The 43,698-nt window shown below is 69.2% G+C and carries 33 protein-coding genes and 1 pseudogene; 22 read left to right on the top strand and 12 right to left on the bottom strand.

Annotation, left to right across the window (positions count from 1 at the left end; translation table 11 throughout):
• Nucleotides 1-63 precede the first annotated feature (63 nt).
• On the bottom strand, nucleotides 64-945 hold the full coding sequence (locus FE633_RS30565; protein WP_212747299.1) for a glycerophosphodiester phosphodiesterase: 882 nt from the start codon (nucleotides 943-945) through the stop codon (nucleotides 64-66).
• Nucleotides 946-1,169: 224 nt separating this feature from the next.
• Here FE633_RS30565 and FE633_RS30560 point away from each other — a divergent pair, with 224 nt between their 5' ends.
• The 5 genes from FE633_RS30560 (at nucleotide 1,170) to FE633_RS30540 (ending at nucleotide 8,285) form a co-directional block, all read left to right on the top strand.
• Complete coding sequence (locus FE633_RS30560) at nucleotides 1,170-2,030, top strand: MHYT domain-containing protein (protein ID WP_138048416.1); 861 nt, start codon at nucleotides 1,170-1,172, stop codon at nucleotides 2,028-2,030.
• A 42-nt stretch (nucleotides 2,031-2,072) separates the two neighbouring features.
• Nucleotides 2,073-4,199: an excinuclease ABC subunit UvrB gene (gene uvrB, locus FE633_RS30555; protein ID WP_138048415.1), complete on the top strand. Its 2,127-nt coding sequence runs from the start codon at nucleotides 2,073-2,075 to the stop codon at nucleotides 4,197-4,199.
• Nucleotides 4,200-4,339: 140 nt separating this feature from the next.
• The gene (locus FE633_RS30550) at nucleotides 4,340-4,918 is read left to right on the top strand and encodes a TerD family protein (RefSeq protein WP_138048414.1); all 579 of its coding nucleotides are present in this window, start codon (nucleotides 4,340-4,342) and stop codon (nucleotides 4,916-4,918) included.
• A gap of 37 nt (nucleotides 4,919-4,955) precedes the next feature.
• The gene (locus FE633_RS30545; protein ID WP_138048413.1) at nucleotides 4,956-6,947 is read left to right on the top strand and encodes a TerD family protein; all 1,992 of its coding nucleotides are present in this window, start codon (nucleotides 4,956-4,958) and stop codon (nucleotides 6,945-6,947) included.
• Nucleotides 6,948-7,283: 336 nt separating this feature from the next.
• Nucleotides 7,284-8,285: a TerC family protein gene (locus FE633_RS30540; RefSeq protein ID WP_138048412.1), complete on the top strand. Its 1,002-nt coding sequence runs from the start codon at nucleotides 7,284-7,286 to the stop codon at nucleotides 8,283-8,285.
• A gap of 132 nt (nucleotides 8,286-8,417) precedes the next feature.
• On the opposite strand, the gene FE633_RS30535 is transcribed toward FE633_RS30540, so the two are convergent.
• Nucleotides 8,418-9,740, bottom strand: coding sequence for an MFS transporter (locus tag FE633_RS30535; RefSeq protein WP_138048411.1), 1,323 nt, complete (start codon nucleotides 9,738-9,740; stop codon nucleotides 8,418-8,420).
• Between the two features lie 175 nt (nucleotides 9,741-9,915).
• On the opposite strand from FE633_RS30535, the gene aroQ reads away from it, so the two are divergent.
• Complete coding sequence (gene aroQ / locus FE633_RS30530) at nucleotides 9,916-10,389, top strand: type II 3-dehydroquinate dehydratase (protein ID WP_138048410.1); 474 nt, start codon at nucleotides 9,916-9,918, stop codon at nucleotides 10,387-10,389.
• Between the two features lie 305 nt (nucleotides 10,390-10,694).
• On the opposite strand, the gene FE633_RS30525 is transcribed toward aroQ, so the two are convergent.
• Entirely contained in the window at nucleotides 10,695-11,351 is a 657-nt protein-coding gene (locus tag FE633_RS30525; RefSeq protein WP_138048409.1) for an MBL fold metallo-hydrolase, read from the bottom strand.
• Between the two features lie 10 nt (nucleotides 11,352-11,361).
• Nucleotides 11,362-12,087, bottom strand: coding sequence for a maleylpyruvate isomerase family mycothiol-dependent enzyme (locus FE633_RS30520; RefSeq protein WP_138048408.1), 726 nt, complete (start codon nucleotides 12,085-12,087; stop codon nucleotides 11,362-11,364).
• A 222-nt stretch (nucleotides 12,088-12,309) separates the two neighbouring features.
• Between FE633_RS30520 and uvrA the strand changes: the two genes are divergently transcribed.
• Complete coding sequence (gene uvrA / locus FE633_RS30515; RefSeq protein WP_138048407.1) at nucleotides 12,310-15,348, top strand: excinuclease ABC subunit UvrA; 3,039 nt, start codon at nucleotides 12,310-12,312, stop codon at nucleotides 15,346-15,348.
• Nucleotides 15,349-15,423: 75 nt separating this feature from the next.
• On the opposite strand, the gene FE633_RS30510 is transcribed toward uvrA, so the two are convergent.
• From FE633_RS30510 to FE633_RS30500, 3 genes are all read right to left on the bottom strand, one after another.
• On the bottom strand, nucleotides 15,424-16,344 hold the full coding sequence (locus FE633_RS30510) for a carbohydrate kinase family protein (RefSeq protein WP_138048406.1): 921 nt from the start codon (nucleotides 16,342-16,344) through the stop codon (nucleotides 15,424-15,426).
• On the bottom strand, nucleotides 16,341-17,372 hold the full coding sequence (locus FE633_RS30505; protein WP_138048405.1) for a LacI family DNA-binding transcriptional regulator: 1,032 nt from the start codon (nucleotides 17,370-17,372) through the stop codon (nucleotides 16,341-16,343). Before FE633_RS30505 ends, FE633_RS30510 begins: the two co-directional genes overlap by 4 nt.
• Before the next feature lie 166 nt (nucleotides 17,373-17,538).
• A complete protein-coding gene (locus tag FE633_RS30500) occupies nucleotides 17,539-18,486 on the bottom strand; it encodes a hypothetical protein (protein ID WP_138048404.1) in 948 nt (315 codons plus the stop codon).
• Nucleotides 18,487-18,756: 270 nt separating this feature from the next.
• On the opposite strand from FE633_RS30500, the gene uvrC reads away from it, so the two are divergent.
• From uvrC to FE633_RS30440, 12 genes are all read left to right on the top strand, one after another.
• Nucleotides 18,757-20,802 (top strand): excinuclease ABC subunit UvrC, encoded by a 2,046-nt coding sequence (gene uvrC, locus FE633_RS30495; protein WP_138048403.1) that lies wholly within the window; start codon nucleotides 18,757-18,759, stop codon nucleotides 20,800-20,802.
• Nucleotides 20,799-21,788: an RNase adapter RapZ gene (rapZ, locus tag FE633_RS30490; protein WP_138048402.1), complete on the top strand. Its 990-nt coding sequence runs from the start codon at nucleotides 20,799-20,801 to the stop codon at nucleotides 21,786-21,788. Before uvrC ends, rapZ begins: the two co-directional genes overlap by 4 nt.
• On the top strand, nucleotides 21,785-22,855 hold the full coding sequence (locus FE633_RS30485) for a gluconeogenesis factor YvcK family protein (protein WP_138048401.1): 1,071 nt from the start codon (nucleotides 21,785-21,787) through the stop codon (nucleotides 22,853-22,855). The genes rapZ and FE633_RS30485 overlap by 4 nt, the downstream gene beginning before the upstream one ends.
• Nucleotides 22,846-23,835: a DNA-binding protein WhiA gene (gene whiA / locus FE633_RS30480; RefSeq protein WP_138048400.1), complete on the top strand. Its 990-nt coding sequence runs from the start codon at nucleotides 22,846-22,848 to the stop codon at nucleotides 23,833-23,835. The genes FE633_RS30485 and whiA overlap by 10 nt, the downstream gene beginning before the upstream one ends.
• 162 nt (nucleotides 23,836-23,997) lie before the next feature.
• Nucleotides 23,998-26,949 carry a M14 family metallopeptidase gene (locus FE633_RS30475; protein WP_138048399.1) on the top strand — a complete coding sequence of 984 codons (2,952 nt, stop codon included), beginning with the start codon at nucleotides 23,998-24,000 and terminating at the stop codon, nucleotides 26,947-26,949.
• 203 nt (nucleotides 26,950-27,152) lie between these two features.
• Complete coding sequence (gap, locus tag FE633_RS30470; protein WP_119105040.1) at nucleotides 27,153-28,163, top strand: type I glyceraldehyde-3-phosphate dehydrogenase; 1,011 nt, start codon at nucleotides 27,153-27,155, stop codon at nucleotides 28,161-28,163.
• Nucleotides 28,164-28,301: 138 nt separating this feature from the next.
• On the top strand, nucleotides 28,302-29,513 hold the full coding sequence (locus FE633_RS30465) for a phosphoglycerate kinase (RefSeq protein ID WP_138048398.1): 1,212 nt from the start codon (nucleotides 28,302-28,304) through the stop codon (nucleotides 29,511-29,513).
• Nucleotides 29,514-29,518: 5 nt separating this feature from the next.
• Nucleotides 29,519-30,310, top strand: a complete 792-nt coding sequence (tpiA, locus tag FE633_RS30460; RefSeq protein WP_138048397.1) for a triose-phosphate isomerase — start codon at nucleotides 29,519-29,521, stop codon at nucleotides 30,308-30,310.
• Nucleotides 30,311-30,456: 146 nt separating this feature from the next.
• The gene (secG, locus tag FE633_RS30455; protein WP_138048396.1) at nucleotides 30,457-30,687 is read left to right on the top strand and encodes a preprotein translocase subunit SecG; all 231 of its coding nucleotides are present in this window, start codon (nucleotides 30,457-30,459) and stop codon (nucleotides 30,685-30,687) included.
• A gap of 237 nt (nucleotides 30,688-30,924) precedes the next feature.
• Entirely contained in the window at nucleotides 30,925-31,260 is a 336-nt protein-coding gene (locus FE633_RS30450; protein WP_119105043.1) for an RNA polymerase-binding protein RbpA, read from the top strand.
• Between the two features lie 232 nt (nucleotides 31,261-31,492).
• Nucleotides 31,493-33,145 (top strand): glucose-6-phosphate isomerase, encoded by a 1,653-nt coding sequence (gene pgi, locus FE633_RS30445; RefSeq protein WP_138048395.1) that lies wholly within the window; start codon nucleotides 31,493-31,495, stop codon nucleotides 33,143-33,145.
• 93 nt (nucleotides 33,146-33,238) lie between these two features.
• Nucleotides 33,239-34,225, top strand: coding sequence for a hypothetical protein (locus FE633_RS30440; RefSeq protein ID WP_138048394.1), 987 nt, complete (start codon nucleotides 33,239-33,241; stop codon nucleotides 34,223-34,225).
• A gap of 21 nt (nucleotides 34,226-34,246) precedes the next feature.
• Here FE633_RS30440 and pgl read toward each other — a convergent pair whose 3' ends face one another.
• The 5 genes from pgl to tkt are packed head-to-tail and all read right to left on the bottom strand — an operon-like array spanning nucleotide 34,247 to nucleotide 41,061.
• The gene (gene pgl, locus FE633_RS30435) at nucleotides 34,247-35,029 is read right to left on the bottom strand and encodes a 6-phosphogluconolactonase (RefSeq protein WP_138048393.1); all 783 of its coding nucleotides are present in this window, start codon (nucleotides 35,027-35,029) and stop codon (nucleotides 34,247-34,249) included.
• Entirely contained in the window at nucleotides 35,026-36,297 is a 1,272-nt protein-coding gene (gene opcA, locus FE633_RS30430; protein WP_138048392.1) for a glucose-6-phosphate dehydrogenase assembly protein OpcA, read from the bottom strand. The genes pgl and opcA overlap by 4 nt, the downstream gene beginning before the upstream one ends.
• Nucleotides 36,294-37,820 (bottom strand): glucose-6-phosphate dehydrogenase, encoded by a 1,527-nt coding sequence (zwf, locus tag FE633_RS30425; protein ID WP_425473248.1) that lies wholly within the window; start codon nucleotides 37,818-37,820, stop codon nucleotides 36,294-36,296. Before zwf ends, opcA begins: the two co-directional genes overlap by 4 nt.
• A 1-nt stretch (nucleotide 37,821) precedes the next feature.
• Nucleotides 37,822-38,940: a transaldolase gene (gene tal / locus FE633_RS30420; RefSeq protein ID WP_138048390.1), complete on the bottom strand. Its 1,119-nt coding sequence runs from the start codon at nucleotides 38,938-38,940 to the stop codon at nucleotides 37,822-37,824.
• Between the two features lie 33 nt (nucleotides 38,941-38,973).
• Complete coding sequence (tkt, locus tag FE633_RS30415) at nucleotides 38,974-41,061, bottom strand: transketolase (protein ID WP_138048389.1); 2,088 nt, start codon at nucleotides 41,059-41,061, stop codon at nucleotides 38,974-38,976.
• A gap of 422 nt (nucleotides 41,062-41,483) precedes the next feature.
• Here tkt and FE633_RS30410 point away from each other — a divergent pair, with 422 nt between their 5' ends.
• From FE633_RS30410 to FE633_RS30395, 3 genes and pseudogenes are all read left to right on the top strand, one after another.
• A complete protein-coding gene (locus tag FE633_RS30410) occupies nucleotides 41,484-42,437 on the top strand; it encodes a heme o synthase (protein WP_138048388.1) in 954 nt (317 codons plus the stop codon).
• Nucleotides 42,438-42,527: 90 nt separating this feature from the next.
• Nucleotides 42,528-42,884, top strand: a complete 357-nt coding sequence (locus FE633_RS30405) for a hypothetical protein (RefSeq protein ID WP_138048387.1) — start codon at nucleotides 42,528-42,530, stop codon at nucleotides 42,882-42,884.
• Between the two features lie 269 nt (nucleotides 42,885-43,153).
• Nucleotides 43,154-43,698, top strand: a pseudogene (locus tag FE633_RS30395) (amidohydrolase); the annotation flags it as partial.

The raw sequence follows: 43,698 nt of genomic DNA, 5'->3' as shown, positions 1-43,698 counted from the left end.
CCGGTGGCGCGGACGCATGCGGGCGTCCGCGCCACCGGCAGGGCCCGGGAGTGGGCCTCAGAACTAGTCCAGCGCGGCCCGGACCACGTCGGGCTTGTTCGTGATGATGCCGTTCACACCGAAGTCCGCGACGCGTCGTGCGCCGTCCGCGGTGTCGACGGTCCATGTGAAGATTTCCAGCGGCTTGCCGTGCGGTCCGTCGAGCTTGTGGATCGACGCGACGTAATCGGCGGAGATGGACGTGTGCGTCGAGTTGATCTGGTCGGCGAACTTCGCGTACGCAGGCAGCTCCGAGACCGCCGGCGTGCCCAGAAAGCCCGTCTTGACGTCGGGCCGCAGCTCGTGCACGGTCCGTACGCTGTCCGCGCTGAAGCTCTGGATGACCAGCTTGCTCCGTACGTTGAACGGCCACAGCCAGCCCTCGTTGCTGAGGACCTTGAGGGTCTCCTTCTCGATTCCCGGGTAGAGCGCCGGGTTCTTGATCTCCAGCACGAGCTTCTGATGGTTGCGGGAGACACGGTTCATGTACTGCTTCAGCGTCGGCACGCGCGCGCCCGCGTACTTGGCGCTGAACCAGCTGCCCGCGTCCAGGCGTGCGATTTCAGCGGCGGTGAAGTCCTTGACCTTCCACGGCGCCCGGTCGGGGAAGACCTCCTCGACGTTGGTCGTGCGCTTGAGGTTGTCGTCGTGGATCACCACGAGTTCGCCGTCCTTCGTGCGCTGGACGTCGTTCTCGACCCAGCGGAATCCCAGCTTCGCCGCCTTGTCGACGGCGGCCAGGGTGTTCTCGGGGGCGTAGGCGGAGGCGCCGCGGTGGGAGTGGAGAGAGCGAGTGCGGCGGCTCCCATGAGCGCGGTGGTCGTGGCGGCTGCAACGCGCGCGGGCATGCGTACTCCTTGTGTCTGGCTCATCACTGACTGCTCCAGAGTGACAGCAGGGAGCCAACAGAAGGGGGGTGCAGGATGGCCATAGATTGAATGGAGTTGCCCATGAGCGGTCACGGTTGCCGCACAACTGAGGTAGGGGCGTGTTTCTTTGCCGGATAATCGTTCGAGCGCTCCGGCGGGGTCATACTCTCTGCGTCACCCCTGGCCGCCGCCGCGGCGGTCCTGGGACGGGGGCATTGACACGGAATTCCGGGACGCAACAGGGCGGAAGGGCAACCGCGCATGCAAGGCACGGTCGACGGCTTCAGCTACGGACTCGTCACGCCGTTGGTGGCGTACCTCATGGCCTGCCTCGGTGGCGCGCTGGGCCTGCGCTGCACCACGAGATCGATGCTGGTCACCCACACCTGGAGGCCCGGCTGGCTGGCGCTCGGCTCGGCGGCCATCGGTTCCGGCATCTGGACGATGCATTTCATCGCCATGATGGGTTTCTCCGTCGAGGAGACCCCCATCCACTACGACAAACCGATCACCTTCGCGAGCCTCGGCGTCGCGATCCTCATGGTCGGGATCGGGATCTTCATCGTCGGCTACAAGGGCGCGTCCGGAACGGCCCTGTTCACCGGAGGCACCATCACCGGTCTGGGCATCGCCTCGATGCACTACCTGGGGATGGCCGGAATGCGACTCAACGGAAAGCTCGAGTACAACACCCTCACCGTCGCCGCCTCGGTCGTCATCGCCGTCGTGGCCGCGATCACGGCGCTCTGGGCGGCGGGACAGGTGCGCGGTTTCCTGTGGAGCGTGGGCGCGAGCCTCGTCATGGGCCTCGCCGTCAGCGGCATGCACTACATGGGCATGGCCGCGCTCAGCGTCCATCTGCACGGCACCGCCGGCGGCGGCCCCGCCGACTCGCCCGCCTCCCTCCTGGCGCCCCTGATGATCGGCCCCCTCGCCTTCCTGGTGCTGGCCGGTGTCGTCGTGATGTTCGACCCGCTGATGGTCATGGGCAAGCCCGACCGGATCCCCACCGAGCGCAAGCCCGGCATCCCGGCCCACATGGTCCGCCACACCGGCCGCCGGCCCCTGCCCCGCCCGCGTCAGCGCTCCGGCCGCCCCGGTTCCCGCACCCCGCAGAGGTAGTGACCGGCCCCGTTGTCAGTGCGGAGTCGTACGGTGGATTCCATGCGGCCCGTTTCCAAGATCGAACGCACGGTGGCGCCTTTCGAGGTCGTCAGCCCGTACCAGCCCAGCGGCGACCAGCCCGCTGCCATCGCCGACCTTGACCGGCGTATCCGCGCAGGTGAGAAGGATGTCGTCCTCCTGGGCGCGACCGGCACCGGTAAGTCCGCGACCACGGCGTGGATGATCGAGAAGCTTCAGCGCCCCACCCTCGTGATGGCGCCGAACAAGACGCTGGCCGCCCAGCTGGCCAACGAGTTCCGCGAGCTGCTGCCGAACAACGCGGTCGAGTACTTCGTCTCGTACTACGACTACTACCAGCCAGAGGCGTACGTCCCGCAGTCGGACACCTACATCGAGAAGGACTCCTCGATCAACGAGGAGGTCGAGCGCCTGCGCCACTCCGCGACCAACTCGCTGCTCACCCGCCGCGACGTCGTCGTGGTCGCCTCGGTCTCCTGCATCTACGGCCTCGGTACGCCGCAGGAGTACGTGGACCGGATGGTCCCGCTCAAGGTCGGCGACGAGATCGACCGGGACGACCTGCTGCGCCGCTTTGTGGAGATCCAGTACACGCGCAACGACGTGGCCTTCGCCCGGGGCACCTTCCGCGTCCGCGGCGACACGATCGAAATCTTCCCGGTCTACGAGGAACTGGCCGTCCGCATCGAGATGTTCGGCGACGAGATCGAGGCACTCTCCACGCTGCATCCGCTCACCGGCGAGGTCATCAGCGACGACGAGCAGCTCTACGTGTTCCCGGCGTCCCACTATGTAGCGGGCCCCGAGCGCCTGGAGCGCGCCGCCAACGACATCGAGAAGGAGCTGGGAGAGCGCCTCGCGGAACTGGAGAAGCAGGGCAAGCTCCTGGAGGCCCAGCGGCTGCGGATGCGCACGACGTACGACCTCGAGATGCTCCGCCAGATCGGCTCCTGCTCCGGTGTGGAGAACTACTCGATGCACTTCGACGGCCGCGTGCCCGGATCCCCGCCGAACACGCTGCTGGACTACTTCCCGGACGACTTCCTGCTCGTCATCGACGAGTCGCATGTCACGGTGCCGCAGATCGGGGCCATGTACGAGGGCGACGCCTCCCGTAAGCGCACGCTCGTCGACCACGGCTTCCGGCTGCCTTCCGCCCTGGACAACCGCCCCCTGAAGTGGGAGGAGTTCCAGGAGCGCATCGGACAGGCCGTCTACCTGTCCGCGACCCCGGGCAAGTACGAACTCTCGCGCGCGGACGGCCATGTCGAGCAGATCATCCGCCCCACCGGCCTCGTCGACCCCGAGGTCGTGGTCAAGCCGACCGAGGGACAGATCGACGACCTGGTGCACGAGATCCGCAAGCGTTCCGAGAAGGACGAGCGCGTCCTGGTCACCACGCTCACCAAGAAGATGGCCGAGGACCTCACCGACTACTTCCTCGAACTCGGCATCCAGGTGCGCTATCTGCACAGCGACGTCGACACGCTGCGCCGCGTAGAGCTGCTGCGCGAGCTGCGCGCCGGTGAATTCGACGTCCTCGTCGGCATCAACCTCCTGAGGGAGGGCCTCGACCTGCCCGAGGTCTCCCTGGTGTCGATCCTCGACGCCGACAAGGAGGGCTTCCTGCGGTCCGGTACTTCGCTCATCCAGACCATCGGCCGCGCGGCGCGCAACGTCTCCGGCCAGGTCCACATGTACGCCGACAAGATCACCCCGGCGATGGAGAAGGCCATCGAGGAGACCAACCGCCGCCGGGAGAAGCAAGTCGCGTACAACACGGAGCGGGGCATCGACCCGCAGCCCCTCCGTAAGAAGATCAACGACATCGTGGCGCAGATCGCCCGCGAGGACGTCGACACGGAGCAGCTGCTCGGCTCGGGCTACCGCCAGTCGAAGGACGGCAAGGGAGCCAAAGCCCCGGTGCCCAAGGCCGCCAAGGGAGCCAAGGCTGCGAAGGGCAAGGGCAAGGAGACCGTGCCCACCGACCGGCCCGCGGCCGAACTCGCCGAGCAGATCGAGGAGATGACGGAGCGGATGCGCGCGGCGGCCGCCGACCTGCAGTTCGAGATCGCCGCCCGGCTGCGCGACGAGGTCTCGGAGATGAAGAAAGAACTGCGCCAGATGAGGGAGGCGGGCATCGCCTGACAAGCCCGTATCGCGCGCTGTGTTGCAAGACCGACACAAAGTGCGGAGCAGGGTTCGGCACTGTCGGTGCCCCTGCGTAGGGTGCTGGTCAACCGCAGGGTTCTGCGGCAACAGGGGACAGTCCGAGAGGGGAACAGCGCGTGACGGTCAACATGACCAAGGGTCAGGCCATCAGTCTGCAGAAGAACGACGGAGGCACCCTGACCGCGGTGCGCATGGGGCTCGGCTGGCAGGCGGCCCCGCGCCGTGGCCTGTTCGGCTCGCGCACCCGGGAGATCGACCTCGACGCGTCGGCCGTGCTGTTCGCGGACAAGCAGCCGGTCGACGTGGTGTTCTTCCGTCACCTCGTCAGCGACGACGGCTCGGTACGGCACACCGGAGACAACCTCGTCGGCGGTGTCGGGCAGGGCGGCGACGACGAGGCGATCCTCGTCGACCTGCAGCGCGTGCCGGTCCACATCGATCAGATCGTCTTCACCGTGAACTCATTCACGGGCCAGACCTTCCAGGAAGTGCAGGACGCGTTCTGCCGGCTGGTCGACGAGACCAACGGTCAGGAACTCGCCCGCTACACGCTGGCGGGCGGCGGCCAGTACACGGCGCAGATCATGGCGAAGGTGCACCGCGCGGGCGCGGGCTGGCAGATGACGGCCCTCGGTACGCCGGCCAACGGCCGCACGTTCCAGGACCTGATGCCCGCGATCCTGCCGCACCTGTAGGCAGCCCGGCGCACACGAAACAAGGGGGAAGCAGGCGATGACGGCCGAGCTGGTCCGGGGACAGAACCATCCGCTGCCCCAGGTCCGCCTTGAGGTCCGGGTGTCGGCCGGAAAGCCGGTCGTGGCGGGAGCCACGCTCAGCGACGAGAACGGCAAGGTGCCCGGTGTCGAGTGGGTGGCCCACCCCGGCTCTCCCACCCTGCCCGGCCTCGAGGTCTCCAAGCAGGCGGCGGCCGACCACCGCCTCGCCTTCGACCTGGGCGCCCTGCCGGAGGCCGTACACCGGGTCAGTGTGCTGCTCGCTCTGCCCATCGGCGTCGGCGGCCCGATCCGGTTCGGTGCCGTCGCCGCTCCCTTCGTGGCGGTCACCGGGCTCGACGGGGCCGAGGTGGCCAGCTACACGATCACCAGCCTCGACTCCGAGTCGGCCGTGGTCGCTCTCGAGCTGTACCGCAGGCAGGGAGCCTGGAAGGTGCGCGCCGTCGGCCAGGGGTACGCGGGCGGCCTTGCCGAACTCCTCGCCGACCAGGGCCTGCCCCAGGCCCACCAACTCGCGGGCAGCATCAACGAGGCGGTGGCCCAGGGGCTGGCGCGTTCCGTGGCCGCGCCTCCGCCGCGCACGGCCGACGGCGAGCGCTCCCGGCACGCCGCGGCACCGGCGCTGGGCCCGGACCAGGGCGGAGCCACGCCCCAGGGCACCCCCGGTCAGACGGGACACACGGGACACACGGCCGCGCCGCAGGGCGGCTCCGCAGGAGGACCCGCGCAGCCGGATCCGTCCGCCGTCACCCAGCCCGCGATGCCCGGAGCCGGTGGCTCCGTCAACTACAGTCACCCCGGCCGACAGGCTGCCGCGCCTCCGCCGCCCCCGCCCACCGCGCCCCCGGCCCAGCCCGGCCAGGTCGCGCAGCCCGTCGCGGGCGACGCGACCGGCTGGTCCATGGACGAGCGGCTCTACAACCAGGTGTGGGGCATGTTCGAGGACCTGGCGCGCACCACGGCCGCGTACCGCAGCGCCGTCGACTTCGCCGAGTCCCGCATGGAACAGGAGCTCGACAAGGTCCTGTCAGACCCGCGCAGCCGCATCGGCGGACAGGGGGACGCCGCGCGCGAGGCGGCCCGCGCCAAGCACGGCCTGCTCGTCGACCAGGCCAGGGCCGCACTCGACCGCGACCTCGCCCAGCTCACCGCCGAGTCCGAGGTCGTCGAGCCTGCGCTGCCGCCCGCGTTCGCGCGCTGGGACAACCCGGTCTGGCACGGCTACCGGGTTCCGATGGAGATCCCCATGGCGCTGCGCCTGGGCGACCTCCGGCTGCCCGAGAGCTCCCTCCTCAGCATTCCGATGCTGGTGCGGCTGCCGCTGGAGCGTGGCCTGTGGATCGACAGCGGCCGTGTCGGATCCCTCGACGGCTCGCTCGCCGACTCCGGGGAACTGCGCCGCCTCGCCATGGACACGGCGGTGGCACACGCGGCCCGGCTGCTCGCGGTCTATCCGGCGGGCGAATACACGGTGCACGTCATCGACCCGGCCGGCTCGGGTGCCTCGGCACTGGCACCGCTCGTACAGACCGGCGTGCTGCACGCCCCGCCCGCCGCCGGCGCCGCGGGAGTGAACGACGTCCTGGCCAGGCTCACCCAGCGCGTCGACCTGGTACAGATGGCGATCCGCGGCGGTGCGGCCGACGCACTCCCGCCGGGCCTCGACACGGCCGAACAGTTGCTGATCGTCAACGACTTCCCGCACGGCTTCGACGACCGAGCGGTGACCCAGCTGCGTTACCTCGCGGACGAGGGTCCGGCCGTCGGCGTCCATCTCATGCTGGTCGCCGACCGGGAGGACGCCGCCGCCTACGGCCCGCTGCTCGACCCGCTCTGGCGCTCGCTCATGCGTCTCACCCCGGTGCCCGACGACCACCTGGCCGACCCATGGGTCGGGCACGCGTGGACGTACGAGCCCTCGCTCATACCGCCCGGCAGTCAGGTGCTCCACCACGTGCTCAGCCAGGTCGCGGCGGCCCGCCGCTCCTGAAACCGCTGACACGCTGACACTCCGAAGGGCCGCTCTCGCACGCGATCGAGGGCGGCCCTTTGTGCTGCACCAAGGCTTGGTCAAGGCTTCTGACCAGGGTATTTGGTCTTTCTTTTGCCAACTCCTTTACCTTTCCTTGGTGATTGGGGTACTGTCGTTCATGCGGAGGGGAGTACTCCCTACCTACTGCGGCGTACCCGTCAATACGGATCTGGCCAGATCCCGGGGCGTCGGCCCGAAGGCACCAGGCGTGACAGACGCCCCCGGTGTCCGGGTGGAAGAGACCTCCGGCAGCGACGACGCTGACATTTGCCGTTACGTACTGCCGGAGGCGCAGTGGATGTCTCGACGACCCTTTGGGTCCTGACCATCGTGGGCCTTGCCGCCCTGATCGCGGTCGATTTCTTCATCGGCCGCAAGCCCCACGACGTATCGATCAAGGAAGCAGGAATCTGGACGGTCGTCTGGATTGTCCTGGCCGGACTGTTCGGACTCGGCCTGCTGGTCTTCGGTGGCGGCCAGCCCGCCGGGGAGTTCTTCGCGGGCTTCATCACCGAGAAGTCGCTGAGCGTCGACAACCTCTTCGTCTTCGTGCTGATCATGGCGAAGTTCTCGGTGCCCTCGCAGTACCAGCAGCGAGTACTGCTCGTCGGCGTACTGATAGCGCTCGTGCTCCGCGCGATATTCATCGCCGCGGGTGCGGCGATCATCGCGAGCTTCTCGTGGGTCTTCTACATCTTCGGTGCGTTCCTCATCTACACCGCCTGGAAGCTGATCCAGGAGGCCAGGGCCGACGAGTCGGAGGAGGACTGGGAGGAGAACAAGCTCCTCAAGGCCGCCGAGAAGCGCTTCGGCGTCGCCGACCGCTACCACGGCACCAAGCTGTGGATCCAGCAGAACGGCAAGCGGGTCATGACGCCGATGCTGGTCGTCATGCTCGCGATCGGCACCACGGACGTGCTCTTCGCGCTCGACTCGATCCCCGCGATCTTCGGCCTGACGCAGGATCCGTACATCGTGTTCACGGCCAACGCGTTCGCGCTGATGGGTCTGCGACAGCTGTACTTCCTCATTGGCGGGCTCCTCAGGAAGCTGGTCCACCTCAGCTACGGACTGTCGGTCATCCTCGGCTTTATCGGCGTCAAGCTGGTGCTGCACGCGCTGCACGAGTCAGGCGTCCACGTCCCGGAGATCTCCATCCCGGTCTCGCTCGGCGTGATCTGCGCCGTCCTGATCGTCACGACGATCACCAGCCTCATGGCGTCCAAGAAGCAGGCGGCAGCCGAGGCGGCGCGACAGGAGACCGAAGGCACTCCGAAGGACAGCATCGAGGCCTGATGGCCGCGGGCTGACGGCTGACGGCCGAGGGGCGACGGTCGAGGCCTGACGGGTCCCCCTCTCGCAACAAGCAGCACCGGGAGCAAAGTTCGGCACATCGCCGGCCACCGCTCCCGGTGCTTGCTCGTGCCGTCAAGGAACCCTGCCGTCGCCCACGATGACGGGCTCCGTCGTCTCGACCCGGACGGGCCGGGTCTCCGGAAGCAGCGCGAAGCAGGCCAGGCTGAGCAGTGCGATGCCCGTCAGATACGCGGCCACGCCCCAGGGGACCCGCCCGCCCTGCTCACTCACCGCCGTCGCCACGATCGGCGTGAGCGCGCCCCCGAGCACCCCGCCCAGGTTGTAGCCCACCGCGGCACCCGTGCAGCGCACCCTCGGCTCGTACAACTCCGGCAGATACGCGCCGATCACGGCGAACATCGTGATGAACGCGACCATCGCCACCAGGAAGCCCAGGAACATGAGCAGCGGTTCGCCGGTCGACAGCAGCGCGATCATCGGGAACATCCACAGCGCGGCGGCCGCGCAGCCCGCCAGGCACAGCGGTCGCCGCCCATAGCGGTCGCCGAGATGGGCCGCCAGCGGTGTCAGAGCGCCCTTCACCACGACGGCGGCCATGATGCAGGCCAGCATGACCGTTCGGCTCACACCGAGGCGCTCGGTCCCGTACGAGAGGGACCAGGTCGTCACCGCGTAGAACACCGCGTACCCGACCGCCAGTGCCCCGGCCGTCAGCAGGACGAGCCGCCAGTGTCCGCGCACCACCTCGGCGAGCGGCACGCGCGCGTGCTCCCGCAGTTCGAGGAACCGCGGGCTCTCCGTGAGCGACGAACGCAGCCACAGCCCCGCCGCCGCGAGTACGCCCGCAGCCCAGAACGGCACCCGCCAGCCCCAGGACGAGAACTGTGCGTCGGAGAGCGTCGCCGACAGCACCAGCGTCACACCGTTGGCGAGCACGAACCCCACCGCGGGGCCGATCTGCGGGAAGCTCGACCACAGCCCGCGCCGCTCGGCGGGGGCGTGCTCCGCGGTCAAAAGCACCGCCCCGCCCCACTCCCCGCCGAGCCCGAGCCCCTGCAGAAAACGCAGCACCAGGAGGAGCACGGGGGCGGCCGTTCCGATCGCGTCGTACGTCGGTACGCAGCCGACCGCGACGGTAGCGGTGCCCGTCAGCAACAAGGAGACGACGAGAACGGGCCGCCGCCCGTGCCGGTCCCCGATGTGCCCGAAGAGGATCGAGCCCAGCGGCCGCGCCACGAAACCGACACCGAAGGTCCCGAAGGCGGCCAGCGTCCCGGCCACCGGCGAGAACGTCGGGAAGAACAGGGGCCCCAGGATGAGCGCGGCCGCCGTCCCGTAGATGAAGAAGTCATAGAACTCGATGGCCGTCCCGGCGAGCGAAGCGGCCGCGAGCCGCAGCATGGAGGGTGCCCTTACGGGGCGTACGTCGTGCATGCTGCGTCAACTACCCACCGTGACGGGTGGTTACGGGGCCGTGCGGGGGCTCGGGCCTCCGTCAGCAGGTGACCGTGATGCGCCGGGGCCGGACCGTCCACGCGCGCACCGTGATAGACCGGGTCCGAGCAGCGGTCCTGAACGGGCCGGCAGACCTGAACGGACCGGAGGAACCGTGCCCCGCACCCTCGCCAACGCCCCGATCATGATTCTCAACGGCCCCAACCTGAACCTCCTGGGTCAGCGTCAGCCGGAGATCTACGGCTCCGACACGCTCGCCGACGTCGAGGCGATGTGCGCCAAGGCGGCGGCCGCGCACGGCGGCACGGTGGACTTCCGGCAGTCCAACCACGAGGGCGAGCTGGTCGACTGGATCCACGAGGCGCGCCTGCACCACGTCGGCATCGTGATCAACCCCGGCGCCTACTCGCACACCTCGGTCGCGATTCTGGACGCGCTCAACACCTGCGACGGCATGCCGGTGTTGGAGGTCCACATCTCCAACATCCACCAGCGTGAGGAGTTCCGGCACCACTCGTACGTATCGCTCCGCGCCGATGGCGTGATCGCGGGCTGTGGCGTGCAGGGGTACGTGTTCGGGGTGGAGCGGGTCGCGGCGCTGGCGGGAGCGGGACGGGCGGACGCCTGACCCGGACCATCCGGGCACCCCGGTGGCGGTGGTCGGTCGCCGGACGTCGACCGACCGCCGCCGTGGCGGGGCCGCCGGTCGAGGGCGGGGATCGGATGACCGACGGCCCGTCCGCTCAGGAGCCGTCTTCCTGTGCGGGCCACCTTCCAGTGGACCGCTCGGCCACGTGCGCCGGGAGCGCGCGCGTGACACCGGCGCGTGCGCTCGGTTCACACGGGGCGCGCAATTGAGCGAATGCCCCGTGGAAGTCCTGTATGCCGCGAGAGAACTGACGGTGCGTCAATCACGTCCGGCCGCAGGAAGGGTCACCAGCCCCGCGCGTGCCACTCCGGCAGATGCGGCCGCTCCGCGCCCAGCGACGTGTCGTTGCCGTGGCCCGGGTAGACCCAGGTCTCGTCCGGGAGTGCGTCGAAGATCTTCGTCTCGACATCGTGGATCAGACTGGCGAACGCCTTCGGATCCTTACGGGTGTTGCCCACACCGCCCGGGAAGAGGCAGTCACCCGTGAACACATGAGGATGCCCGTGCGGATCGTCGTAGACGAGCGCGATGGAGCCCGGCGTGTGCCCCACCAGGTGGCGCGCGGTCAACTCCACGCGCCCCACCCGGATCGTGTCACCGTCGTCGACCAGGACGTCGGTCGGTACGGGGATGCCCTCGGCGTCGTCCCGGCCCGCGTAGGTACGCGCGCCCGTAGCCGCCACGACCTCCGCGAGCGCCTGCCAGTGGTCGCCGTGCTGATGAGTGGTGACCACGGAGGCGATCCCGTCTCCGCCGATCAGCGTGAGCAGCGTCCCGGCGTCGTTGGCCGCGTCGATCAGCAGCTGCTCGTCCGTGGCCCGGCAGCGCAGCAGATAGGCGTTGTTGTCCATCGGGCCGACCGCGACCTTGGAGATCATCAGGTCCTGCAACTCGTGCACATCCGCAGGGCCGCCGACCTTCACTGCTCCGCTGTACGTCATGTCGTCCAGCCTATAGCGGGGGGAGTGCGGGCAGCGGTCCGCCTTCGGTGCTCAGCGCGGACCCGTCGCGACGCCCGGCGAGCCACCCGAGGATGTCGGCCCGGCGGCCGCTGACCGTGAGCTCGAACCGGGGCTCGTGGCCCCGCTCGACCTCTTCCAGGGTGACCCCCTCGACCGCCCCGGTGGCCAGCCCGCGGCCATCGTCCTGCCGGATGAGCAGGGCGGGTACCCCGGGATGACCGCGGAAGCGGTTGGCGAGGAAATTGATCTCCCGTTGGGTGAACTCCTCCGACAGGTCCTCGAGCTCGTATCCGATCCCGAGATCCACGTGATGCAGCTCGACCTCGATCCACCGCCGGAACGGCACCGCGGACGCCGTGTCGGTGACCTGGTTGCGCAGCTCCACGGTGCGCGACCAGTCCGCGGGCACGGCCCCCGCCGCCTGGAAACGGGCCGCGCTCTCACGCAGGTCGGTGAGCTGGATGTCCAACGGCCGCGGTGCGTCCCGCTCGATGTCGGCGTCCCGGGCCTGTGCGGAGGCATACATGGGGCGCCCCTCGAGGACGTTCACGAGAGCGTCCGCGTTGCGGGCGAGATGGGCCAGGACATGGCCTCGGCTCCAGCCGGGGAGGCGTGACGGCTCGGCCACGGCGGCGTTGTCCAATGAGGCGGCTGCGGTGAGCAGCCGCTCGGTCGCTTCACGTACAGACTCCAGGTCGCGCACATGATCAATCATGGGCCGACGATAGCCCCGCCACACGTTTCGGTGAAGGTGGTGGACCACCCCCCAAAATCGAATGCGCGTGCTATAGGCTCGGGCGCGGCGTCGGGCATGCTGGATGGCCCGGGATTGTTACCAACAAGGGAAACCGAACCGGCGCTGTCAGTGGCTCCCCCTAGTCTGAGAAAGACGGGGGCCCCGCCCCTGTCACTTCTCTCAAGAAAGGTGCGGACCGGCGTGGCCGACCGTCTCATCGTCCGTGGCGCGCGCGAGCACAACCTGAAGAATGTCTCGCTCGACCTCCCGCGCGACTCGCTCATCGTCTTCACGGGCCTGTCCGGGTCGGGCAAGTCCTCGCTCGCCTTCGACACGATCTTCGCCGAGGGGCAGCGCAGGTATGTGGAGTCGCTCTCCTCGTATGCCCGGCAGTTCCTCGGGCAGATGGACAAGCCGGACGTCGACTTCATCGAGGGCCTGTCGCCGGCTGTCTCCATCGACCAGAAGTCGACCTCGCGCAACCCGCGCTCGACGGTCGGCACCATCACCGAGGTCTACGACTACCTGCGTCTGCTCTTCGCGCGCATCGGCAAGCCGCACTGCCCCGAGTGCGGCCGCCCCATCTCGCGCCAGTCGCCGCAGGCGATCGTCGACAAGGTGCTGGCGCTGCCCGAGGGGAGCCGTTTCCAGGTCCTGTCGCCGCTGGTGCGTGAGCGCAAGGGCGAGTTCGTCGACCTCTTCGCCGATCTCCAGACCAAGGGATACAGCCGGGCCAGGGTCGACGGGGAGACGATCCAGCTCAGCGACCCCCCGAAGCTGAAGAAGCAGGAGAAGCACACCATCGAGGTGGTCGTCGACCGCCTCACGGTGAAGGAGGGCGCCAAGCGCCGCCTCACGGACTCCGTGGAGACCGCGCTCGGCCTGTCCGGCGGCATGGTCGTGCTCGACTTCGTCGATCTCCCCGACGACGACCCCGAGCGCGAGCGCATGTACTCGGAGCACCTCTACTGCCCGTACGACGACCTGTCCTTCGAGGAGCTGGAGCCCCGCTCCTTCTCCTTCAACTCGCCCTTCGGCGCCTGCCCGGACTGCACGGGCATCGGCAGCCGCATGGAGGTCGACCCCGAGCTGATCGTCCCGGACGAGGAGAAGTCGCTCGACGAGGGCGCCATCCACCCCTGGTCGCACGGGCACACCAAGGACTACTTCGGTCGCCTGATCGGAGCCCTCGCGGACGCGTTGGGATTCCGGACCGACATCCCCTTCGCGGGCCTTCCGCAGCGCGCCAGGAAGGCCCTCCTGCACGGGCACAAGACGCAGATCGAGGTGCGGTACCGCAACCGCTACGGGCGCGAGCGGGTCTACACCACGCCCTTCGAAGGCGCCGTCCCCTTCGTGAAGCGGCGGCACAGCGAAGCCGAGAGCGACGCGAGCCGCGAGCGCTTCGAGGGCTACATGCGAGAGGTGCCCTGCCCCACCTGTGAGGGCACGCGTCTGAAGCCCCTCATCCTCGCGGTCACCGTCCTGGGGAAGTCGATCGCCGAGGTCTCGGCGATGTCGATCAGCGACTGCGCGGACTTCCTGGGTGAGATGACGCTCAACGCACGCGACAAGAAGATCGCCGAGCGCGTCCTGAAGGAAGTCAACGAAAGGCTGCGGTTCCTCGTCGACGTCGGCCTCGACTACCTGTCGCTGAACCGCGCGGCGGGCACCCTCTCCGGCGGCGAGGCCCAGCGCATTCGCCTGGCCACCCAGATCGGGTCCGGACTCGTCGGCGTCCTCTACGTCCTCGACGAGCCCTCCATCGGCCTGCACCAGCGCGACAACCACCGCCTCATCGAGACCCTGGTCCGGCTGCGCGACATGGGCAACACGCTCATCGTCGTCGAGCACGACGAGGACACCATCAAGACCGCCGACTGGATCGTCGACATCGGCCCCGGCGCGGGCGAGCACGGCGGCAAGGTCGTGCACAGCGGTCCCCTGAAGGAGCTGCTGGCGAACCCCGAGTCGGTGACCGGGCAGTACCTCGCCCGCAAGAAGGAGATCCCGCTCCCGGACATCCGCCGCCCGGCCGACCCGGGCCGCAGGCTCACCGTGCACGGCGCCCGCGAGAACAACCTCCAGGACATCGACGTGTCGTTCCCCCTGGGCGTCCTCACGGCCGTCACGGGCGTCTCGGGCTCCGGCAAGTCGACGCTGGTCAACGACATCCTCTACACACACCTGGCCCGCGAGCTGAACGGCGCCCGGAACGTTCCCGGGCGGCACACGCGCGTGGACGGCGACGACCTCGTCGACAAGGTCGTGCACGTCGACCAGTCGCCGATCGGCCGGACTCCCCGGTCGAATCCGGCGACGTACACCGGAGTCTTCGACAACGTCCGCAAGCTGTTTGCGGAGACGACCGAGGCGAAGGTCCGCGGCTACCTGCCCGGCCGCTTCTCCTTCAACGTCAAGGGCGGCCGCTGCGAGAACTGCTCCGGCGACGGCACCATCAAGATCGAGATGAACTTCCTTCCGGACGTGTACGTCCCCTGCGAGGTCTGCCACGGGGCGCGCTACAACCGGGAGACCCTGGAAGTCCACTACAAGGGCAAGTCCATCTCCGAGGTCCTGGACATGCCGATCGAGGAGGCCCTCGGCTTCTTCGAGGCCGTGCCGGCGATCGCCCGCCACCTGAGGACCCTCAACGACGTCGGTCTCGGCTATGTACGGCTCGGCCAGCCCGCGCCGACCCTCTCCGGCGGTGAGGCCCAGCGCGTGAAGCTGGCCTCCGAACTCCAGAAGCGGTCGACGGGACGTACGGTCTACGTCCTCGACGAGCCGACCACCGGTCTGCACTTCGAGGACATCAGCAAGCTGATCTCGGTCCTGTCCGACCTGGTCGACAAGGGCAACACGGTCATCGTCATCGAGCACAACCTCGACGTCATCAAGACCGCGGACTGGGTCGTCGACATGGGTCCCGAGGGCGGCAGCGGCGGAGGCCTCGTCATCGCCGAGGGCACGCCCGAGGAGGTCGCCGGGGTGCCGGCCAGCCACACCGGCAAGTTCCTGCGCGAGGTTCTCGGTGCCGAGCGCGTCAGCGACGCCGAACCGGTGAAGGCCCCGCGCAAGGCGGCGGCCAAGAAGGCGGTGGCCGTCAAGGCCACGGCGAGGAAGACGGCGACGGCCAGAACCGCCAACAGCACGGCCACTACGAAGGCCGCCGCGGTCACGAAGAAGGCGAGCCCGGCGAAGAAGGCGACACGGGCCCGGAAGGTTCAGGGCGGCTGACCGAGCAATGCGCCGCGCCCCACGGAGAGTTCCCGTGGGGCGCGGCGCGTCGGTGTGGGCCGGACAGCCCGGTCGTCACAGGGCCTGGAGGTCGCCCACCTCGTAGGCGTACGGCGGCTCCGCGCCCGCCCGTGAGCAGGTGATCGCCGCCGCGCGCGCCGCGAACCGCAGCAGCGCGGTCCAGCCGTCGGCACCCAGGCCCGCCAGTCCCGCCGGGGACAGGGCGTCACGTGCGGCGAGGCCGTGCAGCAGCGCCGCGTTCACCGTGTCGCCCGCGCCGATCGTGTCCACCACGTCGACTCGCTCGCCCGGCACCGTGTACTCCGCGCCGTCGTGTGTGAAGACCGTCAGGCCGTCCCCGCCCCGTGTGACCACGACCGCCGACGGCCCCGACGCCAGCCACTCGCGCGGGGTGCCGCCGAGCCAGTCCGCGTCCTCCTGGGACAGCTTGAGCAGCGACACCGAGGGCAGCCAGCTCTTGAACCGTGCCCGGTAGGCGTCCGCGTCGGATATCAGCACGGTGCGGATGTTCGGGTCGAGCGCGGTGAACACGCCCTGGGCGGAGGCGGCCCGCATCAGCTCCTCGTAGGCGCTCGCGCCCGGTTCGAGCACGAGCGAACAGGTGCCGAACGACACCGCACTCGTTCCGTGCGGAAGGTGGTCCGGTGCCGAGAACAGCCGGTCCGCCGTGCCCTCGACGTAGAACGAGTAACGGGCCGAGCCGTCCGCGTCGATCGTGGCGACCGCGAGGGTCGTCGGCTCCGATCCCCGCTGCACGGACGACACGTCGACACCCGCCTCGCGCAGCCCGCCGACCAGGGCCTCACCGAAGGCGTCGTCCGACACCCGGGAGCAGAAGGCGGCCGGGGAGCCGAGGCGGCCGAGCGCGACCGCCGTGTTGTACGGGCCGCCGCCGCGGCGCGGATCGAGTCCCGCGAGCGCGCCCGCCTCTCTCGGCACCAGGTCGATCAGGGCCTCACCGGCGACGACGATCACGAGTCGGGTCCTTTCTCGGGGCAGCCGCACGAGGTGCGGTGAACGAAGGCGGAGGGCAGCCGGAGCGTCCGGGCCGGACGGCCGGGGGAGGCCAGCCGGTCCAGGAGCAGCCGCACGGCACTGGCCCCGATGTCCTTGCTGGGCTGGGAGATCGCGGTGAGCCGGGGCGAGAAGAGGTCCGCCCAGGAGAAGTCGTCGAAGCAGCACAAGGCCATGTCACCGGGCACGGACAGGTCCTTCTCGCGCAGCGCCCGCAGCGCCCCGATGGTCATGGTGTTGTTGGCCGTGACGAGCGCCGTCGGTCGCGTCGGCAGGGACAACAGCTCGCCGGTCGCCCGCTCGGCACCCTCCGCCTCGGAGCTGCCGGACACCACGAGACGCTCGTCGTACGGGAGCCCCGCGGCCGCGAGCCCGTGCCGGTAACCGGAGATCCGTTCGCTCGTGGTGCTCAGCCCCGGCAGGCCCCCGACCAGGCCGATCCTCTTGTGGCCCAGCTCGGCGAGGTGGGTGACCAGGCGCGCGACGGGCTCGGCGTTCTCCGCGCAGACCTGGTCGTACTCGAACCCCGGCACCTCGCCACCGTCGACCAGCCGGTCCAGGAAGACCGTCGGCACGTGCTGGCGCCCGAGGTAGCCGATGAGCTCGGCCGGCTGCGCCGACGGCGCGACGATCATGCCGTCCACCCGGCGCTCGTGGAGCAGCTGGACCACTTTGCGCTCATGCGCCGGATCGTCGTGCGGGTCCGCGATCAGCAGGCTGTATCCGTGCTCCAGGGCACCGGCCTCCACGCCTTGCAGGATCTCCGTGAAGTAGGGATTGCTGACCGCCGACACCGCGAGCCCGATGGACCGCGTACGCGCGGTCACCAGGGATCTGGCCAGTGTGTTGGGCGTGTAGCCGAGTTCGTCGATGGCGTCGAGCACGGCCTGGCGGGTGGCCGGCCGCACCGGGCGGGTGTCGTTGAGCACGTGCGAGACCGTCGCGACGGAGACGCCCGCGCTTCGGGCCACGTCGACCATCGTCGCCATCGCTGTGCCCCTTCTCTCGCCCGGTGGGGCGCCGTCTGGAGGGGACCGTACCCCATGGGACGGGAAACGTAAACGCTTGCGTAAGCGTTTACGCAAGCGTTTGAACGGAGGCGTCGCAAAGCCTCCGGACAGAAACCCCCGGCCGACCGGACCTGACCTCAGGCGGTCACTCCCAGTCCCACCCGATCCCCACGATCCCCGGCCGCACCCGCGGCTCGACCATGTGCACCGACCGGTGGCGGCCGCTCAGCGTCAGCTCCTGACGGCCACTGCGCGGCGCCGCCGCCGAGTGCTGCGTGAACCGGTGACAGCGCACGGGCAGCGTGTCCTCGGCGAACCGCACCTGAAGCGCGTACTGCCCGCCCGAGACGCGGAAGCCGCGGACGTACTCGCTGGACGCGCCGGCCGTGCCGTCCTCGACGCCGTAGCGGAACAGATGGGTGTCGCCCGTACGCAGCCGCGTGTCGAAGAGCAGCTCCGCCACGAGTACACCGGTGTCATGGTGCCAACGCACGCGTCCCGTGTGGCAGTTCTCCAGCGCGTGCACCGTCATGCGCTCCGGCGCGCATCCCGGGTCGCCGTGGTGGATGGCCACATAGCGGTCGATGCCGTCCTTGTGGGCGCGCACGATGTGGTGCGAGTCGCGCCCCAGCAGCTCCCTGCGCGTCCCGATCCGTACGCACTCGTGGTGGCCGAGGGTGTGCAGTCCGCCGTCGAGCGTCGTCCCCAGCTCGGCGAGCAGCTTCTCCAGGATGCCGGAGGCCTCCACCAGGGAGCGGTACGAACGGGCCGAGGAGCGTTCCGGGCCGGAGCGGTCGTCGGCCTCGGCGAGCAGCCGTATCAGCGACTCGTCCGGCAGTTTGAGGATCTCCTCCAGGGCGCGCACGGCCCGCAGCGACTCGGGGCGTTGAGGGCGCCGGGCGCCCTGCTGCCAGTAGCTCAGGCTCGTCACACCGACCTTCACCCCATAGCGCGTCAGGTGGTGCTGTACGCGCTGCAGCGGCAGTCCGCGCGCGGCGATCGCGGCGCGCAGGGCGACATGGAAGGGCCCGCCATGCAGGGCCGTCTCCAGTTCGGCGGTGGCGACGTCCGCGTACTGTGTGCCGTGCCGCATGCGGGGGGCCTTTCTGTGGATGCTCACAACGGCCGCCGGGGCCGTTCACGCTGTTCGGAGGGGCACCCGGCCGGCGCGCGGGAGAGGCCCACATGCGTGCGCCGTCGTTCACGGCCCCGAGTCACCCCGCATTGAAGCGTGTTGATCAGGACCGGACAACACTTGATGCTCAACCGGAGCATCCACCGCCGTGTCCTCGCCGTCTTCACCTTGCCGGAGTCCCGCCTCCACGCCGCCGCGCTGTCACCCCTCGCCAGTAGGGTGTGAGACATGGCCGATCCGTCCAGCTACCGCCCCAAGCCAGGGCAGATCCCCGACTCGCCGGGGGTCTACAAATTCCGTGACGAGCACCGCAGGGTGATCTACGTCGGAAAGGCGAAGAGCCTGCGCCAGCGCCTGGCGAACTACTTCCAGGACCTGGCCGGCCTCCACCCACGTACGCGCTCCATGGTCACGACGGCCGCGTCGGTGGAATGGACGGTGGTGTCCACGGAGGTCGAGGCGCTGCAGCTGGAGTACTCCTGGATCAAGGAGTACGACCCCCGTTTCAACGTCAAGTACCGCGACGACAAGAGCTACCCGTACCTCGCCGTCACCATGAACGAGCAGTTCCCGCGCGTGCAGGTGATGCGCGGCCACAAGCGCAAGGGCGTACGGTACTTCGGCCCGTACGCGCACGCGTGGGCGATCCGCGACACCGTGGACCTCCTGCTGCGCGTCTTTCCCGTCCGCACCTGCTCCGCTGGTGTCTTCAAGAACGCCGAGCGCACCGGCCGCCCCTGTCTGCTCGGCTACATCGGCAAGTGCTCGGCCCCCTGCGTCGAGCGGATCTCCGCCGAGGACCACCGTGAACTCGCCGACGAGTTCTGCGACTTCATGGCCGGCCGCACGGGGACGTACATCCGCCGCCTGGAGCGGCAGATGACGGACGCGGCCGAGGAGATGGAGTACGAGCGCGCGGCTCGCCTCCGCGACGACATCGAGGCCCTCAAGAAGGCCATGGAGAAGAACGCGGTGGTGCTCGCCGACGCGACCGACGCCGACCTGATGGCGGTCGCCGAGGACGAGCTGGAAGCGGCCGTGCAGATCTTCCACGTACGCGGGGGACGCGTGCGCGGTCAGCGCGGCTGGGTGACGGACAAGGTCGAGGCCGTCACGACCGCGGACCTCGTCGAACACGCGCTCCAGCAGCTGTACGGGGAGGAGACCGGCGACTCCGTTCCCAAGGAGGTGCTCGTCCCGGCGCTGCCCGACCCGGTGGAACCCGTCCAGGAGTGGCTCACGGAGCGGCGCGGCTCGAACGTGTCGCTGCGCATCCCGCAGCGCGGCGACAAGAAGGCCCTCATGGAGACCGTCCAGCGCAATGCCCTGCAGGCGCTGGGCCTGCACAAGACCAAGCGTGCCTCCGACCTGACCACGCGCTCGCGCGCCCTGGAGGAGATCGCCGAGGCCCTCGACCTGGACAGCGCGCCCCTGCGGATCGAGTGCTACGACATCTCGCACCTGCAGGGGGACGACGTCGTGGCCTCCATGGTGGTCTTCGAGGACGGCCTCCAGCGCAAGAGCGAGTACCGCCGCTTCCAGATCAAGGGCTTCGAGGGACAGGACGACGTCCGGTCCATGCACGAGGTGATCACCCGCCGCTTCAAGCGCTATCTCTCCGAGAAGGAGAAGACCGGCGAGTGGACGGACGGGGAGAACGGACTCACCGAGGACGACGGGCGGCCGAAGCGGTTCGCGTACCCGCCGCAGCTGGTCGTCGTCGACGGCGGGCAGCCGCAGGTCGCGGCGGCCCACCGGGCCCTCGACGAACTGGGCATCGACGACATCGCCGTCTGCGGCCTCGCCAAGCGCCTCGAAGAGGTCTGGCTGCCCGGCGAGGACGACCCCGTGGTGCTGCCACGCACCAGCGAAGGGCTCTATCTTCTTCAGCGTGTACGCGATGAGGCGCACCGCTTCGCGATCACCTACCAGCGCACCAAGCGGGCCAGGCGGTTCAAGGCGAGCCCCTTGGACGACGTGCCGGGCCTCGGCGAGACGCGCAAACAGACGCTGATCAAGCACTTCGGTTCGCTGAAGAAGCTGCGATCCGCGACCATCGACCAGATCTGCGAGGTTCCCGGCATAGGCCGTAAGACGGCCGAGGCGATCGCCGTGGCCCTTGCCCAGGCAGCCCCGGCCGCACCCGCCGTGAACACGGCGACTGGAGAGATCATGGAAGACGAGGAAGACGCGGCACTCGGAACGACGTCGGGTTCCGCGGGGGAGCCCGTATCCGCGGGCGCCTCGGACAAGCGACGGGGGCAGGAGCCATGAACGAGCACGACACGCACGAAGAACCGCACCAGGAGACGATCGAAGATCGCTCGCCCCAGGAAGCGGGCCAGGAAGACGGAGCACAGGTGGGTACGGGCATCGAAACGGCCGGGGTCCCCGAGGCGGCCATCCCCGAGCTGGTGATCATCTCCGGCATGTCCGGCGCGGGCCGGTCGACCGCCGCCAAGTGTCTGGAGGACCTCGGCTGGTTCGTCGTCGACAACCTGCCGCCCGCGCTGATCCCCACCATGGTGGAGCTCGGCGCCCGGTCCCAGGGCAATGTCGCCAGGATCGCGGTCGTCGTCGACGTCCGGGGCCGCCGCTTCTTCGACAACCTCCGCGAGTCCCTCGCGGACCTGGAGGCCAGGAACGTCACACGGAGGATCGTTTTCCTGGAGTCCTCGGACGACGCCCTGGTGCGCCGCTTCGAGTCCGTACGCCGGCCGCACCCCCTCCAGGGCGACGGCCGCATCGTCGACGGCATCGCCGCCGAACGCCAGCTGCTGCGTGAGCTGCGCGGCGACGCCGACCTGGTGATCGACACCTCCAGCCTGAACGTGCACGAGCTGCGCGCCAAGATGGACGCCCAGTTCGCCGGAGAGGAGGAGCCCGAGCTGCGGGCCACCGTCATGTCCTTCGGCTTCAAGTACGGCCTGCCGGTCGACGCCGACCTGGTCGTGGACATGCGGTTCCTGCCCAACCCGCACTGGGTCCCGGAGCTGCGCCAGTTCACCGGCCTCAACGAGGAGGTCGCGGCGTACGTCTTCAATCAGCCCGGTGCCAAGGAGTTCCTCGACCGGTACGCCGAGCTGCTCCGCCTCGTCCAGACCGGATACCGACGCGAGGGCAAGCGTTACGTGACCATCGCGGTCGGCTGCACCGGCGGCAAGCACCGCTCCGTCGCCATGTCGGAGAAGCTCGCCGCACGCCTGGTGTCCGAGGGTGTGGAGACGGTCGTCGTCCACCGGGACATGGGCCGCGAATGACCGGACGTGCTGCTCTGCGGCTGAGCAGGCTGCGCCGGGTGACCGCCGAGGGGCGTGGTGGCAAGCCTGCCGAGGCACGCGGCGGCAAGCCGCGCCGCCGCGGCGCCCAGCCCAAGGTCGTGGCGCTCGGCGGGGGCATGGGCCTGTCCGCCTCGCTCGCCGCCCTGCGCCGAATCACGGGTGCCCTCACCGCGGTCGTCACCGTCGCGGACGACGGCGGGTCCAGCGGTCGCCTGCGCGACGAGCTGGGTGTGCTGCCGCCCGGCGACCTGCGCAAGGCCCTCGCCGCGCTGTGCGGCGACGACGACTGGGGCCAGACCTGGGCCCGCGTCATCCAGTACCGCTTCCAGTCCAAGGGCGACCTGCACGAGCACGCGGTCGGCAATCTGCTGATTGTCGCCCTCTGGGAGCAGCTGGGCGATCACGTCCAGGCCCTGGACCTGGTCGGCAAGCTCCTGGGCGCGCAGGGGCGGGTGCTGCCCATGTCCGCCGTACCTCTGGAGCTCCAGGCCCTCGTCAAGGGGCACGATCCGGCGCGGCCCGACGACATCGACACGGTGCGCGGCCAGGCCACCGTCGCCCTCACCCCCGGTGAGGTGCAGTCCGTGCACCTCCTGCCGCACGACCCGCCCGCCGTCCCCGAGGCCGTCGCGGCGGTCCTCGACGCGGACTGGGTGGTCCTCGGCCCCGGCTCCTGGTTCTCCTCGGTGATCCCGCACCTGCTCGTGCCCGAGCTGCGCGACGCCCTCACGGAGACGAAGGCGCGCCGCGTGCTCTCCTTGAACCTCGCCCCGCAGCCCGGAGAAACCGAGGGCTTCTCCCCGCAGCGTCATTTGGAGGTTTTGGCACGACACGCCCCTAAACTCGCCCTGGACGTGGTGCTGGCCGACGAGGCCGCCGTGCCCGACCGCGATTTACTCACCGAAGCCGCGCAGCGGTTCGAGGCCGCGGTCGAGCTGGCGCCTGTGGCCCGGCCCGACGGGTCTTCGAGGCACGATCCGGAGCTGTTGGCCGCCGCGTACGACCGTATTTTTCGGATGCATGGAAGGATCGGCCCATGGCGATGACGGCAGCGGTGAAGGATGAGATCTCCCGGCTCCCCGTCACCCGGACCTGCTGCAGAAAGGCGGAGGTCTCCGCCATCCTGCGGTTCGCCGGCGGCCTCCACCTGGTGAGCGGCCGCATCGTGATCGAGGCGGAACTGGACACCGCGATGGCGGCGCGCCGCCTCAAGCGGGACATCCTGGAGATCTTCGGTCACAGTTCCGAGCTGATCGTGATGGCTCCCGGCGGTCTGCGCCGCGGCTCGCGCTATGTCGTCCGCGTCGTCGCGGGCGGCGACCAGCTGGCCCGCCAGACCGGGCTCGTCGACGGCCGTGGACGCCCGATCCGGGGTCTCCCGCCGCAGGTGGTCTCGGGGGCCACCTGCGACGCCGAGGCGGCCTGGCGCGGGGCGTTCCTGGCACATGGTTCGCTGACCGAGCCCGGCCGCTCCTCCTCCCTCGAGGTGACCTGCCCGGGCCCGGAGGCGGCGCTCGCGCTCGTCGGTGCGGCCCGCCGCCTGTCGATCGCCGCGAAGGCCCGCGAAGTGCGCGGCGTGGACCGTGTCGTAGTCCGTGACGGTGACGCCATCGGCGCCCTGTTGACCCGACTCGGCGCCCATGAGTCCGTGCTCGCCTGGGAGGAGCGGCGTATGCGGCGCGAGGTGCGCGCCACCGCCAACCGCCTCGCCAACTTCGACGACGCCAACCTGCGCCGGTCCGCGCGCGCCGCCGTCGCCGCCGGAGCCCGTGTGCAGCGCGCGTTGGAGATCCTCGGCGAGGACGTTCCGGAGCACCTCGCCGCCGCCGGACGGCTGCGCATGGAGCACAAGCAGGCCTCGCTGGAGGAGCTGGGCGCGCTCGCCGACCCGCCGCTGACCAAGGACGCCGTCGCGGGTCGCATCCGCCGCCTGCTGGCGATGGCCGACAAGCGGGCCCAGGACCTGGGCATCCCGGGGACGGAGTCGAACCTCACCGAGGAGATGGCCGACAACCTCGCGGGCTGACGGCACGGAACCGCTCGACACCCTCAACACGCCGGTGCAAGCGCCCATTTGGGGCGCCCGCACCGGCGTGTCGCTGTTCTTGACGCCCTCTTGACTTGGCCGCGATGTGTCATGAGCCTGGCACCTGTTCGCCGCTGTGGCGAACCACTGCAAGGGGGGCTCATGAGACGAAGAGCGAGATCGATCCTCGCTGCCGGCGCGCTCCTGCTGGGCGGAGCGGGCATGGCGCCCATGGCGCACGCGGACGACGCCAGTGCGCCCGACCGGGGCGCGGACGAGGTCAAGGTCTTCCGCGCCGAGGTCACCAAGGAGCAGGTACCCCTGCTCCTGGCGGCAGGCCAGGACGGACACGAACTGGGGGAACAGGCACCCGAGAAGGGCACGGCCACGGTCGAGGTGTACCTCACCGACAAGCAGGCCGGGCAACTGGAGAAGAAGGGCGTCGACCTCACCGAGCACAAGCTCTCGGCGAAGGCACGCGCGCGTGTGTCGGCCGCGGGAGACGGGGTCTACCGGCCGTACAGCGGAGAGGGCAACCTCAAGGAGGAGATCGTCAAGACGGGACAGCAGCATCCGTCCCTCACGAAGGTCGTCTCCATCGGCAAGTCCCTCCAGGGCCAGGACATCCTGGCCCTCAAGCTCACCAAGGGCGCCAAGAAGACCAAGGACGGCGCCAAGCCCTCCGTGCTGTACGTGTCCAACCAGCACGCACGTGAGTGGATCACGCCGGAGATGACACGGCGTCTGATGCACTATTACCTGGACAACTACGGCAAGGACAAGCGCGTCACCAGGCTCGTGAACTCCACCGAGCTATGGTTCGTGCTCTCCGCCAACCCCGACGGCTACGACTGGACGTTCAAGGCCGACGGCGACCGCCAGTGGCGCAAGAACATGCGGGACATCAACGGTGACGGCGCCTGGACCACCGGCGACGGCGTCGACCTCAACCGCAACTTCGCCTACAAGTGGGGCTACGACGACGAGGGTTCGTCCCCGTACCCGACCAGCCAGACCTACCGTGGCGCGGCGCCCGGCTCCGAGCCCGAGACCAAGGCGCTGGACGCCTTCGAGAAGCGCATCGGCTTCGAGTACGGCATCAACTACCACTCCGCAGCCGAACTGATCCTCTACGGAGTCGGCTGGCAGGTGGCCACCCCGAGCCCCGACGACGTGCTCTACAAGTCCCTCGCCGGCACGCCCGAGAAACCGGCGATCCCCGGCTACCGCCCGCAGGTCTCCTCCGAGCTCTACACGACCAACGGCGAGGCCGACGGCCACGCGTCCAACGTCAACGGCACGGCGATGTTCACGCCCGAGATGTCGACCTGCCAGAGCGCGTCGAACGTCGACCCGAACGACGCCTGGAACGCGGCGGACTGCGAGTCGATCTTCACCTTCCCGGACGACGAGAAGCTGATCCAGCAGGAGTTCGCGAAGAACGTCCCCTTCGCGCTCTCCGTGGCCGAGACCGCCGCCAAGCCCGACCAGCCGAAGTCCACGGTCGGTATCGACGCGCCCGACTTCACCCCCGCCTCCTTCACGACGTCGTACTCGCGCGGCGCCGACCAGGAGATCTCCGTGGTTGCCTGTAAGTCCGTACGCGACAAGGAGCTCAAGTACCGCGTCAACGGCGGCCGTACGCAGGACCAGGCGCTGGAGGCCTGGGACGGCGGTGAGACCTTCGGCGGCGAGGACAACCTCTACTTCGACGAGTACCGGGCAGCGGTCCAGGACGGCGAGCCGGGCGACAAGGTCGAGGTCTGGTTCACCGGCGAGACGAGAAGCGGAAAGCCCACCGCCAGCGAGCACTTCACGTACACGATCGCCGAACGGCCGCGCGCCGACACGCTGGTGGTCGCCGAGGAGGGGGCCGCGGCGACCCAGGCCCAGAGCTACGTCGACGCCCTGAAGGCCAACGGCCGCAAGCCGCTGGTCTGGGACGTCGCCACGCAGGGCGTGCCGGACGCGCTCGGCGTCCTCGGCCACTTCAAGACGGTCGTCCACTACACGGGCTCCGAACGTCCCGGCTCCGCCACCCAGCTGCAGCTGCGCGGCTACCTCAACGAGGGCGGCAAGCTGATCGAGGCGGGCGAGCAGGCCGGTGGCAACGTCGCGCTGCCGGGCGCGTTGACGAACGACTTCAGCCAGTACTACCTCGGCGCCTACTCGCGTACGACGAGCCCGGGCGTGAAGGCGTTCGAGGGCGCCGGGCGGCTCGCGGGCACCAAGGGCGCGCTCGGCGACGTGCCCGGCAATCCGCTGAACGCGGCCGGGTTGTACAGCGTCACCTCGGACACCCTGCCCGCGGACAAGTACCCGCAGTTCGCGAGCGCGGGCGCGGGCCAGTACCCCGGGAGCGTCAACCCGTACGGCCCGTACGAAGGCGCGTCCATGGCGGCCGTCACCCACTCCGACTTCGCCTGGAACCGTCTCACCCGCACCATCGACCTCACCGGAGTCAGTGCCACGGACGCGCCCGCGCTGCGCACACGGCTCCTCTGGGACACCGAGCAGGGCTACGACCACGCCGTGCTCGAGGCGCACACGGCCGGGGCCGACGACTGGACCACGCTCCCGGAGGCGGGCGGCGCCACCAGCACCGCGGTGCCCGCCGAGTGCGAGGCCGGGTACCTCATCCAGGGGCACCCCGCCCTCAAGAGGTATCTGACCCAGGGCTCGGCCGGCTGCACCCCGACCGGCACGAGCGGCTCCTGGAACAGCTTCACCGGAGCCTCCGAGGGCTGGCAGGAGGTCAACTTCGATCTCTCCGCGTACGCCGGAAAGACGGTGGAGGTTTCGCTGAGCTACATCAGTGACCCCGGCACCGGTGGCCACGGCGTCCTCGCCGACAACGCCTCCGTCGTCATCGGCGGCAAGGCCGGCGAGATCGAGGGCTTCGAGTCCTCGCTCGGGGCCTGGAAGGTGCCCGGTCCGCCCGCGGGCAGCCCCGCGGTCGTCCAGGACTGGGGGCGTGCCGGAGAGCTCTTCAAGACGTACGGAGCGGTCACCACGCGTGACACCGTGCTGCTCGGCTTCGGCCTGGAGCACGTCGGCGCGGCGGCCGACCGTACGGCTCTGCTCGGCAAGGCGCTGGCGGCTCTGAAGAGCTGATCAGCACGTAGTCGGTCACCTCTTCGGGCCTCGTGCCAGGGCGGTCCGTACCCCTACTGACGGGTACGGACCGCCCTGTCGCGTATGGGGCGTCACCGATGTCACTCCAGCCGTCTCAGGGAGGTAGGGTCGTAGGCGGTCGGGGACATCCCATACAACTCGCCGGCGTCGAAAACCGGCGTACCTAACGAGGAGATCGGTTCGTGACGATCCGCGTAGGCATCAACGGCTTTGGCCGCATCGGTCGTAACTACTTCCGCGCGCTGCTGGAGCAGGGTGCAGACATCGAGATCGTGGCTGTCAACGACCTGGGTGACACCGCGACCACCGCTCACCTGCTGAAATACGACACCATCCTGGGCCGCCTCAAGGCCGAGGTGTCCCACACCGAAAACACCATCACGGTGGACGGCCGCACCATCAAGGTGCTCTCCGAGCGGAACCCCGCCGACATTCCGTGGGGCGAGCTGGGTGTGGACATCGTCATCGAGTCGACCGGCATCTTCACGAAGAAGGCCGACGCCGAGAAGCACATCGCCGGCGGCGCCAAGAAGGTCCTCATCTCGGCTCCGGCCAAGGACGAGGACATCACCATCGTCATGGGCGTCAACCACGACAAGTACGACCCGGCGAACCACCACGTCATCTCGAACGCCTCCTGCACCACCAACTGTGTGGCGCCGATGGCCAAGGTGCTCGACGAGAACTTCGGCATCGTCAAGGGCCTGATGACGACGGTCCACGCCTACACGAACGACCAGCGCATCCTGGACTTCCCGCACAAGGACCTGCGCCGCGCCCGCGCCGCCGCCGAGAACATCATCCCGACCACGACGGGTGCGGCCAAGGCCACCGCCCTGGTCCTCCCGCAGCTCAAGGGCAAGCTGGACGGCATCGCGATGCGTGTCCCGGTCCCGACCGGCTCGGCCACCGACCTGGTCGTGGAGCTCCAGCGCGAGGTCACCAAGGACGAGGTCAACGCCGCGTTCAAGAAGGCTGCCGACGACGGCGACCTCAAGGGCGTGCTGGTGTACACCGAGGACCCGATCGTCTCCTCGGACATCGTCAGCGACCCCGCCTCCTGCACCTTCGACTCCTCCCTGACCATGGTCCAGGAGGGCAAGTCGGTGAAGATCCTCGGCTGGTACGACAACGAGTGGGGCTACTCCAACCGCCTCGTGGACCTCACGGTCTTCGTCGGCGGCCAGCTCTGAGTCCCAGAGCAAGCACCTCGATGTGAGCGCAGGGTCCGGGCAGCGTTGCCCGGGCCCTGTCTCACGTACGGATCGATCAGCTCTCCGGGACAATCGATCCGCCCTCCAGGACAAAAGAGCTCTCCCAGGAGTCCCTTTATGAAGACGATCGACGAACTCCTCTCCGCGGGCGTGGACGGCAAGCGTGTCTTCGTGCGCGCCGACCTGAACGTGCCGCTGGCCGACGGTGTCATCAGCGACGACGGCCGTATCCGCGCCGTCCTGCCCACCATCGAGGCCCTCACGGGCGCGGGCGCCAAGGTGATCGTCGCCTCGCACCTGGGCCGCCCCAAGGGTGCCCCGGATCCGGCGTTCTCGTTGCGGCCCGCCGCCGAGCGGCTCGGCGAGCTCCTGGGCGCGCCCGTCGCGTTCGCCCAGGACACCGTCGGCGCCGCCGCCCACGACGCCGTGAACGGCCTGGAGCCCGGTCAGGTAGCGGTCATCGAGAACCTGCGCTTCAACGCCGGTGAGACGTCGAAGGACGACGCCGAGCGCGGCGAGTTCGCGGACCGGCTCGCGGCCCTGGCCGATGTCTACGTGGGCGACGGTTTCGGTGCCGTGCACCGCAAGCACGCCTCCGTGTACGACCTGCCGGCGCGCCTGCCGCACTACGCGGGCCACCTCATCGCCGCCGAGGTCGATGTCCTGAAGAAGCTCACCGAGGACGTGCGGCGCCCCTATGTCGTCGTGCTCGGCGGTGCCAAGGTCTCCGACAAGCTCGCCGTCATCGACCAGCTGCTCGGCAAGGCCGACCGCCTGCTGATCGGCGGAGGCATGGCGTACACCTTCCTCAAGGCCAAGGGGTACGAGATCGGCAGCTCCCTCCTTCAGGAGGACCAGATCCCGGCCGTCATCGAGTACATCGAGCGCGCCGAGAAGACCGGCGTCGAGCTGGTCCTGCCCGTCGACGCACTCGTCGCCCCCGAGTTCCCGGACCTGAAGACCAAGGCTCCGGCCAACCCCACCACGGTCGCCGCGGACGCCATCCCGGCCGACCAGATGGGTCTCGACATCGGTCCGGAGACCCGCAAGCTGTTCGCCTCGAAGATCGCCGACGCGGCCACCGTGTTCTGGAACGGTCCGATGGGCGTCTTCGAGCACCCCGACTACGCCGAGGGCACCAAGGCGGTCGCCCAGGCCCTCCTCGACTCCCCGGCCTTCACGGTCGTCGGCGGTGGCGACTCCGCCGCGGCCGTCCGCATCCTGGGCTTCGACGAAACCGCATTCGGCCACATCTCGACCGGTGGAGGCGCCTCCCTCGAATACCTCGAGGGCAAGACGCTCCCCGGCCTCGCCGCACTGGAGGACTGACCCACATGGCTTCATCTATTTCGCCCGGGCGCACGCCGCTGATGGCGGGCAACTGGAAGATGAACCTCAACCACCTCGAGGCCATCGCACACGTCCAGAAGCTCGCCTTCGCCCTGGCCGACAAGGACTACGAGGCCGTCGAGGTCGCCGTCCTGCCGCCCTTCACCGACCTGCGCTCCGTGCAGACCCTGGTCGACGGCGACAAGCTCAAGATCAAGTACGGCGCCCAGGACCTCTCGGCGCACGACTCCGGCGCCTACACCGGTGAGATCTCCGGCTCGATGCTGGCCAAGCTCAAGTGCACGTACGTGGTGATCGGCCACTCCGAGCGCCGGCAGTACCACAACGAGACCGACGAGCTCTGCAACGCCAAGGTCAAGGCCGCCTACAAGCACGGCCTCACCCCGATCCTGTGCGTCGGCGAGGGCCTGGAGATCCGCAAGGCGGGCAACCAGGTCTCCCACACGCTCGCGCAGGTCGACGGTGCCCTCAAGGACATCCCGGCCGAGCAGGCCGAGTCCATCGTGATCGCGTACGAGCCGGTCTGGGCGATCGGCACCGGCGAGGTCGCCACGCCCGAGGACGCCCAGGAGGTGTGCGGCGCGATCCGCGGCCGCCTCGCCGAGCTGTACTCGCAGGAGCTGGCCGACCAGGTCCGCATCCAGTACGGCGGCTCCGTGAAGGCGGGCAACGTCGCCGCGATCATGGCCCAGCCCGATGTCGACGGCGCCCTGATCGGTGGCGCGTCGCTCGACGCCGACGAGTTCGTCAAGATCGTCCGGTTCCGCGACCAGTGAGGCCGTGCCCAGGAGGGGCACAGCCGGTCGCGAGTAGGCGGTAGCGGCGATACGTCGTACTCTTGCGGGGGCCGGGCGGCTTCTTGTGTGAAGCTCCGGCCCCCCGTCGTCCGTATGAGTCCGAGGAAGTTGGTCCAGCTGTGGTTATGGGGTTCTCGATCGCCCTGATCGTCTTCAGCCTGCTGCTGATGCTGCTGGTGCTGATGCACAAGGGGAAGGGCGGCGGCCTCTCCGACATGTTCGGCGGCGGTATGCAGTCGTCCGTCGGTGGCTCCTCGGTCGCCGAGCGCAACCTCGACCGCATCACCGTCGTAGTCGGTCTGCTGTGGTTCGCGTGCATTGTCACCCTCGGCATCCTGATGAAGGTCAACAACTGACCGGATGAGGGTCACCGACTGATCAGCAGGTGACATCGGTACAACAGCACATAGCACGCATAAAGCCCCATGTCCGGTACGCGCCCTCGAGTGCGGCCTATCATGGGGCTTGCGTCTCCGGGGTGGGGTGTAACTCCAGTCACTGGACGCGCGTTGGGCCTTACGTAGACTGAGGCGCTCGCAGCGAAGCGTCACGCCGACTCGCTTCGCGGCACCATCACGCAGGGAGTTACGACCGTGGCAAGTGGCAACGCGATCCGAGGAAGCCGGGTCGGGGCGGGGCCGATGGGTGAGGCCGAGCGTGGCGAGTCCGCGCCGCGGCTGCGCGTCTCCTTCTGGTGCTCCAACGGGCACGAGACGCAGCCGAGCTTCGCCAGCGACGCGCAGGTTCCCGAGACCTGGGACTGCCCGCGCTGCGGCTTTCCGGCCGGACAGGACCGGGACAACCCGCCGGACCCACCGCGCACCGAGCCCTACAAGACGCACCTCGCGTACGTACGGGAGCGGCGCAGCGACGCGGACGGCGAGGCGATCCTCGCCGAGGCGCTCGCCAAACTGCGGGGCGAGATCTAGGAGCTGAAGTCCGGCCAGGCACCCAAGGTGTCTGGCCGGACCTGTTTCGTGGCCTTTCGGGCGGCGGGAACTGATACCCGCGGTCGTGCCGGACGTATCTGTTGTCGAGCCGTTGTGCCGGGGGACGGTGCGACGACTGCCTCACGTCGCCGGAGCCTGCTCCATTAGGTTGGGACCGGCAGCGGGGCAAGGTACGCAACAGGACAGGTACGAAAGAAGGCTGAAGTCCGAGATGAACGCAGATGGCCGTACCCGGCTCAACCAGACGCCCGAGTGGACCTCTCTGGCCAAGCACCGCGAGGAGCTCGGCGAGGTGCGGTTGCGTGAGCTGTTCGCCGCGGACTCCGGGCGCGGCGCCGGATACACGCTTCAGGTCGGCGATCTGCACGTCGACTATTCCAAGCACCTGATCACCGACGAGACACTGCGGCTGCTGCGTGAGCTGGCCGCCGCGACCGATGTGTTCGGGTTGCGCGACGCCATGTTCCGCGGCGAGAAGATCAACACGACCGAGGACCGCGCCGTGCTGCACACCGCGCTGCGCGCCGCGCGGGACGCGGTCGTCGAGGTCGACGGCGAGAACGTCGTACCGGCGGTGCACACCGTGCTCGACAAGATGAGCGCCTTCGCCGAGAAGGTCCGCTCCGGCGAGTGGAGGGGCCACACCGGCAGGCGGATCCGCACCGTGGTCAACATCGGCATCGGCGGCTCGGACCTGGGCCCCGCGATGGCGTACGAGGCGCTGCGCTCGTTCACCGACCGCGAGCTGGCGGTCCGCTTCGTCTCCAATGTGGACGGCGCCGATCTGCATGAGGCGGTACGGGACCTGGACGCGGCCGAGACGCTGTTCATCATCGCTTCGAAGACCTTCACCACCATCGAGACGATCACGAACGCGACGTCGGCGCGGGACTGGCTGCTGGCCGAGCTGAAGGCCGGCCCGGACGCCGTCGCGGCGCACTTCGTGGCGTTGTCCACGAACGCGGAGAAGGTCGCGGACTTCGGTATCGACACGGCCAACATGTTCGCGTTCTGGGACTGGGTCGGCGGGCGGTACTCGTTCGACTCGGCGATCGGTCTGTCGCTGATGATCGCGATCGGCCCGGACCGGTTCCGCGAGATGCTGGAGGGTTTCCGGATCGTCGACGAGCACTTCCGCACCGCGCCCGCCGAGTCCAACGCGCCTTTGCTGATGGGGCTGTTGGGTGTCTGGTACGGCAACTTCTTCGACGCGCAGTCGCACGCGGTGCTGCCGTACTCGCATTACTTGTCGAGGTTCACGGCGTATCTGCAGCAGCTGGACATGGAGTCCAACGGCAAGTCCACAGGCCGCGACGGCCATCCGGTGGACTGGCAGACCGGACCGGTCGTATGGGGCACACCCGGCACCAACGGGCAGCACGCCTACTACCAACTCATCCATCAGGGCACGAAGTTGATCCCGGCCGACTTCATCGGGTTCGCCGAGCCGGTCGAGGATCTGCTGCCGGGACTGGTGTCCCAGCACGACCTGTTGATGGCCAACTTCTTCGCGCAGACGCAGGCGCTGGCTTTCGGGAAGACGCCGGACGAGGTACGGGCGGAGGGCGTGCCCGAGGAACTGGTGCCGCACAAGACGTTCATGGGCAACCATCCGACGACGACGATCCTCGCGCGTGAGCTGACCCCGTCGGTGCTCGGGCAGTTGATCGCGCTGTACGAGCACAAGGTGTTCGTCCAGGGCGCGATCTGGAACATCGATTCCTTCGATCAGTGGGGCGTAGAGCTCGGCAAGGTCCTCGCCAAGCGCGTCGAACCCGCGCTGACCGAGGGCGCGGAGGTGGCCGGGCTCGACGAGTCGACAAGGGCACTGGTCGCCAAGTACCGGGAACTGCGGGGCCGTTGACGGACGGTCGCTACGGGGAGTGGGCGGTGCGACGACGTCCGCTTCCCGTAGAATCCCTGGCGATCATGAAGCCGATCGGCTCGGGAGCGACAGTTGTCAGGTTCACGGGGGCGATGGACGAGCGACACGCTGACGGCGAGGTCGTTCCTGCAGCCCAAACACGTGGCGAAAGCGGTGTTCCACCCGGCGTGGATACCGGAGCCCGTCGACCAGAACGTGGAGCGGCTCAAGCGCGTCCGTGTCATCGCCGGAGCGGTCGCGGCGTTCGGCGTGTACACCTTCGTGGAGGGCAAGTTCGACTTCACGGAGGTGCTGGAGAACATGCTGACGGCGTCCGCCGTCCTGTTGTTCATCACGCCGCTGACCGTGGGCGTGATGCTCTTCGTGTGGCGGCGCACCGGGACCATCCGGCAGCTGCGGACACCCCTCTTCAGCTCGCTCAAGCTGCTGCTGCTCTTCATCGGCACGGTCGTCGTGACGGTGTTCCTGTGGCAGGCGACGACCTCGCTTCAGGGCATCACGCTGATGCTGCCCGGGCTGGTCGGGCTCTGGCTGACCGGCTTCGTGGCCTACGGAGCGGTGCGGGTGTCCGGGAACTTCTTCGGCTCCGCCGCCGTGCACCGCTGTCTGCCGCCGCTGCTCGCCACGGTGACGACCTGGCTGATGGCCATTCCCGACCTGGTCACGGGTGACCTGCACGGGTTGAGCCTCACCATGGGCATCGTGTTCATCCTGGGCGCGCCGCTGACGGTCACGGCCATCGCCCTCCTGGAGATGAACCGGCTGCGCCGCCGGTACGGGATACGGCTGGGCGCCCACCCCGCCACGATGCCGCCGCTTCCCCAGCCGCCGGCGCACATGCCGAACCCGGGGTTCGTGCCGCCGCAGGGGAACCCCTACGCCCCGCCGGGCCAGCCGTACGCCCCGCCGGGCCAGCCGTACGCGCCGGGCAACGGCAACGCGTATGCGCCGGGCAATGGCAACCCGTACGCCCCCGGCAACGGCGCCCCGTACATGCCGTGGCCGCAGAACCCGCACCACCAGCAGAACCCGTACGGCCAAGGGCCGTACGGGTTCTGACGGGGCGTTATGCGAATGCGGTCACGGCGAAGCCGGCGGATACAGCGACCGCGGTAGCCGCGAAGCCGCCGCGGCATCCAGGAGCCACAGCGTCCGGGACCGGCCGTACGCGCCGGCGGCCGGAGCCTGCACCTCGCCCGCGCCCGACAGGGCGATGGCCGCGGCATTCGCCTTGTCCTCGCCCGCGGCCAGCAGCCACACCTCGCGGGCGGCCCGGATCGCGGGCAGCGTCAGCGTGATACGGGTCGGCGGGGGCTTGGGCGCGCCGTGCACGCCCACCACCGTGCGCTCCGTCTCCCGGACCGCGGGCAGCTCGGGGAAGAGCGACGCCACATGTGTGTCCGGGCCGACGCCGAGCATCAGCACGTCGAAGGAGGGGACCGGGGCGTGGTTCTCCGGCCCGGCGGCCTTGGCGAGTTCGACCGCGTACGCCTCCGCCGCGGCGTCCGCGTCCTTGCCGTACGGGCCGTCCGCCGCGGGCATGGGATGCACGCGCTTCGGGTCCAGTGGCACCGAGTCGAGAAGCGCCTCGCGGGCCTGCGTGACATTCCGCTCGGGGTCGCCCTCGGGCACGAACCGCTCGTCGCCCCACCACAGGTCGAGACGGCCCCAGTCGATGGCGTCCCGGGCGGGCGCGGCCGCGAGCGCCGTCAGCAGGCCGTTGCCGTTGCGGCCACCGGTCAGGACGACCGAGGCGTAGCCGCGCGAGGCCTGCGCGTCCACGACCTTCGTGATCAGCCGGGCCGCGGCGGCCTGGGCCATCAGCTCCTTGTCCCGGTGGACGACCAGCTGCGGAGGGCTCACTGCGTGCCTGCCTTCCTGACCGGTGGCATCTGCGTGGGGGACGGCCGGCCGGCGTCGCTGCCGCCCGACGGTGAGGGGGCGGGCGGCAGGGCCGGCGCGGACGACGCCCGCCCAGGAGAGGCCGAGTCCGACGCCGGGCGCAGGGAATCCGGGTCCGACGACGGGCGCGGGGAATCCGGGTCCGACGACGGGCCCGTGGAATCCGAGTCCGACGCCCGGGGCGGGGAAGCGGAGTCCGACGCAGGGCCCTCGGAAGCCGAGTCCGACAGCGGCGGCAGCGGGGCGGACTCCGCGGACTCCTCGGCCCATGCGGGAGCCGAGGTCTTCGGCGCGGACGCCCTACTCCCTCCCAGCCGGTCCACCCCGAACCGCAGCGCCGACGCGTACGTGTCGTCCGGATCGAGCCGTCGCAGCTCCTCCGCGATCAGCTCGGACGTCTCGCGGCGCTTGAGCGCCACCGCGCGGTCCGGCTGGCCCTGCAGCGTCAGCGTGGCCATCGCTCCGTCCGGCCGGTGCAGCGAGATGGGACCACAGGTCGTCTCCATCCGTACTTCGGTCAGCCCGGGTCCGGGGGAGATCCCGCGCCGGACGTGCACATGCAGCCGGTCGGCGAGCCACATGGCCAGCAGTTCGACGCTCGGGTTGAACTCCTCGCCCTTCACCTCCGCGGAGATGACCTCGCAGTCCACCTGGTCGAGGGCGGCGGCCAGCATGGAGCGCCACGGGGTGATCCGGGCCCACGCGAGGTCGGTGTCGCCCGGCTCGTAGCTCTCGGCGCGGGCACGCAGTTCGTCGGCGGGCTTCTCCGCGGAGTAGCTGTCGGTTACCCTGCGCTGGCCCAGGGCCCCCAGCGGGTCCTTGGCCGGGTCGCGCGGGGCGCCCATCGGCCACCAGACCACGACCGGGGCGTCCGGCAGGAGCAGGGGGAGCACGACGGACTGGGCGTGGTCCACGACCTCGCCGTACAGGCGCAGCACGACCGTCTCGCCGGTGCCGGCGTCCGCGCCGACCCGTACCTCGGCGTCCAGGCGCGACTTCGTGCGGTCGCGGGGGGAGCGGGAGACGCGCCTGATGACCACGAGGGTGCGCGAAGGGTGCTCGCGGGATGCCTCGCTGGCGGCCTTCAGAGCGTCGTAGGCGTTCTCCTCGTCGGTGACTATGACGAGGGTGAGGACCATGCCGACGGCGGGTGTGCCGATGGCCCGGCGGCCCTGGACGAGCGCCTTGTTGATCTTGCTGGCAGTAGTGTCCGTGAGGTCTATCTTCATGGGCGACGCCAGCTCCGTCCGTCTCGATCGAGCATTTCGTCGGCCTCGACGGGCCCCCACGTTCCGGACGGGTACTGCGCGGGCTTGCCGTGCTTGTCCCAGTACTCCTCGATCGGGTCGAGGATCTGCCAGGACAGCTCGACCTCCTCGGTGCGCGGGAAGAGGTTCGAGTCGCCGAGCAGGACGTCGAGGATCAGCCGCTCGTACGCCTCCGGGCTGGACTCGGTGAAGGACTCGCCGTAAGCGAAGTCCATCGAGACGTCCCGGATCTCCATCGAGGTGCCGGGCACCTTGGAGCCGAAGCGGACCGTGATGCCCTCGTCGGGCTGGACGCGGATGACGATCGCGTTCTGGCCCAGTTCCTCCGTCGCCGTGTGGTCGAAGGGGGAGTGCGGGGCGCGCTGGAAGACGACGGCGATCTCGGTGACGCGACGGCCCAGACGCTTGCCCGTACGGAGGTAGAAGGGGACCCCGGCCCAGCGGCGGTTGTCCACCTCCAGCTTGATCGCCGCGTAGGTGTCGGTGTTCGAGTTGCGGTCGATGCCCTCTTCCTCGAGGTATCCGACAGCCTTCTCGCCGCCCTGCCAGCCGGCCGCGTACTGCCCGCGGACCGTGGACGTGCCGAGATCCCTGGGCAGCTTCACGGCGCCGAGGACCTTGGTCTTCTCGGCGGCGAGCGCGTCCGCGTCGAAGGAGGCGGGCTCCTCCATGGCCGTGAGGGCCATCAGCTGGAGCAGGTGGTTCTGGATGACGTCACGGGCCGCGCCGATGCCGTCGTAGTACCCGGCACGGCCGCCGATGCCGATGTCCTCGGCCATCGTGATCTGCACATGGTCCACGAAGGACCGGTTCCAGATCGGCTCGAACATCTGGTTGGCGAAGCGCAGCGCCAGGATGTTCTGGACCGTCTCCTTGCCCAGGTAGTGGTCGATACGGAAGACCTGGTCCGGGGCGAAGACCTCGTGGACGATCGCGTTGAGCTCCTCGGCCGACTTCAGGTCGTGACCGAAGGGCTTCTCGATGACCGCGCGCCGCCAGGAACCGCCCGTCTGGTCGGCCAGGCCGTGCTTCTTCAGCTGCTGGATGACCACGGGGAAGGCGGACGGCGGCACAGAGAGGTAGAAGGCGAAGTTGCCGCCCGTCCCCTGCGCCTTGTCCAGCTCGCCGATCGTGTCGCGCAGCCGCTCGAACGCGTCGTCGTCGTCGAACGTGCCCTGGACGAAGCGCATCCCCTGGATGAGCTGCTGCCAGACCTCCTCGCGGAAGGGTGTCCGGGCGTGCTCCTTGACGGCGTCGTGGACCTCCTGCGCGAAGTCCTCGTGGGCCCACTCGCGGCGGGCGAAGCCGATGAGCGAGAAGCCCGGCGGCAGCAGACCACGGTTGGCGAGGTCGTAAACAGCAGGCATCAGCTTTTTACGGGACAAATCGCCCGTGACCCCGAAGATGACGAGGCCCGACGGCCCCGCGATACGCGGGAGCCGTCGGTCCGCCGGGTCACGCAGCGGATTGCTGCTTGACAAGATTTCAGCCCTCCGAGGGGGCGAGGCGCTTGAGCTCCGCCTCGGTCGACTTGAGCAGGTCGTTCCAGGACGCCTCGAACTTCTCGACGCCCTCGTCCTCCAGGAGCTGCACCACGTCGTCGTAGGCGATCCCGAGCTGCTCGACCGCGTCGAGGTCGGCCCGGGCCTTCTCGTACGTACCGGCGATGGTGTTGCCCGTGATCTGGCCGTGGTCCTCGGTGGCCTCCAGGGTGGCCTCCGGCATGGTGTTCACCGTGTTCGGCGCGACCAGCTCGTCGACGTACAGGGTGTCCTTGTACGCCGGGTCCTTGACGCCGGTCGAGGCCCACAGCGGGCGCTGCTTGTTCGCCTGCGCATTGTCGAGGGCTGCCCAGCGCTCACCGCTGAACACCTCCTCGTACGCCTCGAAGGCGAGCCGGGCGTTGGCCAGCGCGGCCCTGCCCTTGAGCGCGAGCGCCTCGTCGGTGCCCAGCTTGGCCAGGCGCTTGTCGATCTCGGTGTCCACGCGGGACACGAAGAACGACGCCACCGAGTGGATCTTCGACAGGTCGAGTCCGGCGGCCTTGGCCTTCTCCAGGCCGGCCAGGTAGGCGTCCATGACCTCGCGGTAGCGCTCCAGCGAGAAGATCAGCGTGACGTTCACGCTGATGCCCTTGGAGATGACCTCGGTGATCGCGGGCAGGCCCGCCCTGGTCGCCGGGATCTTGATGAGGGTGTTCGGACGGTCCACCAGCCACGCCAGCTGCTTGGCCTCGGCGATGGTCGCGTCGGTGTTGTGCGCCAGGCGCGGGTCGACCTCGATCGAGACCCGGCCGTCCTGGCCCCCGGTCGCGTCGAAGACCGGGCGCAGGATGTCGGCGGCGTCGCGGACGTCGGCCGTGGTGATCATGCGGACGGCCTCTTCCACGGTGACCTTGCGCACCGCGAGGTCGGCGAGCTGCTGCTCGTAACCGTCGCCGGCGCTGATCGCCTTCTGGAAGATCGACGGGTTGGTGGTGACGCCCACGACGTGCTGCTCGTCGATCAGCTCGGCGAGGTTGCCGGACGTGATCCGCTTGCGCGACAGGTCGTCCAGCCAGATCGCGACGCCTTCTTCGGAGAGGCGCTTGAGTGCGTCTGTCATGGAATTACATCTCCTACGTGTCGTGTATCAGCGTCAGCGCTGGGCTGCGGCGATCGATTCCCGGGCGGCGGATGCGACGTTCTCGGCAGTGAAGCCGAACTCCTGGAAGAGGACCTTGCCGTCGGCGGAAGCACCGAAGTGCTCCAGGGAAACGATGCGCCCGGCATCCCCGACCCACCGGTGCCAGGTCAGACCGATCCCCGCCTCGACGGCGACCCGCGCCCTCACGGACGGCGGCAGCACCTCGTCCCGGTACGCCTGGTCCTGCTCCTCGAACCACTCCACACACGGCATGGACACCACCCGCGTGGGCACCCCGGCGGCCTGCAGCTGCTCGCGCGCCTCGACCGCCACATGCACCTCGGAGCCCGTACCGATCAGGATCACCTGCGGCTCGCCGCCCTCGGCCTCGAACAGCACGTAACCACCGCGCGCCGCATCCTCGTTGGGCTCGTACGTCGGCACACCCTGCCGGGTCAGAGCCAGGCCGTGCGGGGCACCCTTGCCGAACACCTTCGTGTAACGCCCCAGGATCTCGCGCCAGGCGATCGCGGTCTCGTTCGCGTCGGCCGGACGGACGAGGTTCAGACCCGGGATCGCGCGCAGCGAGGCCAGGTGCTCGACGGGCTGGTGCGTGGGCCCGTCCTCGCCCAGACCGATGGAGTCGTGCGTCCACACATACGTCACCGGCAGATGCATCAGCGCCGACAGGCGTACCGCGTTGCGCATGTAGTCCGAGAACACCAGGAAGGTGCCGCCGTAGATACGGGTGTTGCCGTGCAGCGCGATGCCGTTCATCTCCGCGGCCATGGCGTGCTCACGGATACCGAAGTGGATGGTGCGGCCGTAAGGATCCGCCTCCGGCAGCGGGTTGTCCGCCGGCAGGAACGAACTCGTCTTGTCGATGGTGGTGTTGTTGGAACCCGCGAGGTCGGCGGAGCCGCCCCACAGCTCGGGGATCACGCCGCCCAGCGCCTGCAGCACCTTCCCGGACGCGGCACGCGTGGCCACTGCCTTGCCCGGCTCGAAGGCGGGCAGGTGCGTCTGCCAGCCCTCGGGCAGCTCGCCCGCGTTGACGCGGTCGAACTCGGCGGCCCGCGCCGGGTTGGCGGTGCGCCAGGCGGCGAACGCCTTCTCCCACTCCGCCCGCGCCTGACCACCACGATCCACCGCGTCACGGGTGTGCGCGATCACCTCGTCCGACACCTCGAAGGACTGCTCCGGATCGAAGCCCAGCACGCGCTTGGTGGCCGCGACCTCCTCGGCACCCAGCGCCGAACCGTGCGCGGCCTCGGTGTTCTGTGCGTTCGGCGCCGGCCAGGCGATGATCGAGCGCATCGCGATGAACGACGGCCGGTCCGTCACCCGCTTCGCGGCCTGGATCGCCTCGAACAGCGCTGCCGGGTCGAGGTCGCCGTCCTCCTTCGGCTCCACCCGCTGCACATGCCAGCCGTACGCCTCGTATCGCAGAGCGGTGTCCTCGGAGACGGCCGTCTCCGTGTCGCCCTCGATGGAGATGTGGTTGTCGTCCCACAGCAGGATCAGGTTGCCGAGCTTCTGGTGACCGGCCAGCGAGGACGCCTCCGCGGAGATGCCCTCCTGCAGACACCCGTCACCGGCGATCGCGTAGATGAAGTGATCGAAGGGAGACTCGCCGGCCGCAGCGTCCGGGTCGAACAGGCCACGCTCATAACGGGCGGCCATCGCCATGCCCACCGCGTTGGCCACGCCCTGACCCAGCGGGCCGGTCGTCGTCTCCACACCCACCGTGTGCCCGTACTCCGGGTGGCCCGGCGTCTTCGACCCCCACGTCCGAAACGCCTTCAGATCGTCCAGCTCCAGGCCGAAGCCGGCCAGGTACAGCTGGATGTACAAAGTCAAAGACGAATGGCCCGCGGACAGTACGAACCGGTCACGGCCCGTCCAGTCGGCGTCCGCCGGGTCGTGCCGCATCACCTTCTGGAAGAGGGTGTACGCGGCGGGAGCCAGGCTCATCGCCGTACCCGGATGGCCGTTGCCGACCTTCTGTACGGCATCGGCGGCCAGGACACGGGCCGTGTCCACGGCCCTCTGGTCCAACTCGGTCCACTCGAGGTCTGTCATGGTCGGCTTGGTGCTCACCCTGGGTCAGGGCTCCTCTCCGCATGTGCCACATGTCGAATGCCGGTGCGCAATCGGGCCCACCGGCCTTTGTCGAGCCTACCCTTGTAGGAACGCGCATTTTTTCGAGTCATTCCAGACTGCCGGGACTGTCAAAGCCTCGCCTCCCTACCGGCACGTTCCGCCTCCTGACCGGCACGTTCCGCATTCGGCCGGTGAATGCCGGTGAATACGCAGCCGCGCAACCGGGTGCTCAATCGAGTACTTGATCAAGTACGGGATTGAGTAGTCGATCAAGCGGCGAAAAGCGCCTCGTGGGGGGCCGTCCAACACGACCCGACCCCCGCGAAGAGCGTGCTCTGGGCAACGTCTACAGTGGCGTGGTACGCGCGGGCCTTTACCGAGAGTTCACAGTCGGGGCTCGCTGGGATGTCTCTGTAGGGGTGTACGTGACGGCCGTTGAATCCCGTCCAGCGGGTGTGCTCGAGACGAGTCAGAGCACGAAGCACCGGCCGTTCGGGGCCCGGGTCAAGGCATTCGTCGCTCTGACCAAGCCACGGATCATCGAACTGCTGCTGATCACCACTGTTCCGGTGATGTTCCTGGCGCAGCAGGGCGTGCCCGACCTGAAGCTGGTGCTCCTCACCTGTGTCGGCGGCTACCTCTCCGCGGGCGGCGCCAACGCGCTGAACATGTACATCGACCGTGACATCGACGCGCTCATGTCGCGCACCGCGCAGCGTCCACTGGTCACCGGCATGGTCACCCCCCGTGAGTGCCTCGCCTTCGGCATCACGCTGGCCGTGGTCTCGACACTGCTGTTCGGCCTGACCGTCAACTGGCTGTCCGCCTGGCTGTCGCTGGGAGCGCTGCTTTTCTACGTCGTCGTCTACACGATGATCCTCAAGCGGCGTACGTCGCAGAACATCGTCTGGGGTGGCATCGCCGGCTGTCTGCCCGTCCTCATCGGCTGGTCCTCCGTCACGAACTCCCTGTCGTGGGCCCCGGTCATCCTTTTCCTCGTCATGTTCTTCTGGACGCCGCCGCACTACTGGCCGCTGTCGATGAAGGTGAAGGACGACTACGCGCGCGTGGGCGTGCCCATGCTGCCGGTCATCGCCTCCAACAAGGTCGTCGCACGGCAGATCGTCCTCTACAGCTGGGCGATGGTCGCCGTCTCCCTGCTGCTGACGCCGCTCGGCTACACCGGCTGGTTCTACACGGCCGTCGCCCTGGTGACCGGCGGATTCTGGCTCTGGGAGGCGCACGCGCTGCAGGCCCGCGCGAAGGACGGGGCCGTGGGCGCGAAGCTCAAGGAGATGCGGCTGTTCCACTGGTCCATCACGTACGTCTCGCTGCTGTTCGTGGCGGTGGCGGTGGATCCCTTCCTCCGATAGCCGGCAGTACCCACGACGGGTGGGGTGCGTGGCCGATGCCACGCACCCCACCCGTCGCCGTTCGTTCTACCCGTCGGTAGCATCTTGACCATGGCAGACACCCAGCAGGTCGACGAGGCGGCGGACCGCAAGCAGGCCGCCAAGGCGGAGCGTCACGTGGCGCGGCTCGCCAAGCAGATCTCCTCCTTCGCCCAGGCACACGGCGGGGCCGAGGGCCAGATCGCGTACCTGGGGCAGAAGGGCGCCCGGATCGTCCTCGTCGGTGAGGACGGCGGATGGGGCGACCTCGTGGCCCCGACCTACGCGATCGCCGAGCAGGCGGTGCAGAAGTCCGGGATCACCGAGCACGAGTCCTTCGACGGGGACTTCGCGGCCAAGGTGAAGACCGGCCCGTACGAGTGGACCCGCATGGCGGGGATCCAACTCGGCGGCCCGAGCAACGGCTGACGGGGTTACCGCGGTCTGGTTCCGCCCCCGCCGCCCCTACCCGTCCCATCCCTGGAGGCTCCGCCCCCAGACCCCCGTATCGGCCTGAACGGCCTCGTCCTCAAACGCCGGACGGGCTGAAGATCAGCCCGTCCGGCGTTTGAGGAGCGGGGTCTGGGGCGGCGGGGGCGAAAAGGAACGCTTGGCCGCCGTGCACGGAGAAAGCAACCTGATGCCCGGCTCACCCGTTAGGACCTGAAGACACATGGTCCACTCGCGGGGGAGCCCGGATGATCGAAACACCGTCCCTGGTGGACCAGTACTGCCATGGCGTGCTGCGGACAGAGCTGGGCCTCGGTACTTTCGAGGCCCACCTCGCGCGGGGCGAGGGCCCGCCCGCCGCGGGCACCACCTTCTTCGACACCCAGGCCGGGTTCGCCGTACGCCGCTGGTGCCCCCCGCTCCTCGACTTGGAGCCGCACTGTCCGCCGGCCCACTATCTCGCCCGACGCCGCGAACTCGGCGTACTGGAGGCGGGCCGCAGGCTGCTGCGGGGCAGCGGGATCACGACGTTTCTGGTCGACACCGGCTTGCCGGGTGACCTGACCGGTCCAGGGGAGATGGCCTCGGCCGGGGCCGCCGACGCCCACGAGATCGTCCGTCTGGAACTGCTCGCCGAACAGGTCGCCGACACCTCCGGCACCGTCGAGTCGTTCCTCGCCAATCTCGCCGAGTCGGTGCACGCGGCGGCCGCGAACGCCGTGGCGTTCACGTCGGTGGCGGGCGCGCGGCACGGCCTGGCGCTCGCGCCCGAGCCGCCCGGCCCGGGCGAGGT

It is taken from the genome of Streptomyces montanus (assembly GCF_005786655.1).
GTDB classification, from domain to species: Bacteria; Actinomycetota; Actinomycetes; order Streptomycetales; family Streptomycetaceae; genus Streptomyces; species Streptomyces sporangiiformans.
This window is presented reverse-complemented; position numbering and strand designations above follow the sequence as displayed.

Coding starts and splice junctions, on each gene's coding strand:
- FE633_RS30560 (WP_138048416.1), top strand. CDS start 1,170: ATGCAAGGCACGGTCGACGGCTTCAGCTACGGACTCGTCACGCCGTTG.
- uvrB (WP_138048415.1), top strand. CDS start 2,073: ATGCGGCCCGTTTCCAAGATCGAACGCACGGTGGCGCCTTTCGAGGTC.
- FE633_RS30545 (WP_138048413.1), top strand. CDS start 4,956: ATGACGGCCGAGCTGGTCCGGGGACAGAACCATCCGCTGCCCCAGGTC.
- FE633_RS30535 (WP_138048411.1), bottom strand. CDS start 9,740: ATGCACGACGTACGCCCCGTAAGGGCACCCTCCATGCTGCGGCTCGCG.
- FE633_RS30525 (WP_138048409.1), bottom strand. CDS start 11,351: ATGACGTACAGCGGAGCAGTGAAGGTCGGCGGCCCTGCGGATGTGCAC.
- FE633_RS30520 (WP_138048408.1), bottom strand. CDS start 12,087: ATGATTGATCATGTGCGCGACCTGGAGTCTGTACGTGAAGCGACCGAG.
- FE633_RS30505 (WP_138048405.1), bottom strand. CDS start 17,372: ATGGCGACGATGGTCGACGTGGCCCGAAGCGCGGGCGTCTCCGTCGCG.
- FE633_RS30500 (WP_138048404.1), bottom strand. CDS start 18,486: ATGCGGCACGGCACACAGTACGCGGACGTCGCCACCGCCGAACTGGAG.
- uvrC (WP_138048403.1), top strand. CDS start 18,757: ATGGCCGATCCGTCCAGCTACCGCCCCAAGCCAGGGCAGATCCCCGAC.
- rapZ (WP_138048402.1), top strand. CDS start 20,799: ATGAACGAGCACGACACGCACGAAGAACCGCACCAGGAGACGATCGAA.
- FE633_RS30485 (WP_138048401.1), top strand. CDS start 21,785: ATGACCGGACGTGCTGCTCTGCGGCTGAGCAGGCTGCGCCGGGTGACC.
- whiA (WP_138048400.1), top strand. CDS start 22,846: ATGGCGATGACGGCAGCGGTGAAGGATGAGATCTCCCGGCTCCCCGTC.
- FE633_RS30475 (WP_138048399.1), top strand. CDS start 23,998: ATGAGACGAAGAGCGAGATCGATCCTCGCTGCCGGCGCGCTCCTGCTG.
- FE633_RS30465 (WP_138048398.1), top strand. CDS start 28,302: ATGAAGACGATCGACGAACTCCTCTCCGCGGGCGTGGACGGCAAGCGT.
- tpiA (WP_138048397.1), top strand. CDS start 29,519: ATGGCTTCATCTATTTCGCCCGGGCGCACGCCGCTGATGGCGGGCAAC.
- secG (WP_138048396.1), top strand. CDS start 30,457: ATGGGGTTCTCGATCGCCCTGATCGTCTTCAGCCTGCTGCTGATGCTG.
- pgi (WP_138048395.1), top strand. CDS start 31,493: ATGAACGCAGATGGCCGTACCCGGCTCAACCAGACGCCCGAGTGGACC.
- opcA (WP_138048392.1), bottom strand. CDS start 36,297: ATGAAGATAGACCTCACGGACACTACTGCCAGCAAGATCAACAAGGCG.
- tal (WP_138048390.1), bottom strand. CDS start 38,940: ATGACAGACGCACTCAAGCGCCTCTCCGAAGAAGGCGTCGCGATCTGG.
- FE633_RS30405 (WP_138048387.1), top strand. CDS start 42,528: ATGGCAGACACCCAGCAGGTCGACGAGGCGGCGGACCGCAAGCAGGCC.